Origin of the sequence: Nocardia neocaledoniensis (assembly GCF_003182135.1) — a bacterium.
In the GTDB taxonomy this organism is placed as follows: domain Bacteria; phylum Actinomycetota; class Actinomycetes; order Mycobacteriales; family Mycobacteriaceae; genus Nocardia; species Nocardia neocaledoniensis.
This window is the reverse complement of the sequence record NZ_QGTL01000004.1, coordinates 1-55496: the sequence shown is the minus strand read 5'-3', so window position 1 is coordinate 55496 and position 55496 is coordinate 1. Positions and strand designations below refer to the sequence as shown.

The window sequence follows — 55496 nt, the reverse complement described above, 5'->3', positions numbered from 1 at the left end:
CTGCCCCCGGCCCCGCGCGGCGTGCCGCAGATCGAGGTCACCTTCGACATCGACGCGAACGGCATCGTCCACGTCACCGCGAAGGACAAGGGCACCGGCAAGGAGAACAAGATCAAGATCCAGGACGGCTCCGGCCTGTCCAAGGAAGAGATCGACCGGATGGTCAAGGACGCCGAGGCGCACGCCGCCGAGGACAAGGCCCGCCGCGAGGAGGCCGAGACCCGCAACCAGGCCGAGTCGCTGGTGCACCAGACCGAGAAGTTCATCAAGGACAACGAGGACAAGGTGCCCGCGGACGTGAAGTCCAAGGTCGAGGCGGCCATCGCCGAGGCCAACACCGCGCTCGCCGGTACCGACATCGCCGCGGTGAAGACCGCCGTGGAGAAGCTGGCCACCGAGTCGCAGGCCCTTGGCCAGGCGCTCTACGAGGCGCAGGCCGCCGACGCCGCCGCCGATGGCAACGGTGCCGGGCCCGCGAACGACGACGACCAGGTCGTCGACGCCGAGGTCGTCGACGAGCCGGTGGACACGGAGAAGAAGTGACCGAGGCCAACTCCGAACAGGAGCTGATCGAGGACATCGTCGAAGACGCCGACTCCGCCGCGCAGGCGGCGGAGCCGGACACCGACGGCGAGGCCGAGGCGCCGGCCGGCGACGAGCTGGCCGAGCGCACCGCCGACCTGCAGCGGTTGACCGCGGAATACGCGAACTACCGCCGCCGGGTCGAGCGGGATCGTCAGGCGAACATCGACGCGGCCAAGGCCGCCGTCGTCACCGAACTGCTCGGTGTGCTCGACGATCTGGACCGGGCCAGGGCGCACGGCGACCTGGAGACCGGCCCGCTCAAGGCCGTCGCCGACAAGCTGGAGACCGCGCTGACCAAGCAGGGTCTCGTCGAGTTCGGTGCGGTCGGTGACCCGTTCGACCCGACGCTGCACGAGGCCGTGCAGCACGAGGGCTCGGGCGCCGATCCGGTCATCGGCGTGGTGATGCGCAAGGGCTATCGGTTCGGCGAACGGGTGCTTCGGCACGCGATGGTCGGGGTAACCGATGCCGAGGCCACCGAGGCATCGGATCCGGATGCCGACGGCGACACTCAATAAGAACGCGAGAGGAGGAGATGCCCGGTGAGCCAACGGGAGTGGATCGAGAAGGACTTCTACAAGGAGCTGGGCGTCTCCTCCGGCGCCTCGCAGGACGAGATCAAGAAGGCCTACCGCAAGCTGGCCCGCGATCTGCATCCGGATTCCAATCCGGGTGACACCAAGGCCGAGGAGCGGTTCAAGGCGGTCAGCGAGGCCAACGCCGTGCTGTCCGACCCGGCCAAGCGCAAGGAGTACGACGAGACGCGTCGCCTGTTCGCGGGCGGCGGCGGTCGCGGCTACGGCGGTGGCGGGTTCAACCCCGGTGCCGCGGGCGGCTTCTCGCAGGACTTCAACATCGGCGACATCTTCGGTCAGGCCGGTGGTGCGGGCGCTCCCGGTGACGGCGGGCTCGGCGATCTGCTGGGCGGGCTGTTCAATCGGGGTGGCGCGCGCGGCGCGAGCCGTCCGCGCCGTGGCGCCGACGTGGAGACCGAGACGACGCTGGGCTTCCGCGAGGCGGCCCAGGGCGTCACGGTTCCACTGCGGATGACCAGCCCCTCGCCGTGCACGACCTGTCACGGCAGCGGCGCCAAGCCGGGCACCAGCCCGCGGGTGTGCCCGCACTGCAACGGTTCCGGCGTGGTCAGCCGTAATCAGGGCGCGTTCGGTTTCAGCGAGCCCTGCGACGACTGCCGCGGTACCGGCTCGATCATCGACGACCCGTGCGTCGACTGCTCGGGCACCGGTATCCAGAACCGCACCCGCACCATCACCGTGCGTATCCCGCCCGGTGTCAGTGACGGGCAGAAGATCCGGCTGGCCGGGCAGGGCGAGGCGGGCCTGCGTGGGGCGCCTTCGGGCGATCTCTACGTGACCGTGCACGTCAGCCAGGACAAGGTCTTCGGCCGCCAGGGCGACGACCTCACCCTGGTGCTCCCGGTGAGCTACAGCGAATTGGTACTGGGGACAACTGTTTCCGTGCCGACGCTGGACGGCCGGGTCGGCGTGAAGGTGCCGCCGGGCACCGCCGACGGGCGTATCCTGCGGGTACGTGGTCGCGGTGTGCCCAAGCGCGGCGCGGCGGGCGGCGCCGGTGACCTGCTGGTCACGGTGAAGGTCGCGGTTCCCCAGCACCTGGATTCCGATGCCACCGACGCGCTCAAGCGCTATCAGGAGGCGGAGAAGGCGGGTGGCTTCGATCCGCGTGCGGGATGGGCGGGTGCTTGACGATGTCCGATGATCCGAAGTCCGCGTCGGGTGGCTCGCGCGCCGAGTTCTTCATGATCTCGGTGGCGGCCCAGCTGGCGGGTATGCACGCGCAGACCCTGCGCACCTATGACCGGCTGGGTCTGGTCACCCCCCAACGCACTTCGGGTGGCGGACGCCGGTACTCGGCCCGCGATGTCGAGCTGCTGCGCGAAGTGCAGCGGCTGTCGCAGGACGAGGGTGTCAACCTCGCGGGGATCAAGCGCATCATCGAGCTGACCAACCAGGTCGAGGCGCTGCAGCAGCGCGTCGAGGAGATGAGTGCGGAGCTGGAGCGGTTGCGGGCGGGCTATCGGCCCGACCTGTCGCCGCCCCAGCGCAGTACCGCGCTCGTGGTGTGGCAGCCGAGGCATCGGCGCTAGTTTCACGATGTGGTGGGCCCCCGGCCCGCGATCCGCTCCGGCGGTCGTGGCCCGGGGGCTCTGTCGTATTCGGTCAACCCCCGGCGACCGGCTGGTGATTCTCCAGCAACCTATTTATTCGCGATCTCGCCCCCGTATCCCGCCGCCGCAACGCTGTGAGGTGCGGATATATCACGGGATCATCACGAAAGTTTGCTGGCTGGACGCTGAATTCGGACCGATCGGAGCCGAATTCCGCGCCCCATACCAGCCTCGCCAGCCCGGCTTCCTCGCGTGTCGCGGCACGGCGCGTCGGCGGATGGGATGCCCTGTGCGTTGCGGAAAGGTCGCTCTACCAGGCAGGTTGGGTCTCGATTGCCGGTTTTGCCGGGTCACCCATAGGGGCTTGAGGTCACATTCCATGGCTCATAGCAGGATGAGTGTATGTTTTCAGCGGGAACTGACTGCAAACCGCCTGGTTTTTTCTGAATTACACGTGTGATGTTTAAGAGTACGATTCCTAAGCTGGCAAACCTCGCCTAGACTTCTCGCATCGGCTGCTGACGAGTGTCCTCCCAGCCCGTCACTCGCCGGCGCGGCTAGCGTTCGATGGCGAAACGAGGTTGTGACACATATGGATTCGCGGACTGTCGCTTTGATCCGTACTACGTTCAAGGCGGTTGCTGCGGAAGACGGTGGGTCCGAGCGGTTGGCCAGATCGTTCTACTCGATCCTGTTCACGGACTATCCCGGTGTCCGTGACTACTTCCCGGCGGCTATGGACGCCCAGCGCGACCGGCTCGTCAAGGCCATCTCCTACGCGCTCGACCGGCTCGAGGAGCCGGACAAGCTGCTGCCGTTCCTGGCCCAGCTCGGGCGCGATCACCGCAAGTACGGTGTGCAGCCCGCCCACTACGTCGCCGTGGCCAACTCGCTCAAGTCGGCCATGCGCCAGTTCGCGGGCACCGAGATGTGGACCGACGAGGTAGCCACCGCCTGGGACGAGGGCCTGGCCACCATCAGCGGCGCGATGATCAGCGCCGCCGACAAGGAGACCACCCCGGCGGCCTGGACCGCGACTGTGGTCGAACGGCGTGAGGTGCTGCGCAATCTCGCCGTCATCCGCGTCCAGCTCGATCAGCCGATGGAATACGCGGCGGGCCAGTACCTCAGCGTCCAGGTGCCGGCACGGCCGCGGATGTGGCGGTATCTGTCCCCGGCCAACCCGGCGAACGCCAACGGCGAGATCGAGTTCCACGTGCGCAGCGTGCTCGGCGGCTGGGTGAGCCCGGCGATGGTCTCGCACACCAACGTCGGTGACCAGTGGCTGCTCGGCTCTCCCCTCGGCGGGCTCGGCGTGCCGCGCAACACCAAGCGCAAGATGCTCATGGTCGGCTGCGGCACCGGCATCGCGCCGCTGCGCGCGCAGGTCATGGCGATGGCGCAGCGCCGGGTCAACCCGAAGGTGCACCTGTTCGTCGGTGGTCACCACCCGTGCGATCTCTACGACCTGCAGGTTCTCAGCCAGCTCGCCGTCGCCAACAAATGGCTCACGGTCACCCCGGTCACCGAGAGCGACGAGAACCCGTGGTGGTACTACGATTCCGGCGAACCGCACGCCGAACTACCCGGCCTCGAACCGCGGATGACCGGCCAGATCGGCAAGGTTGTCGCCGCCTACGGCCCGTGGGCCGACCGCGACGTCCAGATCGTCGGGTCCCCGTCGATGGTGCAGACCACCAAGTTCCGCCTGATGGCGGCCGGTACCCAGGCCAAGTCCATCCGCCACGATCCACTGTTCTGAGCGCACCTCCTGGTTAGAGTGGTCACGCGAACGTGATCACTGAGGGAGGGCGGATCGATGGATGGCGTTGTGCTGGTGATCAATTCCGGGGGGCGTCGCGATGCCGAATGGCTCGACGAGATCATTGGCGAACTCCGGGCCGACCTGGCCGAGATCGGCGGGCTCCATGTCGCCCCGGTGACGACCGCCGCGGCGGGCGGCGAGAAGTCCGGCGCGGTCGAACAGATCGGCCAGCTGTTGCTCTCGGGTGGGGCACTGGGCACCGTGGTGTGGGCCATCCGGGACGTGAGCCTGAAGTTCCTGGAACGCTCGAAGGCGGAGTCGATCACGATCAAGCGGGGTGACCGCGAAGTCACCATCGTCCGGCCCGGCTTGGCCCAGGTGGACAATGTCGTCGAGAAGTTCGGCGACCTGCTGCGTGATGAGTAGCCCGACCGGACGGCGAATCGCGCTCTTCGTAGCGAACGACACCTACCACTTCGACGGACTGTCGCGGCTCTACGCGCCCATCTCCGACGCCGAACAGCTCCGGGAACTGCTGCGCGACCCCGAGATCGGCGGCTTCCGGCCGACCGAGCTGCTCATCAACGAGTCCAAGGCCGAGATCGAGCGCAGCATCGAGCGCGTCTTCCGCGGTGCCGAGCCCGACGACGTCATCCTGTTCTACTTCTCCGGCCACGGGCTGCGCACCAGGCAGAATCTGTATCTCGCCGTGGGCAATACCGATCCGCAGTTGCTCAGCAGCACGGCGGTGTCCTCCTCGTTCATCCGCGAGCTGATCCGCGAGTCCCCGGCGGCGGCGAAGATCATCGTGCTCGACTGCTGCTACAGCGGCGCGTTTCTCGGCTCCGAGGTGATCAAGTCCGCGCCCACCATCGACGATGTCGCCCAGCAGCTCGCCGCGGGCGACGGCATCTGCGTGCTGACGGCGTCGAGCGCGGTGGAGACCGCGTCCGAGGGCCGCGCCGACGGCGACTCCGCGCCCCTGTCGGTGTTCACCTCGGCGCTGGTCAAGGGCATCGGCACCGGTCAGGCCGACAACGGCAGCGGCCTGATCGGCACCCACGACCTGTGGACGTTCGTGCACGCCGAGGTGCGCGCTCGCACCACCAGGCAGACCCCGAACCACTACGGCGTCTTCAAGGACGAGGTCTACATCGCCAGGGTCCGGCGACGCCAGTCCAACCTCATCGAGGTGGGCGATCGCGTGCAGCTCGGCTCGCTCATGGGCAGGCTCGAGCAGACGCCCGAGGGCGGGTTGCGGGCCGCGAACTGGTGGGGCACCGGCCGATTGAAGGTGCCCATCGGCCAGGAGCGGCGCACCGACGGCGTGCCGGGGGAGACGGTCTGGCTCGACCTGTCGGGCGCGGATCGCAACCTGCTGATCGTCGGCCGCGCCGGCGCGGGCAAGAGCACGCTGCTGCGCACCCTCACCGGGTCCTTGGCGCTCACCCATTCCCCCGACGAGGTGAAACTCTATGTGCTCGAATCGAGTAACCGCCTCGGCTCGATGAGCGCCCTGCCCCACATCGCCAGCGCCGTGGGCGACGACGAACTGGAGAAGGTGGACGCGGTCCTCGACCGGGTGACCGCCGAGATCCGCGGTCGCAAGCGGCTGTACCGGGAATCCGGCATCGATTCACCGAGCAGCCTGCGCGCCGCGCGACCGACACTCGCCTCACCGGTGCCCGATATATTCCTGCTCATCGACCGGCTCGGTGATTTCCGCGAGCACGTCGCCGGGTTCGACGCCAGGATCAAGCAGATCGCCAGCGCGGGACCGGAGTACGGCGTGCACCTGGTGGTGACGGCGCGCGACTGGAACGAGGCCCCCGGCGACCTCGTCGACCTGCTCGCGGCGCACATCGAACTGCGCCTGCACCGTCCCGCGGATTCGCGGCTGCACCCGGAACGCGCCGCCCGCCTGCCCGACGGCCCCGGCTGGGCGTTGTTCGGGGAGCGGCCGTTCCGCGTCGCCATGCCCGACCTGCGCGAGCTCGAGCCCGAGCTGTTGAGCGCGGTCGAGATCTCCGACGGCGCCGCCGAACTGGTCGATCTGGTGCGCGGCAACCAGTACGTCCGGCCGGTCGACGGCACCGGCCGCTCGCCGCTAGACGGCGAGATCGACCTGCCCGACCTGCTCGGCCTCGGTTCGCGCGACTTCGATGTCGAGGCGCTGTGGCGGGCTCGTGACGGTCGCGACCGCTTGCGCGTGCCGATCGGGGTGAGCGCCACCGGCGATGTGGTCGAGTTGGATCTGAAGGAGTCGGCCGAGCACGGTATGGGACCGCACGGACTGTGCATCGGCGCGACCGGGTCGGGGAAGTCGGAATTCCTGCGCACCCTCATCCTCGCCCTCGCCACCACCCACTCCCCGGACGCGCTGAACCTGGTGCTGATCGATTTCAAGGGCGGCGCGACCTTCTTCGGCTTGGACTCGCTGCCGCACGTGTCGGCGGTCATCACCAACCTGGAGGAAGATCTCTCGCTGGTCGACCGGATGAAGGCCGCGCTGGCCGGCGAGATCGCCCGCAGACAGGACCTGCTCAGGGCCGGTGGCAATTTCGCCAATGTCGCCGACTACGAGCGCGCCAGGGCGGCGGGCGCACCGCTCGACCCGCTGCCCGCGCTGCTCATCGTGGTCGACGAGTTCTCCGAGTTGCTCTCCCAGAAACCGGATTTCATCGACGTCTTCGTGATGATCGGCAGGCTCGGCCGCTCGATCCGGGTACACCAGTTGCTGGCCTCGCAGCGGTTCGACGAGAACATGCTGCGCGGCCTGGAAACGCACCTGTCCTATCGGATCGGTCTGCGCACGTTCTCCGCCAACGAATCCCGCGCCGTGATCGGTACGCCCGACGCCTATCACCTGTCGAGCGATCCCGGCTCCGGCTACCTGCGCGTCGACGCCGCCGATCCGGTGCGGTTCAAGTCGGCCTACGTCGGTCGCAGCGATACCGGCGCGTCCGCCGACGGCGCCGCGCAGCGCACTGTGCTGGAGGCGGTGGTGTCGAGGATCATCGGGCACGGCAGGCAGGCCTACCCGGTGTGGCTGCCGCCGCTCTCGGTCTCGCCGACCGTGGATCTGCTGTTGCCCGGCAACGATCATGGGTCCGAGAAGATCGTGGTCGGCGAGCTGCAGATACTCGTCGGCATGGTCGACGAACCGGCCGAGCACCGCCGCGGGATGTTCCTGCTCGATCTCGCGGGCGCCGGCGGACATGTCGCCGTCGTCGGCGGTCCACGGGCGGGCAAGTCGACCACCCTGCAGACGATCGTGCTGTCCGCGGCGGTGACGCACAGTCCCGACCAATTACAGTTCTACTGCCTGGATTTCGGCGGCGGCGGCCTGCTCGGTGTAGCGGACTTGCCCCATGTCGGTTCGGTGGCGGGCCGCCTCGACACCGACCGGGTCCGCCGCACCCTCGCCGAGCTCAGCAGCCTGCTGCGCAGACGCGAACAGCGGTTCGCCGAACTGGGTGTCGAGTCGATGGCGGAGTACCGGCGCCGGGGTGCGGCCGAGGGCGATCCGGCGAACGCCTCGCCGTCGGACCGGTACGCGCACGTGGTGCTCGTGATCGACGGCTGGCGCGTGATCGCCGACGAGTTCGAAGCGCTCGAACCACAGATCAACGCCATCGCCACCCGTGGCCTCGCCTACGGCATCCACCTGCTGATCACCGCGACGCGCTGGGCCGAGATCCGGTCGATGACGCGGAGTCAGCTCGGCACCAAGATCGAATTGCGGCTCGGCGACCCGATGGAGTCGGAGATCGATCGCCGGGTCGCCAACCAGGTCCCACTGGACAGCCCCGGTCGCGGCCTCACCGCCGACCACCTGCACATGCTGATCGCGCTGCCCCGCTTGGACTCCGACGCCGATCCCGCGACGCTCAGCCGGGGCCTGAGCGCGGCGGTGGCCGAGGTGGCCGCGCAGTACGGCGCACAGCGCGCTCCCGATGTGCGCGTGCTCCCGCTGGACTTCTCCCGCCCGGCACTGCTCGAGATCGCGAGCGAGCACGGCGTCCGGATGAGCCCGACGTCGGTGGTCGTCGGCCTCTGCGAATCCGAATTGCAGCCGCTGGTCCTGGATTTCGCCACCGAACCGCATTTCATGGCCTTCGCCGACATGGAGTGCGGGAAGACCACGCTGCTGCGCAACATCATCACCGGAATCGTCGAGAACGCCACCCCGGCGCAAGCCGCCATCGTGCTGATCGACTACCGGCGCGGCCTGCTCGGCGAGGTCGAGGGCGGCCACCTGGCCGGCTATGCCAGCTCCGCCACGGCCGCCGCGCCGATCATCGCCGAGGTGGCGAACGTGCTGGCCGGGCGCCTTCCCGGCCCCGAAACCACCCCGCAGCAACTGCGCGACCGGGATTGGTGGTCGGGCCCGGAGATCTATGTCGTCGTCGACGACTACGACATCGTCGCCCCGAACTCGTTGTCGAATCCCTTCATGGCGCTGGTGGAGTACTTCCCTCTGGCCCGCGACATCGGCCTGCACTTCCTCGTCGCCCGCCGCACCGGCGGAGTCGCGCGCGCACTGTACGACCCGGTCCTCGGCGCGTTGAAGAACTTGTCCGTGGAAACGCTGGTGATGAGCGGCTCCCGCGACGAGGGCAGGATCATCGGCGACGTCCGCCCGACCACCCTGCCGCCCGGCCGCGGCATCATGGCCTCACGCACCCGCTCACACGAGATGGTGCAGATCGCGAATCTGCCCGGGCGCCTGTGATTCAGGCGCCTTCGGCGGTGATGTTCGCCGGGGGCGTCCCCGCTTCGATGAGCCGGTCCACCGTCGTGCGCACCATCGCGGGGGACCCGCACACCAGCACCTGGTGCTGGTCGAACGGGCCGTGCGCGGCGGCCACGTCGGCGAGGGTGCCGTGCAGCATCTCCGCGGGGGCGAAGCCGATGTCGACGCGCGAGTGCTCGTGCCACTCGTCGCGGATCGACGGATCGTCGGGGCTCTCGACCACCGGAATCACTGTCAGCCAGGGCAATTCGCCCGACAACAGGTACAGCATGTCGGAGGCGTACAGATCGCGCGGGGAGCGGCCGCCGAAGAACAGGTAGGTGCGCGGCGGGTTCTCGCGGCGCGCCAGGTCGAGGATTTGGGCGCGCAGCGGCGCCAGTCCGGTGCCGCCCGCGATCATCACCACCTCGGTGGTCTCCGGCGCGATGTGGAAGACGCTGTGCGGCGCGTTGATCCGCCACTGGTCCCCGGCCTTGGTGTCGGCCACGATCGAGCTCGAGCACCAGCCGCCGGGCACGGTGCGCACGTGGAATTCCAGCTTGCCGTCCAGCGAGGGCGGCAGCGCGGGAGAGAACCGCCGCCGCACGCCCGGATGCTGCGGCACCTCCACCTCCACCGACCCGCCCGCCGCGAACGGAACGAAGTCACCGATCAGCCGGATCACGGCGATGTCGTTGCGCAGGCGGTGATGGCCGACGACGGTCGCCGTCCAGGCCGGGTCGGGGTACTCGCTGCTGCTCATCGGCCTCTTTCCTGGAGGGCGGGAAGGGTTCTCAGCTGACGGGGTCGGACGCGATGATCTCGGGCGGCGTGCCCGCCCTGATGAGGGTGCGGCGGGTCTCGGCGATCATCCGCGGTGAGCCCGCGATCTGGATCTGGCGGTCGGCCCACGCGCCGAAGCTGGTCACCACCGCGCCCAGATTACCGACGAGACGCCGGTGCATGCCCATGGGCGGTTCGGCGGGCTTCTGCGGGTACCACCACGGATCGGTGCGTTCCTCGCAGACCGGCACCACCGTCAGCCACGGGTTCGACTGCGAGAGCTGCCACATGTTGTCCACGTCGTAGAGGTCGCCGGGGTAGTGGCCGCCGATGAAGAAGTGCACCCGGGGGTTGATGCCGCGCTGGCTCATCTCGATCAGCTGCGCCCGCAGCGGCGCGATGCCGGTGCCGGAGCCGATGAGCAGCACGTCGCGCCCGGATTCGCGGTCGACGTGCAGGCCGCCGAGCGGTCCGGCGATCTTCCACCGGTCGCCGACCTTGGTGTCGTTGACGATCGCGGGGCTCACCCAGCCGCCGCTGATGCGCCGCACATGGAATTCGATCTCGCCGTAGGGGTTGGCGGGGATCGCGGGGGAGAAGTAGCGCCACATGTTCGGCCGCTGCGGCACCTGCACCGGCACGTACTGCCCGGCCTTGAACGGGATCGGTCCGTCGGCCTGCAGCCGCACGATGGCCAGGTCGTCGAGGACCTTGCGGTGCCCGACGACGGTCGCGCCCCAGAACGGCTGCGACTTGTCCTCGTTGGCGCCGATCGCCATCGACGCCGACACCAGGATGGTGACGTCGCTCCAGCCCTCGTGCAATTCCCTGGTCCAGCGATTGCCGTGGAAGGTGCGCAGGGCGGCCAGCAGGGCACGACCCGCCAGGTCGTAGTGATCGGCCTCGACCCCGTACTTGCGGTGGTCGCGGGCGAGTTGCTCGAGGAACTTCTGGGCGCGCTCGAAGTCCTCCAGGTTGTCCAGGACGTACTGCAGCGCCGTCACCAGACGCTTCGGCATCATGTCCATCGCGGGCGGGAAGAGCTCCCGTAACGCCGGGTTCTGCGCGAACAGGTGACCATAGAAAGCGCTGATCAGCCGCTCTGGACCACCGGGTGTCTCCGACACCCCGCGGAAATCGGCGCGGACCAGCGCAAGCGAACGCGCATCCACGTCGTCAAGCTCCCTTTCACTGAAATTGCCGCAATGTGGCCCCGCTCGATGACGGGCACCTTCTCAAGTATCCACCGAAAACCGCCGCTCGGTGCAGGGATGCTCATCACGCCTGCCTCGCGCCGGAGGGAGTGTATGCCGCGCGCGTCCGCTCGTCGCGTGCTCGCGCCCATCGATACGCGTCGGTGATCTTCCGCGCTCAGGCGGACAGGACCGAGCGCACCGTCGCGATGACCACGCGGTCGGCGTCGGCGGCGGCGAGGCGGCCGGTGCGCAGGCCCTCGGCGGCGCCGTTGAGTACGTAGTAGACGGTGTCGACCAGCCAGTCGAGGGGCAGATCGGTGCGGAACGCGCCTTCTTCCTGGCCGCGGTGGATCAGCTCGGCCACCCGGGCTGCGGGCGCGGCGTGCAGTTCCCGCATGCGTCCCGCGGGGAGGACGCCGTCGGCGGCGGCGCGCAGTTTGGCCGCCTCCGCGACCAGCGGCCAGGTCGCCGCGAGCAGCCGCGTCAGCGCCTGGCCCGCGTCGCCGGTGAGGTCGACCGCCGAGAGCGTGGTCTCGCCCTCCCGCAGCGCGTCGACCATGGCCGCCTCGACCAGCTCCGCGCGCGTGCGGAAATGTCCGTAGAGGGTCATCCGCCCGACGCCGGCGACCTTGGCGATCTCCTCGGTGGTGGCGTCGGGATTCGCGCCGAGCGTCTTGCGCGCGGCGGCGACGATCGCGGCGATGCTGCGCTCGGCGTCGACGCGACGGCGCGGCCGCGGTGCGGTGGGCATGCGAAGAATCCTATCTCGTACAGGCGTGTACATGTTAGGCTGGCGACATCCATCGCACCGAAACACTGGGATCGAGGCGAATTCCCATGGGTGAACTGCACGTCAACATGCACGCGACGCTCGACGGCGTGATCCAGGCCAATGGCGGACCCACCGAGTACGACGGCGACTTCGAGTACGCGGGCTGGGAGTGGCCGTTCAACGACGAGGAGTCCGGCAGGCAGGTGATCGAGGACGTCCGGGCCTCCGACGCGCTGCTCCTCGGCCACACGACCTACAAGATCTTCGCCTCGTACTGGCCGGACCAGTCCGACGAGATCGGCGAAGCGTTCAACCGGGTGCCCAAATACGTCGCGTCCCGGGGCACTCCCGATCTGTCCTGGGACGCGACCACCCAGATCACCGACGTGGCCACCGAGGTGCGCGCCCTGCGGGAGCGTCATCGGCAGATCCACACCTGGGGCAGCGCCGACCTGTTGCGGACCCTGCTCGGCGAGGGCCTGGTCGACCAGCTGAACCTGTGGGTCTTTCCGATCGTGCTCGGCACGGGCAAGCGGATCTTCCCCGAGGGCAGCGCGCCCACTCGCTTCGCGCAGGCCGAACCGGCGAAGACCTTCCCCGCTGGCGTTCTGCTGACGCGCTACCGCCGCCTCGACGGCGTGCCGGAGACCGGCGGCCCGCCCCCGGCCTGACTTCACGCGTAAGGATCGGTGACGGCCCTCAAGGCCGTGAGCGCCTTGCGTAGCTCGCGCGCCCCGCGTGCGCCGAGATGGTCGACCCACTCCGATTCCACCTGGGCCGCAGCGCGATTCGCCACCTCGACCGCGCGCTGCCCCTTCTCGGCCAGTCGTAGCAGTCGCGCTCGCCCGTCGCTGGGGTCGGGCTCGCGCCGCAGATAACCGGCGCGCACCAGTTGGTCGACCAGCACGCCCGCGGTCTGCTTGGTGACCTGCGCCTGGGCGGCCAGCTCGGTGAGCCGCGACCCCTCCGGCCCGAGCCGGGCGACCAACCGCGCCTGGGCCTGCGTCAGATCGGCGAACCCGGCCTCGCCGAGCGCGACCAGCACCCGCCGCTCCATCTCCCGGTACGGGACGAACAGCAGTACTCCGAGGTTGAGTTCGTCGGCCATCCCACTCCTTGATTCAGTCAGCTTCACTGACTATATTAATCAGAACGGCTGACGAATTGGAGCCCGGTCATGGACATCGACCAGCACTGGCGGACCATCGCCGAACAGCGCCGCGCCATCGCCGACCTGCTCGCCACTCTCACCCCGGCCGAACTCGACAGCCCCTCGCTCTGTGACGGTTGGCGCATCCGCGATGTCGCCGCGCACGTGGCACTGGCCGCGCAACCGCCGGGCCCGCTCGGCATGCTGCGTGCGGCCGCGCGTGCTCGCGGCAGCTTCCACCGCCTCAATCACGACATCGCCGTCCGCCACGCCGACGCCGTCCCCGATCTGGTGGCGGACCTGCGGGCCGTCGCCGACTCGCGCCGCCTGCCCGCGGTCACCAACCACCGCAACATCCACTACGACGTCATCGTGCACGGCCAGGACATCGCCCGCCCGCTCGGCCGCGTCATCACCGTCACCCCCGAGTCGGCGGCCGTTGCGGCGCAACGGGTCTGGACCATGGGCTGGCCCTTCTGGGCCAAGCGCCGCTTCGCCGACGTCACCTTGGTCGCCGAGGATTCGGCCTGGACCGCGGGCTCCGGCCCCGAACTGCGCGGCAGCACCCTCGACCTGCTCATGCTCCTCACCGGCCGCCACCCGGTGCTCACCGGGCCCGGCGTCGACCGCCTCTGACGGCCGCCGATCAGTTCACCAGCCGGGCTTCTACTCCCGGAAGCTCGTCGAACCTGGCACGTTTGTCCGTCGTCAAGACAGTTCGCCCGGTGGCGCGGGCGGTGGCCGCGATGATCAGGTCGTGCGCACCGCAGGGGGTACCGGTGGATCGGACATAGGTGAGTAGGTCCGCGTGGTGTTCGGCAACAGAATCGTCGTACGGAACGCTGGGGACGATCGCGCGGAACTCGCTCAGGAATTTGCGCGCACTGGCCTGTTTCGCCGAATTGGTCTGCGCGGCTACGCCGGTCAGGTATTCGGCGATCACGACCGCCGGAACGGCCACATTGTCGTCATCTGAGATCTCGTTCGAAAGATCGATCGTGCCCCGGTCGATGGCGATCAGGACGCCGGTATCGAAGATCAGCTTTGCCACGGGTCGGTGTCTTCCTCGGCGCGGGCGTAGTCGTCGATCGAATCGACCGCGGCTTCGAACTCGGCGTCCAGCCCGATATTGCCCGCCCATCGCCGGGCGAGCCGGTTGACTCCGGCGCCGTTGGATCGCGGAGCAGGGACCAGTCTCGCCACGCAAACGCCCTTGCGGGTGATGACGAACTCCTCACCCGCTTCTGCCTCGTCCAGCACTCGCGCGAACGCGCGAGCGGCCTCGGTGGCGCTGATCTCCTTCATGAAATCAGATTATCGGATTCCATGGCGAGCACAGCCGCCTGCCGCGCCTGCTCGCCGACCTCCCCGATCGCGAAGTTCTTGCCGATGATGTGCTGGACCAGTGCGGGTTCCGGCGCCACGCCGTACTTGCGCAGGTAGTGCGGAACCGCGCCGGGCCACACGAACACCCCGTCGGTGTGGAAGTTCATCGGCACATTCCGAACCGACGCGTCGAAGTCGTCGGCCGCGTAGCTGCGAGCGCTCAAAACCACCGGCGCGTGCGCGAGATAGTCGAGCACTCGCTCGGTGACAGCCGGCTCGAGCGAGGCCCGATTCACCACCGGTTTGCCCTCGGCGTCGCGCCCGTCGAACGGCGCCGAAAGTCGAAGTCCACTCATGGTCGACCAACCTACGCGGCCCCGTCCGCGACCGCTCTTCCGTGCTAATGTCCCAGGTCAGATCGGTGGCCGGGCTGGAGGGGGCGGGATGAAACGCACAGGTACAGCGTTGCTGGTGGCTGGGCTTGCGGTCGCCGGATTGGCGGGATGCGAGTCGGAACAGACCTCATCGCAGGGGTCGACCACAACGGCCGCGCCGGCGCTGTGGAATCCGTGTACGGAGATTCCCGACGACGTGCTGCGGAGTGCGGGGGTGGATCCGGGGACGGAGGAGAAGGGGGTCGGTGGCCACGATCAGTCAGGCTGGGAAATCTGCGCATGGGATGCCCCCGAATACGCGCTGACGGTCTACACGACGAACAAGACCGTCGAGCAGTTCGAGCAGAAGCCGGGCAATACAGAATTCAGGAACGTCACCATCGCCGGCCGTGCCGGTCGCGAATTCAAGGTCGAAGGCGCATCGAAGGATCTCGGTTGCGACGTCGTCTTCCCCGCACAGCAGGGTGTTGTCCAACTCGAAATCCTCAACTCGCCGTTGGAGACCGGACTCGAGGATCCCTGCGTGTTTCTGCAGCGCGTCGGGGAAGTGCTCGTTCCGATCCTGCCGAACTGATGGGGGAGAGCTCGTGAGTGAGAACACGGCGTACAGCGCGCTACTCGCCCAAACGAAGGCGGGAGAGGTGTACCTGAACGATGAAGCCGCCGCCTATCACATGTTCAAAGCGTGCGATACGCGGTTGGCTGACCTGCGCGAGCTGCTCGGCATCACCCGCCGGGTGCAGAACGTCAGCGGTTTCGGTGACTTCCAGATGGGCAAGGACCTCGAGAAGAAGTTTCTCACCCAGGCCACCGGAACAGACAACTCCATCGATGCCGTGGTGCTGAAGGACATCGAAGCCGTCCAGAACCTCCGCGAGATCTTCTCGTTGTCCTTCAAACGCATCACCGGCCAAGACATCGAAACCGCCAACGCCCTCGACTACACCTCCGAGCAGGTGAGCTGAGATGTCCGTCCCGAACATCGCCGGCCTCGATCTCTTCGGCGGGCTGCGCGATCTCATCACCCCGTCCAAGGACCACAGCGAGCTCGATGGTACCGATATCGCCGACATCCAGGACCAGTACAACACTCAGCGCGACGGCACTCGGCGCAAGGCGAACGAACTGGACTTCGATGGCGACTACCGCCCGAAGATGGTGATGTCGACCGATCCGTTCACCGGGAGCGTCGCCGATCTGCGCGCCAAGGTCGACAAGATCGATCTCACCGCGGTGAATGATCTGATCAGCGCGTGGAACGAGATCGCCACTCGCAACAGCACTTCGCTCGACGAATTCCGCAAGCAGATCACCCGCGGGATGTCGCCCGATGTCTGGTCCGGCGCCGCGGCCGCGGCCGCCGCCCAGACGGTCGCCGCGTACGACACCACGGGTAAGCGAGTCACCACGGCGGCGGCGCTCACCAAGATGAAACTCGACGAACTCCGCACCGGCCTGGAGCCGACCAAGCGACTCGTCCCGTTCGCGCCGGAACACCGCAGCGGTCTGGACAACTTCGGTGGCCTCTTCCAGGGCCGCGCATGGCGCAATGACGATGTGGCGCAGGAGAACGCGAGGGTCGAGGCGGTGCGCGTGCTGCAAACCGTCTACGCCCCGGTAGTCCACGAATCCGACGACCGGGTTCCGGTCATCCCGATCCCGAAGAGTGTCGACTCCGGCGACCCCGGCAGCACGGACGGCACGACGAGACCTGTTTCCGCCCAGCCGAATTCGACCACGCCGGACACCGGTCAGCCCACGGCGAATCCGGCCGCCACGGCACCGGCGTCGACCACACCCACCGACGACGCCGGCACGGACGACACGTCCGACGATGACGCGTCGACCGATGACGACACAGGCACCGCGGACCCGACCACACCGCAGTCGGCCGATCCCGGCGCGACGACGCCCACCGCCGCCGCGCCGGGTTCCGCGGCTCCGGGTGCCGGCTCGCCCGCCGGATCACCCGGTGGCGCGGGCGTTCCCGGCTCGGGTGGTCCGAGCACTCCGGCTCCCGGCGGCGCGGTGCCCGGCGGCGGCGCGAAGGCGGGCACGTCCGCCGCGGGTGCGCGGGCTTCCGGCGTGGCGGGCGGGGCCGCGGGCCGTGCGGGCATGGCGGGCATGGGCGCCCCCGGCGCGCGGGGCGGCGGCAAGGACGACGAGTCCACCAAGGGCGTCCCCGAGTACCTGATCACCCAGGAGCACGGTGACGAGCTCACCGGCCTGGACGACGTGCCCAAGGTTGTCCCGCCCGTCATCGGCGCCGACTGAAACGCCGAACCCGATGGAACAGAGTAGATTTCCCGTGCGAACCTGGCATCTCACCGCTCTCGACTTCCGCACGCTGTGGGAGGCAGCGGGCCGCGACGTCCTTCCGTATCCGCTGCATCATCAGCACGTGAACGTGGAATCCCAGGCGGAGATCCTGCGGCAGCGCCGCAAAGCCGCCGAGAACCTGATGGCCGAGTTCGACAGCGACCTCGATACCGCGATGGCGGCCCTGCTGGCGCCGCACGCCCGTGTCGAGGTGGCGGGCGGCTCCGGCGTCACCCGGACGATCCGTGCGCACGGTGGCACCCGAGAGTCGTACGCCGCCTTGGCCGTTCAAGCCCGTGACGACGGCGCCGAGCCCGGCGACATCACGCTCCGATTGCTGCCGCCCGCAGCCCTGGCCGCCGCCGTCCTCGCCACGCTCCCCACCGTCGCCCCCGGCAAGGGTCGCGAAATCAAAGTCACCGCAGCCGAACTCGCGGCCCCCCGCCCGCACGTCCGCGACCCCTGGAACCCCACCCCGCGCGAACAACTCGAAACCTTCCTGGCCAAACCCACCGACACCCTCACCCACATCGGCGTCTACGCCCACGCCAGCGTCGACAACCGCCACACCGAAGGCCGCGACGACTTCCAACTCCACGACCTCACCAACGACGGCCGCTACGTCTTCTACGGCGAAACCACCTTCATCGCCAAACCCACCACCCCCACCCGCCTCCGCACCACCCTCACCGACATGCTCACCACCACCGCCACCAAAGCCAAGAACGGCACCTACCGAGCCCGCTGACAGTGCGCTCGGCGGCGTCGATATCGAGGGTTCCTGCGGATCAGCCCATCTGGATGTCGATGCTCTTGGTTCTGGCCAGTTCGTCGAAGGAGAACTCGGCCGTGAAACCGGTTGTGGTGACGGTGGATCGGCTGTGGTCGGGCGACCACGTGATGCCGAGCCCGCGGTGGTTGGCATACGCGTGCAGCGCGCGGCGGTGATCGGTCAGGGGGAATTCGGTGAGGCCCTGCTGCAGGACCCGGGCCAGGCGGGGCGCCGCGGGGGCGGGCAGCTGGAAGGTCGGGTGTTCGATGAGGAAGGCGGCGCGGGTGCCGCCGCCGACGGGGCCGCTGTAGGCGGTCCAACGCCCTGACACCGCCTTGCAGGCGTCCATGAAGGTGTTCACCGCGCCCTCGGCGACGGTGGGCGCGCCCGGCAGCGCGGCGAACGGAACCTCGACATCGGCGAGTTCGCGGATGCGGTAATGGATTCCGAAGTCGCGGGCCGAGCTCGCGAGACCGGTCACGAGGTCGGGGTAACCGGCCGGGTTGCCCCAGGACCACAGCCACGATTGCGGTCCCGGGGCCGCCGAGCCGAGCAGGTGGACGGCGGTGCATTCGATCGGCTGGTCCCCGGTGAAGGTGAACCGGCCGGCACGCAGGTCGACACTCCACGGGCGATCCCCCACCACGTCCGCCAGATGCAGCTGATGCTCGAACGAGAACAGGGCCGCGTCATCGAGCAGATTCGCCAGTGTCACTTCAGACATGCCGACGAGACTAGTCTATTTTCGTTTTTTTCGAATAGAGCTACACTTCGAACATGTCCACAATGCTTCGGGAGCGCACGGTCTTTCCTCCTGACAACCCTGCTGACCTCGAACAACTGATCTCGAGCTTGCGGGTCGACCAGTCCTGCGCCAAGGCCAGGCTCGTCGGTCCCGACGGAACTTATCTGGATATCCCCGACGAGCTCTATGCGGTGCTGCGTGATGCGGTGTTGGCGCTGTCCAATGGTTTGGCCGTGTCGATTGCCCCGCACAACACCATGCTGACGACTCAGGAAGCCGCGGATCTACTCAACATCTCGCGACCGACTCTGGTCCGTCTGCTCACTGATGGCGAGATAGCGCACACGATGCGAGGTCGGCACCGCCGCGTCCTGCTCCGAGACGTCCTCGCCTACCAAGAGCGTGTGCGCAGGGAGCGTCGAGCGACGTTGGACGCGATGGCCGTCGAAGGTGAAGACGTCGGTATGTACTCCGCGACCGTCACCCCACCCGATCCTCGATAGGGCGCACGGATGCCGTTCAGCGTGTTCTTCGATACATGTGTTCTGCACCCGGCCTACCTCTCCGACACTTTGCTGCGCATGGCGGACGCGCAGATGTTCCGCCCGCTGTGGTCAGCCGAGGTGCTCGATGAACTTCGCGGCAGCTTGATCGACCGTGACCTCCCAGTCGACAGTGTGGATCGGCGGATCGCGCAGATGTGTTCCGCGTTCCCCGATGCGATGGTGACCGGGTACGAGTCGCTCATCAGCGGTATGGACAACGATCCGAAGGACCGCCACGTCCTGGCTGCGGCGGTTCGGTCGGCTGCGGAGGTCCTTGTCACGTTCAATATTCGCGATTTTCCAGAGCATGCGCTGAAGGCGTATGACCTGATCGCGATTACCCCCGACGAGTTCCTGCTCGACCAACTCGACCTCTACCCAGGGCTGACGATCTCCACGTTACGCGTACAGGCGGCGGCTTATCGCCGCGACCCGAGGTCGGTCACCGGACTGCTGTCCATCCTGGAACGGACCGGCGTTCGGGTTTTCGCCGCAGAGGTCAGGCGCCATCTGGACAGTGCCGGTGGGTGAGCGACCCTACCGGCCCGAATCAGATTGCCAGGACGGTCTTTCCGCGGGCACTGCCCGCGCCGAGGACGGCGGGGGCGGCTTCGAGGGGGACGGTGGCTTCGATGGGGACGACGACGTCGCCCGCGGCGACGCGGGAGAGGAGTCGGGTCAGTTCCGGGCCGCGGCCCTTGGACTCGAAGTTGCCGCCGGTGATGTCGTGTTCGCGCAGGGCGGTCTCGTCGGCGGCCCAGGTGGTGGTGAACGCGCGGCCGCCGCGACGGACGAGGGTGGCGTGCCTGGCGAAATCGACGGGGCCGCTGATCAGGTCGAACAGGACGTCGATGCCGTCGGGGTGGGTGAAGTGGACCGCGTCGGTGACGCTGGAGTCGCGGTAGGCGGCGGGATCCGGGTCGACGACATCGGGGTCGGCGGGGCGCGGGCGGGTGTAGTCGACGATCTCGTCGGCGCCGAGGCGGGCCACCTGATCGGCGGCGTCGCCGCGCGCGGTGGCGATCACGTGCGCGCCCGCGATGGCGGCCAGCTGCACCAGGAACGAGCCGACCCCGCCGGTCGCGCCGACGATCAGCACCGTCTGCCCCGGCTGGAGTTCCGCGGCCGCGACGAGATCCTGCGCGGTGACGCCCGCGACCGGCAGCGCGGCCGCCGTCACCGTGGTGACGCCCTCGGGGATCGGCACCAGGGTCGCGTCCTCGGGCAGGGTCGCGTACTGCGCCCAGCTGCCGTGCCCGGCGGGCGCGGTGAGGAACTTGCCGACGACCCGGTCGCCCACGGCGAACGAGCGCACGCCGGGACCGACCGCCGACACGGTGCCCGCGCCGTCGACGCCGAGGATCATCGGGAAATCGGTGGGCATCTTGCCCTCGAGAATGCCGTCGGCCATCTTCAGGTCGAAGGGGTTCACGCCCGCGGCATCGAGCGCCACCTGCACCTCACCGTGGCCGGGTTCGGGTACCGGCATGTCCGCCAGCTCGGGCGGGGCACCGAACTTCTGGACCACGATCGCGCGCATCGACTGGCTCCTCTACTCGACTGGCTCGGGCACCGCAATCCTAGGCGGGCAGCCTTGCGACGTGCGGTGATTGATCGTGTTCGGTGGTGTCGCGGCGTAGCGTGAACACCGATTCGGAGGGCGCGGGGAAAATTCTATAGTTGAGCGGAACAGACTCAACTTTGTCAGCGTTGAACCAGTCGATACCGCCGAAACACCCGAAGGAGATCTGTGGACCCGATCAATCCCACCACCAAGACCCAGGCGGCGCTGACCGCCGCACTGCAGGCCGCCTCCGCGGCGGGCAATCCGGAGATCCGTCCGGCACACTTGCTGGTGGCGTTGCTGGATCAGACCGATGGCATCGCCGCCCCGCTGCTCAAGGCCATCGGCATCGATCCGGCGACCGTGGAGCGCGAAGCGGGCGACATGGTCGACCGGCTGCCGCGCGCGACCGGCGCGACCACCACTCCGCAGCTGGGCCGCGAGGGCCTGGCCGCGCTCACCGCAGCCCAGCGACTGGCCACCGAGCTCGGCGACGAATACGTCTCGACCGAGCACCTGCTGGTCGGCCTGGCCGACGGCGACTCCGAGGTGGCCAAGCTGCTGCGCAGGCACGGCGCCAGCCCGGAGGCCCTGCGCGAGGCGTTCACCAAGGTCCGCGGCAGCGCGCGCGTCACGACCCCAGACCCGGAGGCGACCTACCAGGCGCTGGAGAAGTACTCCACCGACCTCACCGCCGCCGCGCGCGCGGGCAAGCTCGACCCGGTGATCGGTCGTGACACCGAGATCCGCCGCGTCGTGCAGGTGCTCTCGCGGCGCACCAAGAACAACCCGGTGCTCATCGGTGAGCCCGGCGTCGGCAAGACCGCCATCGTGGAGGGTCTGGCGCGCCGGATCGTCGAGGGCGACGTGCCGGAATCGTTGCGGGACAAGAAGGTCATCTCGCTCGACCTCGGCTCGATGGTCGCCGGCGCGAAGTACCGCGGCGAGTTCGAGGAGCGGCTCAAGGCCGTGCTCGACGACATCAAGAACAGCGCGGGCGAGATCATCACCTTCATCGACGAGCTGCACACCATCGTCGGCGCGGGCGCCACCGGCGACTCCGCCATGGACGCGGGCAACATGATCAAGCCGCTGCTCGCCCGCGGTGAGCTGCGCCTGGTCGGCGCGACCACGCTCGACGAGTACCGCAAGTACATCGAGAAGGACGCGGCACTGGAGCGCCGGTTCCAGCAGGTGCTGGTCGGCGAGCCGTCGGTGGCCGACACCATCGGCATCCTGCGCGGCATCAAGGAGCGCTACGAGGTGCACCACGGCGTGCGGATCACCGATTCCGCGCTGGTGGCGGCCGCGACCCTGTCGGATCGCTACATCACCTCGCGGTTCCTGCCGGACAAGGCGATCGACCTGATCGACGAGTCGGCCTCGCGGCTGCGCATGGAGATCGACTCCCGCCCGGTCGAGATCGACGAGGTCGAGCGGGCCGTGCGGCGCCTCGAGATCGAGGAGGTCGCGCTGGCCAAGGAGACCGACGAGGGCTCCAAGCAGCGCCTGGAGAAGCTGCGCTCCGAACTCGCCGACGACCGCGAGAAGCTCAGCCAGCTCACCACCCGCTGGCAGAACGAGAAGAAGGCCATCGACTCGGTGCGCGGGCTCAAGGAACAGCTCGAGGCCCTGCGCGGCGAGTCCGAGCGCGCCGAACGCGACGGTGACCTGGGCAAGGCCGCCGAGCTGCGGTACGGCCGGATTCCCGCGCTGGAGAAGGAACTCGAGGCGGCCGAGCAGGCCAGCGGCACGGCGTCCGACGGTGACGTGATGCTCAACGAGGAGGTCACCCCCGACGACATCGCCGATGTGGTGTCGTCGTGGACCGGCGTGCCGGTCGGCCGGATGCTCGAGGGCGAGACGGCGAAGCTGCTGCGCATGGAGACCGAGGTCGCCGGGCGCGTGGTCGGGCAGGAAGAGGCCGTGCGGGCCGTGTCGGACGCGGTGCGTCGCGCGCGGGCCGGCGTCGCCGATCCGAACCGGCCGACGGGCTCGTTCATGTTCGTCGGCCCGACCGGCGTCGGCAAGACGGAACTGGCGAAAGCGCTGGCCGACTTCCTGTTCGCCGACGAGCGCGCCATCGTGCGCATCGACATGAGCGAGTACAGCGAGAAGCACTCGGTGGCTCGGCTGGTCGGCGCGCCGCCCGGATACGTCGGCTACGACCAGGGCGGACAGCTGACCGAGGCGGTGCGCAGGCGCCCGTACTCGGTGGTGCTGTTCGACGAGATCGAGAAGGCGCACCCGGACGTGTTCGACATCCTGCTGCAGGTGCTCGACGAGGGCAGGCTCACCGACAGTCAGGGCCGCACGGTCGACTTCCGCAACACCATCCTCATCCTCACCTCGAACCTCGGCGCCGGTGGCGACAAGGACCAGGTGATGGAGGCGGTGCGGCGGGCGTTCAAGCCGGAGTTCATCAACCGGCTCGACGACGTGGTGATGTTCCACGCCCTCGACGCGAAGCAGCTGGAATCCATCGTCGACATCAACCTGGGGCAGCTGCAGAAGCGGCTCGCGCAGCGGCGGCTCACGCTCGATGTCAGCGAGGAGGCCAAGCAGTGGCTGGCGGTGCGCGGCTACGACCCGGCCTACGGCGCGCGGCCGTTGCGCAGGCTGATCCAGCAGGCCATCGGTGACAGCCTGGCCAAGGAGCTGCTCGCGGGCGCGGTCGTCGACGGCGACACGGTGCGCGTGAGCGTAGACGACGCCACCGACAAACTGGTCGTCGGACGCGAGGCTGTCCACAGCTCGTGAATTCTCCACAGCGCGGTGCGTAGGGACCTCCCAACGCACCGCGCTGACCTACGCTGGGACTCATGACGAACCCGAACGATCCGTGGGGGCAACGCCCGGAGGATTCGCCGACCGAACGGCTGGGTTCGCCGGGCACGGACTCGACCAAGCCGTACGGCGGCGGTGGGTTCGACGAGTGGGGGCAACCGTCGAATCCGACCATGGCGTTGCCGCCGCACGACGAGCAGTGGGGCGCCTACGAAAGTGGCTATCCCGCGGCGCAGCAGCCCCCACCGCAGCAACCACCGCCGGGGTACGGTGCGCCCCCGCCCGGCTATCCACCGCAGGACGGTGACCAGGGCGAACCGCCCAAGCGGAACACCGGATTGTGGATCGCGCTCGGCCTCGGCGTCCTCGCGCTGGTCGCGGTCGGCGGCGTGCTCGCCGGGCTGGTCTTCAGCGGCGGCAAGTCCGACGAGGACAACTCCGCGGCGGCCCCAACCTCCGAGTTGCTCGCACCGCCGACCACCTCGCGGACCGCGCCGATCGTGCCGCCGAGCGCGAGCGGTCTGCCCGGTCTGCCCGGCCTCGGCGGCGGCGACGAGGACCTCGGCGCGACCATGGGCAGCATCACCGCCAACACCGGCACCGAGATCACCATGAGCACCCTCGGCGGGTCGACCGTGCGGGTGCTGATCGACGATGCCACCCAGGTGATCTCGCTGACCAGCACGAAGGCGAGCGAGCTGCCCGTCGGCGACATGGTTATGGTGCAGGGCGACAAGAACCCAGACGGGTCGATCCACGCCAAGATCATCATCAGTACGGCGTTGCCAGGCGGCCCCCGATGAGCGACCCGCGCGTCGAAAGCCCGGCACTGCCGGGCGATCACGGCGACGGCTGGATAGGCTAGGCGACGATGACGGCTATGTGGTTCGGGTTGGCGGCGATCGCACTCGTGGGTGCGGTCGTACTGCTCTATTTCGATCGGGTCCAGCGACAGCGGACCGGGCACGCGCGCCAGGTCTGGGCGAAATCCCAGGGCTATACCTACGTCTCGGTCGAGCCGGCGCTCGCCTCGACGTGGCGTCGTGGCGCGCTGGCCAAGCTCGGTTATCTCTCCGCGGTCGACGTGGTCTCCGGCATCCGCAAGGGCGAGAAGTTCGTCCTGTTCGACCTGGAGGACGCGGCGACGCTGGTCGCGGTGCGCCGCCAGATCGGGTCCGAGATCGACGTCGACATGCGGCTCAAGACCGCCTCGCCGCCGAAGGACCACGATCTGGAACTGCTCGGCGCGATCGGTGACCGGGTCGTGTTCGCGACCGATCCCGAGATCGCCAGGCACGCGGTCGATCAGCGGATGGTCGGCTTCATCGAGTCGCTGTCGGACACCGTGCAGATGCTGTGGAGCGAGGGCAACTGGACCCTCGGCATGCTGCCCGTCGGCAGCGGATCCAAGGACTGGGAGACCGCGATCGACGCGGTGCTGCGGCTGTCCGGGTTGCTGCACGTGCTGCCGCCGGTGGCCGAGCCGAGTGAGTTCACCCGTCCGCGCAGCAACGCCGACGAAACGCTGGCGGCCTCCGACTCGTTCGGCAGCGGCCGCGCCGAGCTCGACGACGATTTCGACGACTACGAGGAGCCGGGCCGCGCTCGCTTCCCCGGTCCCGACGATCTCGACGACCACTACGGCACCCCCGCGGGCGACGACGCGTTCCGCGCCCCGATCGCCGAGCAGCCCGCCCCCGAGCCCGACGACTACGGCCGCCGCGCACCGGGCCGTCCGCAGGCCTACACCGGCGACGACTACGACCCCGACCTGGACGATCCCGATTTCGAGGACCAGCCCGCTCCCGGTCGTCGCCCGCTCGGCGAGCCGGCCAAGCGCCCGTCGCTGGCGGTCGTCCCCGAACCGCGCCCGCGCGTGGAACCGCCGCAGGCGGAGGGCGAGGACGCCGAGCAGCCCGGCGGGCCGTTCCACCCGGGGTTCCGCCCGTACCAGGGGCCGGTGCCCAAGTGACCAGGGCCGCGGCGATCGGCGCCGCGGCGGCTCCACCCGCTCGACCGGAATCGACCAGCGATGACCGATAGTCCCGCGCGCCTGCCCGGCACGCACCGCCCCGTGGCCATGATCACCGGACCGACCTCCGGGATCGGGCTCGGTTTCGCCCACCGCCTCGCCGCCCTCGGCTACGACCTCGTGCTCGTCGCGCGGAACGAGGAGCGGTTGCGGGCACTGGCCGACGAACTCGGCAGGCGCTACGCGACCTCCTCGGAGGTGCTCGTCGCCGACCTCGCCGATGACGACGACCGCGCCCGGGTCGCCGAGCGCGCCGCCGCCGGGCTCGAATTCCTGGTCAACAACGCGGGATTCGCGCACTCGGGGGAGTTCTGGACGCTCGAACCCGCCGAACTGCAGGCCCAGCTGGATGTGAACGTCACCTCGGTACTGCAGCTCACCAGGGCCGCGGTGCCCGCGATGATCGCGGCCGCCACCGGCTCGATCGTCAATGTGGCGAGCGTGGCCGGCTTGATCCCCGGACGGGGGTCGACCTACTCGGCCTCCAAGGCCTACGTCGTATCCTTTTCCGAGGGGTTGGCGAATGGGCTGGCGGGCACCGGGGTCCGGGTCCAGGCGCTGTGCCCCGGGTTCGTGCGGACCGAGTTCCACGAGCGCGCGGGCATCGCGATGAGTTCGCTGCCGGAGCGGCTGTGGCTCGACGTCGACCAGGTCGTCGACGGCTGCTTGCGAGATCTGGAATCAGGCCGGGTGATCAGTGTGCCCGGTGTGCAGTACAAGGTGCTCACCACGGTGGCGGGTTTCGTCCCGCGCGGCCTGGTGACGCGCCTGAATCGCGGACTCTTCAACGCGCGCGGAAGGACCTAGGGCACGAGCATCGGGCCCGGACGCGACGCGTAGCGTTATCGCCCAGGGCTGCCCATGACCGAAAGGACACGCAAACGATGATCGACCAGGCACGTCAGGCGCTCACGGAGGCAGATCGCGACCGGTTGGCCGCGCTCGTGCGCGAGCTCGCGGTCGTGCACGGCAAGGTGACGCTGTCCTCGGGCAAGGAAGCCGACTACTACGTCGATCTGCGCCGCGCGACTCTGCACCACCAGGCCGCCCCGCTGATCGGTTCGCTGCTGCGTGAGCTGGTCGCGGACTGGGATTTCGCCGCGGTCGGCGGACTCACCATGGGCGCCGATCCGGTCGCGATGGCCGTGATGCACGCGCCGGGCCGCCCGATCGACGCGTTCGTCGTCCGCAAGGCCGCCAAGGCGCACGGCATGCAGCGCCAGATCGAGGGCCCTGACATCGTCGGCAAGCGCGTGCTGGTCGTCGAGGACACCACCACCACCGGGAATTCGCCGCTCACCGCGGTGCGCGCGCTGCGCGACGCGGGCGCGATCGTGGTGGGCGTGGCCACCGTCGTCGACCGGGAAACTGGCGCTGACCAGGTGATCGCCGCCGAGGGACTGGAGTATCGGTCCATCCTCGGACTCGGCGATCTTGCCCTGGGTTAGCCTGGACAACGCCGAACCCGGATGACGATGTGGTCGTCCGGAAAGTCTGAAGGACGTGTGAGTCACCTGTGGTGAGCATTGCTGTAAACAAGAGTCGTGACAACGTTGCGATGCTCGGGATCGGTGCGTACCGACCGCAGCGCATCGTCAGCAATGCCGAGGTGTGCGAATTGCTCGATTCGACACCGGAGTGGATCCACGAGCGCACCGGGATCAACAACCGGCGCTGGATCAGCGGCGACGAGACGATCCGCTCGATCGCCGCGGCCGCGGGCGAGCGCGCGCTGAACAACACGCCGATCGAACGCGACCAGATCGGCGCGGTCATCCTGTGCACTTCGAGCTGGCTCAAGCTCACCCCGCACGGCGCGCCGTCGGTGGCCTCCGACCTGGGGCTCAACGGCGTCGCCGCCTTCGACCTGACCTCGGGCTGCGGCGGCTTCGGCTACGGCTTGGGTGTCGCGGCGGACCTGATCCGCGCGGGCTCGGCCGACTACGTGCTGGTGATCGGCGCAGAGACGATGACCGTCGGCCTCGACCCCACCGACCGCGGAACCGCGATGATCTTCGGTGACGGCGCGGGCGCCGTCGTCGTCGGCCCGGCCGAGGAGAACGGCATCTCGCCGACGGTGTGGGGCAGCGATGGTGAGAACGCCGAGGCCATCGCCCAGGACGTCGACTTCCTCGCCTACATGAACAAGGCGCAGGCCATGCAGGGCACCGACCCGGCGGTCGAGGCCATCGGCCGGATGTCGCTGCGGATGGAGGGCCCGAAGGTCTTCCGCTGGGCCGCGGTGACCCTGCCGCGCGCGCTGTCCGCGGCGCTGGATGCCTCCGGTGTCGCCAAGGAGGACATCGAGGTCTTCATTCCGCACCAGGCCAACGCGCGGATCAACGAGCTGATGAAGAAGAACCTCGGCCTGGCCGAGGGCATCCCGATGGCCAACGACATCGAGAACACCGGCAACACCTCGGCCGCCTCGATCCCGCTGGCGATGGAGGAGATGCTGGTCACCGGCAAGGCGAAGGGCGGTCAGGTGGCGTTGCTGCTCGGCTTCGGCGCCGGACTCAGCTACGCGGGCCAGGTCGTCGTCCTGCCGCCCGCCCCGAAGGAAGCGAGCTTCTGACGTGCGACCGCTGCGCGCCGGGTATCTCGCGGCGGCGGCGGTCACCGTCTTCGGTGCCGTCACCGGCCGCGAACGGCTGCAATGGCTGACCAAGCCGCTGTTGATGCCGCTGCTCGCGGCCGACACCGTCGCTCGCGACGAACTCGATCCGGTGGAGCGCCGGATCCTGCTCGGCTCGCTTGCCGCCGCCACCGTCGGTGACGTGCTGCTGATCGATCCCGACGACGACCGGCGCCTGATCGCGGGCGCGTCCTCGTTCGCCGTGATGCAGACCGGCTACTCGGTGCTGTGGTGGCGGCGCGGCGCCCGGCCGCGCGCCGCGATCGCCGCGCCGCGCCTGCTGGCCTGGGCGGGCGCGGCCGGTCTGCTGCGCGCGAAGGCCCCGGTCCTCGCGGTTCCGCTGACCGCCTACGGTGCCACCCTCGGCACCGCGGCCGCGTTGGCCTCCGACCCCGGCCTGGCCCCGGAGGCGAAAAATGTCGCGGGACTGACCATCCCGAACAGCGACCCGCGCAGTCGCTACGGCGTGGGCGCGCTGCTGTTCACGGTCTCGGACGGGCTGATCGTGCTGCGCAGGCTCTTCGCGCGCGACGAGCGGACCCGCCGCGTCAGCGAGGGCGTCATCCTGGCGACCTACGCCGCGGCACAGTACCTCCTGACGGAACCGCCGACGAAGGCGCTCTGACCGGAACGCGGCGGGCCGCGAACGCTCCACGCCATGTGGTCGGCAGGTACGACTTCTGCCCCGGTCACGCAGGTCTTACTTGCGCGACCTTCGCACGCAACACCGGCCGCGCACGCTTCGAAGATGACCGGGCAGGTGCAGTTCATCGAGGTGCACGGGTATCGCCGTGCGTTCCGGATGGCCGGGTCGGGGCCGCCGCTGCTGCTCATCCACGGCATCTCCGACAGCTCGGCGACCTGGGCGCCGGTGTTCGACGCGCTCGCCGAGCACTACACCGTCATCGCCCCCGACCTGCTCGGCCACGGCGAATCGGCCAAGCCGCGCGCCGACTACGCCATCGCCGCCTACGCGAACGGGATGCGGGATCTGCTCAGCGTGCTCGGGGTCGAGCGGGCGACCCTGGTCGGGCATTCGCTCGGCGGCGGCATCGCGATGCAGTTCGTCTACCAGTTCCCCGAGCGGGTGCAGCGGGTCGCGCTGGTCTGCCCGGCGGGCATGGGCGCGGGCGTGCACCCGGCGTTCCGGCTGGCCACGCTGCCGGGTGCCGGTCCGGGACTGATGGCGGTCACCAGCTGGCCGGTGCGCACGGCGGTGCGCGCCGCGATTCCGGTGGTGCGCGAACTCGGTGGCCTCGGCCTCGGCCCCGATTCCGACTATGTGCTGCGGCTCTACGGCGGACTCTCCGAGACGGGTGCGCGCAATGCCTTCCTGCGCACCATCCGCGCCGCCGCCGACCGGCGTGGGCAATCGATCACCATGCTCGACCGCGGCTACCTCGCCGCGCAACTCCCGACGCTGATCATCGGCGGAACGCGCGACACGGTCATCCCTTCCGTCCACGCCGAACGCGCGCACCGCGCCTTCCCCGGCTCGATGCTCGAGATCTTCGAGGGCGCGGGGCACTTTCCGCACCACCACGACCCGGACCGCTTCGCGAAACTGCTCCACGGCTTCATCGAGCAGACCGATCCCGCGGTCTTCGACGCCCAGCGCTGGCAGCGAACCCTGCGCCGCGGCCGATCGATAGTCGCCCTGCCCGACCTCGACGCCGCCCCCGGGTGATCCGGAGCTCGTACCCGCCCTAGGGCCGGCCCGAATCCCGCGGCGGCGGCAGCACCATGATCCGGTCCCGATCGGCCGGGTCGACGCGGATGGGCAGGGTCTCGCCGATCACCATGCGCGGCTTGTCCACCGGCATCACTTCGACCACGATCGTGCCGTGATAGCTGTCGGCGCCCGGCACCGTCAGTTCGACGTCGAGTTCGGTGAGTTCGCTGGCATGGTCGGTACGCGCGAGCGGACGCACGCCGTCGATGCGCGCCCAGCCCTCCAGGCCGTGGCGGCGCAGCCGTCGCTCGGCCCTGGTCGGCATCGACGCGATCGCCATCGCGATGCCGGACGCAGCGCCGAACAGCCCGACCATGATCAGCACCTGATACGGCGCCGTCCCCGGTGGCGCGTGCGGCGCGAGCCAGCCGAGCCACACCGCCAGCGCGACGAGATACAGCGCGACGACGCAGGCCAGAGCTTGGACAATACGGGTGTGTTCCATGCCGACCACCGAGGATTGCTACGCCTCCAGAATAGGTCGATTACGCTTTCTCCATGAGCACTCCGCCGCCGGGATATCCGGGATACGTCCCGCCGCGAGACCACCCGCAGGCGAACCTCGTGCTGATCCTCGGCATCCTCGGCCTCGCCTTCTGTGGCCTGTGCGCGCCGTTCGCGTGGCTGAAGGGCCGCACGGTGCTCGCCGAGATCGATGCCTCGCAGGGCCGGATCGGTGGGCGCTCGGCCGTCTACGCCGGATACATCTGCGGACTCATCGGCACGATCCTGCTGGCGGTGATGGTGCTCTTCGGTCTCGGCGGGCTCATCCTGTTCCTGATCGTGGGGGCGGCCGAGTCTTCGGCGTGACCCGCCGCGGCCTAGCATTCTCCGGGTGAACGAGTCAGTGTCAGCGCCCGAAGCCGAGGTCGTGGGTCCGACCGAATGGGGCGAGCACCCGCACGGACTCGGCCCGTGGGAGCAGGAGTACGGCACCCCGGCGCCCACCGACCCGCGCTACGACCCGGTGCTGCTCGCCGAGGGCGACCGCCGCAATGTGGTCGACGCCTACCGCTACTGGACGCGCGAGGCCATCGTCGCCGACATCGACGCCCGCCGCTTCCCGTTCCACGTGGCCATCGAGAACTTCGGGCACGACGCCAACATCGGCACGGTGGTCCGCACGGCCAATGCGTTCGCCGCGGCGGCGGTGCACATCGTCGGGCGGCGGCGCTGGAACCGGCGCGGCGCCATGGTCACCGACCGCTACCAGCACCTGATGCACCACAGCGACCTCGCCGAGCTGCGCGCCTACGCCGCCGAGGCGGGGCTGACCGTCGTCGCCGTCGACAATGTGCCCGGCGCGGTCCCGCTGGAGACGGCCGAGCTGCCGCGCGAGTGCCTGCTGCTGTTCGGCCAGGAGGGTCCCGGCGTCAGCGCGGACGCGAAAGAAGCTGCCGCCCTGACGGTTTCGATCGCCCAATTCGGTTCGACGCGCAGTATCAACGCCGGAGTCGCGGCCGGAATCGCGATGCATGCCTGGATCCGTCAGCACGCTGACCTGTCGAAAGCCTGGTAGCGGTTCGCTACAACAAGCCAACAGCACAACTCGGTAACAGAATGGGCGCGAAAACAGGGAGAAAACTGGCACCATGGTGCTATGACCTCGCGCAGCGGCCGGCGCCCGCAGCCCTCCGATCGCGCCGGAACCGTGCCGACACCGGCGCTGTGGTCCGAGCGTGCCGACATGGCCGAGTCCGCGATCGTCTCGCGGCACCTGCGCACGCTGTGGGGTTGCCCCGGAACGGAATTGGGCGTCGTCGGCTGGCCCGCGACGCGTCGTGAACGTACCTTCGTCGGGTGGCACTACTGGTGGCAGGCGCACCTGCTCGACATCGCGGTCGACGCCGCCAACCGGGTGCCCACCCCCGCCCGGCGGCGCCGGATCGCGGCGATCGCGCGCGGCATCCGCGTCCGCAACATCACCGGCTGGACCAACCGCTACTACGACGACATGGCCTGGCTGGCGATCGCGCTGGAACGCGCAGAACGCACCCAGGACCTCACCTCGGCCCGCGGCGGTCTGGCCGCGCTCGAACAGCAGCTCTACGGGGCCTGGGACCCGGAGACCGGCGGCGGCATCCCGTGGCGCGTCCGCTCCGATTTCTTCAACGCGCCCGCCAACGGCCCGGCGGGCATCGCGCTGCTGCGCCTCGGCCGGGTCGAGCGCGCCCAGCAGATGGCCGACTGGCTCGACGCCACCCTGCGCGACCCCGAGTCCGGCCTGATCCTCGACGGCATCCACCTGCCCTCCGGCGAGATCGAACGCCCGGTGTTCAGCTACTGCCAGGGCGTGGTCCTCGGCCTGGAGACCGAACTGGCCGTGCAGACCGACGACGACCGTCATGCCGAGCGGGTCTGCGCGCTGTTGAACGCCGTCGAGGAACACATGACCACGCGGCTGGTCATCTCCGGCGGCGGCGGTGGGGACGGTGGCCTGTTCAACGGCATCCTGGCCCGCTACCTCGCGGTGGTCGCGCTCATGCTGCCCGGCGAGGGCAAGCACGAGGAGGCCGCGCGGCGGATCGCGGCCGCCATCGTCAAGGCCTCGGCCACGGCCGCCTGGGCCAACCGCCTCGATGTCGAGGGGGAGCCGCTGTTCGGGCACGACTGGAGCCAGTCGGCCCGCCTACCCGGTGGCACGGCGGGTGCAGGCCGGTTCACGGCGGGCGGCTCGGTGACGGCGTCGACGGTGCCCGAACGCGACCTGTCGGTGCAGCTCTCGGGCTGGATGCTGATGGAAGCGGCGTATCAGGTCACCGCGGCCGGGCTTTGAGCGTCAGCTGTCCAGGTCGGCGTGCTCGCGGTCGAGATCGAACTCCTCGACCGGCTTGGCCATCTCCTGGCGGTAGTGCCGCAGGCCGAGCAGCGTCCCGATGACCAGGCCGACGATCATGATGCCGATCACCGCGGGCATCAGCCACGGCACCTGCTCGAGGAATTCGCCCGCGTAGTAGCCGATCAGCAGCAGCACCGGCGCCCAGATGATCGCGCCGATGGTGCTGGCGATGGTGTAGCGGCGATGGTCCATGCCCGCCGCGCCCGCCACCATCGGGCACAGCGTGCGCACCCACGGAATCCAGCGCGCCACCAGCACGGCGAAGAAGCCGTGTTTCTCCAGCAGCGCGGTGACCTTCTCCAGATTCCTGGTGTTGATGTAGCGGCCGTTCTTGCGCGCGACCAGGCGATGCCCGGTGCGCTGGCCGACGACATAGCCGACCTGGTTGCCCGCGATGGCCGCGAGCATCGTGCCCAGCGACAGCGCCCACACGTGGGCCTCGCCGTTGGCGTGCGAGGCCATCACGATGCCCGCGGTGATGAGCATGGAGTCACCGGGCAGGAACAGCCCGATGATGAACGCGCACTCCAGGAAGACGAAGACCAGGACCACCGTCCAGACCACGGCGGGCCCGGCCGAGATCAGCGGATCGAAGCTGCCCAGAGCGTGAATCGACGGTACCGCGGTCACAGGGATCAGTGCGTCTCGTTCGTCGAAGCGGCCAGCTCGGCGGCGGGCGCGGCCTCGGTGGGCGCCTTGCGCCCGGCCAGCATCTTCTTCCCGACGGTGATGATCGCGGGCAGGATCGAGACGAACACGATGAGCAGGAAGATCGCTTCCACGTGGTCGCGGATGAACGGCACGTTGCCGAGGAAGTAGCCGATGATCGTGACGCCACCACCCCAGAGCACGGCGCCGACGATGTCGAACGCGACGTACTTGCGGTAGCTCATCTTCGACACACCGGCCAGCACCGGCATGAACGTACGCACGATCGGCACGAACCTGGCCAGGATGATCGTCTTGGGTCCGTGCTTCTCGAAGAACTCGTGCGTCTCCACGATGTACTGCTTCTTGAAGAAGCGGCTGTCCTCCTTGCGGAAGATCGCGGGCCCGATCTTGCGGCCGATCCAGTACGCGCACTGGTCGCCGGCGAAGGCGGTGATGATGACCAGCGGCACGAGCACCCAGATGTTCGGGCTGCCCTGCGCGGCCAGCATGCCACCGGTGAACAGCAGCGAGTCACCGGGCAGCAACGGGAACAGCAGGCCGGTCTCGATGAAGACGATCGCCAGGATGGCCGGGAGAACCGCGTTCTTCAGCCAGGTTTCCTGGAGTAGATACAACGGGTCCAGCAACTGGGTCAACGCGAGGTTGTGCGTCATCACATCGGAAACCGCCAGCAAAGTCACGGCCCCCACAGTACCGGGCGAATCTGTGACACGAGTGTTGTGTAGTGATCGGCGCTGGGACAAGCCGGTGAACCAGGCCATCCCTTCCTAACTTAGGGTGTGGCCTGACAGAATTGCTTTTTTCGCTCCCCACACACGGAGGTCACTGCTGTGCCTATCGCGACTCCGGAGGTCTACGCCGAGATGCTCGGCCGGGCCAAGGCGCACTCGTTCGCATTCCCGGCTATCAACTGCACCTCGTCGGAGACGATCAACGCCGCGATCAAGGGCTTCGCGGAGGCGGGCAGCGACGGCATCATCCAGTTCTCGACCGGTGGCGCCGAGTTCGGCTCCGGCCTCGGCGTGAAGGACATGGTCACCGGCGCGGTGGCGCTGGCGGAGTTCGCGCACGTGGTGGCGGCCAAGTACGACGTCACCATCGCTCTGCACACCGACCACTGCCCCAAGGACAAGCTGGACACCTACGTGCGCCCGCTGCTCGCGATCTCCCAGGAGCGCGTGAACAACGGCCAGAACCCGCTGTTCCAGTCGCACATGTGGGACGGCTCGGCCATCCCGATCGACGAGAACCTCGAGATCGGCAAGGAGCTGCTCAAGCTCGCCAAGGCCGCCAACATCATCCTCGAGGTCGAGATCGGTGTCGTCGGCGGCGAGGAAGACGGCGTCGAGGCCGAGATCAACGACAAGCTCTACACCTCGCCCGAGGACTTCGAGAAGACCATCGACGCGCTCGGCGCCGGCGAGAACGGCAAGTACCTGCTCGCCGCCACCTTCGGCAACGTGCACGGTGTGTACAAGCCGGGCAACGTGGTGCTCAAGCCCGAGGTGCTGGCCGAGGGCCAGCGGGTCGCGGCCGCCAAGCTGGGCCTGGCCGCCGACGCGCAGCCGTTCGACTTCGTCTTCCACGGCGGTTCGGGCTCGCTGAAGTCCGAGATCGAGGACTCGCTGCGGTTCGGTGTGGTGAAGATGAACGTCGACACCGACACCCAGTACGCCTTCACCCGCCCGGTCGCCGGCCACATGTTCAGCAACTACGACGGTGTGCTGAAGATCGACGGCGAGGTCGGCAACAAGAAGGTCTACGACCCGCGCAGCTACCTGAAGAAGGCCGAGGCCTCGATGGCCGCGCGCGTCGTCGAGGCGTGCAACGACCTGAAGTCGGCCGGTCGATCCGTCAGCGGTTCCTGATCGGGCAGTTTCGCGAACAATCAAACGGGGCCCGAGCTCATGAGTCTTGACGTCCGTGTGCTCGGGCCCGTTCGACTGCTGGTCGGCGGTGAGCCGGTGGCGGTCGGCGGGCCCAAGCCGCGCGCCCTCCTCGCCGCGCTCACCGTCAACCGACGGCGCGCGGTGTCTTCCGCCGTGCTCGCCGAAATGGTGTGGAACGAGGATCCGCCGGATTCCTATGCCGCCAGCCTGCAGGTGTTCGTCTCCAACATCCGCAAGGCGCTGCGCAACGCCGGCATCGATCCGGCGCAGGTGCTGCGGACCGAGGGCGCGGGCTATCGGCTCGAGATCCCCGACACCGCCTGTGATCTCGGCCGGTTCGAGAACGCGCGTGAGGCGGGAACCCGCTGCCTCGAGGCCGGTGACCATCCCGGCGCGGCCAACCTCTTCGGCGCCGCGCTGCGCGAATGGACCGGCCGCGCGCTGTCCGACCTCGCCGGGCTGCAGTTCGCCGACGGCTTCGCCACCGCGATGGACGAAGAGCGGCTGCTGGCCGTCTCGGCCCGCGTCGACGCCGAGATCGCCTGTGGCCGCGCCTCTTCGGTGATCGGTGAGCTGGTCTCGATGACCAACGAGCACCCGCTGCGCGAGCCGCTGTGGGGTCAGCTGATCACCGCGCTGTACCTGTCCGGCAGGCAGGCCGACGCGCTGGAGGCCTGTCGCCGGGTGCGCACCGTGCTCGCCGAGGAGCTGGGCATCGATCCCGGCGCGGCGCTGATCGACCTGGAACAGCGCGTGCTGCGCCAGGAACCGCTGAATGTGGTGGAGGCCAAGCGATCCGAGCAGCTCGCCGCGGCCATGACCGAGACCGTCACCGAGGTGCCGCGCTCGATTCGCAACGGCAACCTGCGCTTCGCCGACGGCCGCACCATCCCGATTCCGCACGGCGGCATCAGGATCGGCCGGATGACCGACAACGAGCTGGTGCTCGACGACCCGAAGGCCAGCCGCTACCACGCCCACATCATGCCGAGCCGCGCCGGACTGCTGATCAAGGACCTGCATTCCGCCAACGGCGTGTACGTGAACGAACTCCCCATCGACACCGGAGCACTGCTCGCCGACGGCGACATGATCCGCATCGGGGCGACCGTGCTCACCTTCATCGCGGTCAGCTAGGCCCGGCGAATCCGCCTCAGGTGAGGCGGATTTCGGCGACGGCGCGGCCGAAGAGCTTGCGGCCCTCCGAAACTCCGCTCAACAGCACGGTGGCCGCGCGCCGCTCCGGGTCGATCGACTTGATCTTGCCCGAGAACTCGATCACGCCCGGCTCGGTCGGCGGCACCGGGACGAAGCCGGAGAACCGCACGGCCAGCTTCTCGATCGCGGTGGGGTCGCCGAGCCAGTCGGTGAGGTACTGCGCGGCCAGGCCCATGGTGAGCAGGCCGTGGGCCACCACCGTCGGCAGGCCGGCCAGTTCGGCGGCGCGGTCGCTGAAGTGGATCGGGTTCGGATCGCCGGAGACGCCCGCGTAGTTGGCGAGGTCGCCGCGGGTCACCCTGGCGACTCCCGACGGGAGTTCGCCGCCCTTGACGAGCGAGTCGAATTCCGGGGTGGTGTTGACGGGCGCGAACTCGCGGGGCGCGGCCTCGGGGGCCGGGCCGGTGCGGCGGATCAGCAGGTCGTCGGTGTCGAGACCCGCGGTCTCGGCCGGACGCGGCTGCATGCTGATGTTCTCGACGGCCTCGACGATGTTCGGGTCCACCTCGACGCCGCGGCGGGCCACGATGGTGGTGGTGCCCTGCACGGCGGTCTGGCCGTCCTGGTTGATCAGCTTGAAGCCGACGTTGACGAAGTCGTTGTCGCCGAACTGGCGGATCGACTCGATCTCGATCTCGGTGCTGATCCGGTCGCCCGCCAGCATCGGGCGGTAGATCTCGAAGACCTGGTCGGTCTGCAGGACCTGCGACAGGTCGTACTCGGTGAGCACGCTGTCGAGCAGCGCCCTGGTGGCGCTCATGCCGATCACCGAGGCGAAGGTCGGCGGCGCGATGATGCCGTCGTAGCCGAGCTTGCGGGCGTCGACTTCCTGGTGATGGGCGGGGTGCAGATTCTGCACGGCCCTGGCGAATTCTCTGATCTTCTCGCGGCCGACTTCGTAGTGGTCGCGGAATCCGAAGCGCTGGCCTGCCAGCGTCGCACCCGGGACCACAGCTTCGGTGCCCGGCGACACTGTCTGTTCCCTGCTCATGATCCGAAAAATGATAATGGAGTACCCAAGTGAATGACCAGTTATGTGTGACCCGTCATAGCAGGCAGGAATGCCCGCTACGACGGGTCGACGGCCGGTTCACGGGGTCGCCGTGGGGTCGCACACCTTCCAGTCGCCATCGGTGAGCTGCAGGTCGAAGGTGCGCGCGGTCTTCTTCGCGGGGTCGGCGGCGGTGTACACCGTGGCCTCGGCGAGCGCGGTGTCGCCGGTGATGCGGACCGCGTTCACGCTGTCGACCACCGGGATGGAACCGCGCTCCGTCGAGAGCTGATGCACGCCGGTGAACTGCTCGGCGGTGATGCCCTGATAGAACTCGTGCAGCTCGCCGCAGGTGCTCGCGCGCAGGCCCTCCAGGTCGCCGCTGCGCAGCGCGTCGGCGTAGGTGCCGATCGCGGTCCGCACCTGTCCCTCCGGCGAACTGTCGCCCGACATCAGCGCCACCACGGTCGCGATCAGCGCCACCACCAGCACCGCAGCGCCCGCGGCGGCCAGCAGCCACTTCTTCGAGCGGCCCGGAGCCGGGGCTTCGGCGGGCTGCGGCGCCTCGATCCGCTGCGGTTGCGCGACCTGGCGAGGACCGTCGGCCGCGCCCGGCTGGTTGCCGCGGGGTCCCTGCTGGCCCGGTCCACCCTGCGGGCGGGCCTGGCGGTTGCCTTCGGCGAGCTGCTGGGCGGGCCGCGTGGGCTGGATGTCGGCGGGCGAGGGTGCCGACGCCGGTTTGTTCGGCGCACCCGGCCCACGCGGCGGCGAAGGCTGCGTCTCCTCGACACCCGGCCCGTGCGGTCCGTGCTGCTGCCCCGCCTGCCGCGGACCGGCGGGGCCGCGCGGCGTGTTCGGCGGTGGCGTCACCGCGCGTCCACCGGGCGGCGGCACCACCCGATCGGTGACCCGCTGGATCGGCATGGCGGTGGTCGGCGCGTCCGCCGGATTCACCACCCGCATGGCGATCGTCTTGTCGTCGGCGCCCGCCGCCTCGCCCTTCGTCAGCGAAGCCGCACCGCTCCCGGTCGCGCCGGTACCACCGGCTCCGGCACCGCCCGCCCCGGCTGCATCCGCACCGTCGGTTCCAGACTTGTCGGCACCGTCGGCCCCGGCTGTCTCCGTATCGGCGATTTCGGCCGTGCCCGCGGCATCGGCATCGGCTGTGCCTGCCTCGGTGCTGGAATCCCCGGCTCGACCAGCGGTCGCCGCGGCGCCAGTCGCGGTCGCGCGTGCTTCCGCCGCGGGACGCTGCTGTGGGCCGGCGGGGCCGCCTTCTCGCGAGGGGCTCTCGGTCGGCGAATCCTCGCTGGAGCCTTCGCGATCTGCTTCGGCGCGGTTCGTCGCTGTTGAGGTGTCACTGGTCCCGCTCGCAGTCCGAAACTTCTCGGTCGCCTCGACATCTCCTGAAGGTGAATCAGTTCGGCCGACAACAGCTCCGGACACCGTCGGCGCATCGTCGGCTGCGGTGTGGTCCTCCGTGACGTCGGAGTCAGGGGCGTCGGTGTCTTCAGGCCGGGTCGGGGCGTCGGTGCCCGGCTCGCCGGCCACGTTGTCCGCCGCTGCTGCGCCGACCGCCGCGACGCCGCCTACCGCAGCGGCTCCGGCGGCCGACTTCGCGCCGGACTTCGGGTCCGGCGACGGGCGGTCGACCTCACTCATGCCTGCCGTGGGGATGTCGGCCTGCGCGGCCTTGGACTGCGCCGCCGAGATCTTGACGGTGCGGTCGTCGGCCGAACCGCTTTGCGCGGTAGACGATTTCCCGCCGGGGACGCGCATCGCCGTGGTCGGCGCGTCCGGACCGGCGAGGTCGCCCCGCTGCTCCGTGGCGGAGTCGGCCTGACGGGCAGCATCGGCCGTCTCGTCGCGCCCGGGGGTCTCGTCGCCCGGCAGACCTTTCGACAGCCCGGCCAGGGGAGATCCGGACTTCGGATCCTGTTCCCGCGCGGCCTTGCCCGCGTCGGCGGCAGGGGGCGCGCCTGCCCGATCCGAACCCTGGGGCTCGCGAGGCGGGTTGCCTGGGGTGGTGCCCTGCCCGCCGCGCGGGGGGTTTCCCTGGCTGGAGGTCGGGGAGCCGCCCGGTGTGTTACCGACGCCGGACGCGTTCGCGGGACCGCCAGGGACACTTCCGGGGCCGCCGTGCTGCGGGCGTCCGAACACGCTGACCTGGGGGCCGCCGGGCGCGTTGCCGGGGACGACATTTCCGGCTCCACCGGACTGCTGACGCCCTGGTGCGTTTCCTGGTCCACCAGGCTGGGGACGCCCGGGCGCGTTGCCGGGGACGACATTTCCGGGTCCACCGGACTGCGGGCGTCCGGGTGCGTTCGCGGGGCCACCGGCACCGCTGGGGCCAGGGCGATGTGGGCCGGGCGGGTTGTCGGGGCCCGCACCTCGCGGCGGGACGCCGGGTCCGCCGGGGCGCATCCCACCGGGGGCGTTTCCGGGCGTACCCGGTCCCGAAGGCTGTTGTCCGGCAGGGCTGTTCCTGCGATTCACCGGCTGAGCCCGGCGAGGCTGCTGGCCCACGGGACCGCCGGGCGCCTGCTGGCCGGCGCCGCCGGGCGCCTGCGGGCGAGGGCCGCCGGGTGCCTGCTGACCGGGACCGCCACCGGGTGCCTGCTGACCGGGACCGCCACCGGGAGACTGCTGTTGTCGCGCGCCGCCTGGCGCGCGCCCGGGCCCACCCTGGCCCTGGGGAGAACCCGGGTGCCCGGAGTCACCGGGTCCACGCCCACCCTGGGCGGCAGGCCCACCCTGGGCGGCAGGCCCACCGGCCGGGTTGGCGAACTGCTGTCCCCCGGGCGGGTTCCCGGGACGTCCGGCCGCGGACCCGGGCCGGATGACCACCGTCTCGGCGTTCCCCTGCGACACGGTCTCCCTGTCCGGTTCGGTGACCGCCCCCGGGGTCGACTTGGGTGCGCCGCCACCGGGCGCGGTCTTGTCGGTGCTCGACGAATCGGCGCCGCCTCGCTGGGGCGCGCCGGGGTCGGCAGACTGGGCTGCCGGATTGTTCTCGTCGGTCGGGTCGGACACCTAGTACCCCTCGCTCAGGCTTGAACGTTCCACTCGCACGTCAGCCTAATGCGCGCCGCGCGGCGGAGTTCGCCGATCGCCCCGTGGCGGGCCGGGCGACGGCTGCGGACGGCGCGGTGCACAATGAATCCATGACCTCCTTCGGTGACCTGCTCGGACCGCAGCCGGTCCTCCTTCCGGAACTGATCGACGCCGAGGACGCCATCGCGGCCGGCACCGACCCGGTCGAGGTCGCCGCCGCGCACCCGGCCGCGTCGATCGCCTGGGCCCAGCTCGCCGAGAACGCCCTGCAGCGCGCGGACGGCGAGGTGAACCACGATGTGATCGCCGCGTACGCGTTCGCGCGCACCGGCTATCACCGCGGTCTGGACCTGCTGCGCCGCAACGGCTGGAAGGGTTTCGGCCCTGTCCCGTGGAACCACGAGCCCAACCAGGGCTTCCTGCGCAGCGTCGGCGCGCTGGCCAGGGCCGCGAAGGTGATCGGCGAGACCGAGGAATACGCCCGCTGCCTCGACCTGCTCGAGGACTGCGACCCGAGGGCCGCGACCGAACTCGGCCTGGACTGACCCGGCCGGATCCGAGTCGTAGGTGAGCGATTCCCATTCCGTCGTCGCCGCGGCCACCCCGGTAGTCACGGCCGCCAGGGACAGCACCGTCGACCGTTTCAAGCGGTCCTCGGTGCGCTTGCGGCTGTCTGCGATCCCGATCATCCAGTGTTCGCTCGGCGCGGCACTGGCCTGGTTCATCGCCCACAACGTGATCGGCCATCCCGATCCGTTCTTCGCGCCCACCGCCGCGATCGTCTCGATCGGCATCTCCTTCGGCGCCCGGTTGCGCCGCTCGGTGGAGCTGGTGGTCGGCGTCGCGGTCGGCATCGGCATCGGTGACCTGTTCATCGCGCAGGTCGGCACCGGGGTCTGGCAGGTGGGGCTGGTCGTCGCGGTCGCGATGGCGCTGGCGGTGTTCCTCGACGGCGGGTCGATCATCTCGATCCAGGCGGCGGGTTCGGCGGTGCTGGTGTCGACCCTGAGCCAGGCGTCGGCGGCGGGCCCGAGCCGCATGATCGACGCGCTGGTCGGCGGCCTGGTCGGGGTGCTGATGGTGGGCCTGATCCCGCTGCATCCGGTGCGCAGGGCCCGCGAGCACGCGGCCGACGTGCTGTCGGTGATGAGCAAATCCATGATCACCTGCGCCGACGGCCTGCTCGAACAGAACTCGGACAAGGTGCACGACGCGCTGTCCGCTGTCCGCGCCACCCAGTCGCAGATCGATTCGCTGCGCTCGGCGTTGGAGGGCGGCCGCGAGGTCAGCCGGATCTCGCCGCTGTACTGGAACTCTCGCCAGCGCCTCGAACGCATCCGCTCGGCGGCCGATCCGCTCGACAACGCCGTCCGCAACACCCGTGTGCTGCTGCGTCGTTCGCTCACCCTCGTCCGCGACGACGAGGTCCTCGATCCGCGCCTGATCGACCTGGTCGACCAGTTGGGCAACGCCACCGACGTGGTCCGCCGGATGATGCTCGCCGACCCCGGCGAACAGCCGGATCAGGCCGAGGCCGCCCGCGCTCTGCGCAGCGTGGCGAAGAAGGCCAGCCCCGATCTGGTCGCGGGCGCCGGCCTCTCGGCGCACGTGGTGTTCGCGCAGATCCGGTCGATCGTGGTGGATCTGATGGTGGTGTGCGGGATGCAGCGCATCTCGGCGATCGCCCTGCTCCCGCCCACCGTGCCCAATCCTTACGTGACGCCCGAGGACTGAGCGTCAGTCGCCGACGGGGGAGACCCGCGGCCTGCCGGGACGCAGCGAGAACCGCTTGCGGTCGAAGTCCCACGCCCGGTAGATCGGCCACTGCGAGGTGTGCATCAGCCACGCGCCGGTGATCACCGCGCGGTGGAACGGCACTACGTTGTAGCCCTGGTTGGCGATGGTCTGCAGCCCGCGCAGCTGGTATTTCCACCAGATCGTCGGCGGGGTCTGGCGGCGGCGCGCGGAGATCTCGGCGCGCAGCTCGGGCAACTGGTCGATGCGCAGCTTGGCCTTGGTCAGGCACAGCGCCAGGTCGAGGTCTTCGTGCAGATCGCGGCGGGTGGTGGTGGCCGGGAGCACCTGTTCCCACGCGGAGCGGCGGATCGCCATATTGGCGCCGTGCACATTGCCGACAGGCTGGTTCTTGATCAACCCCAGCCGCTGCTGCCCGCCGATGGCCGCGGCGAGGAAGAACCCGATCGGGGAGTCGTGGTAGGTGCTGATGCCGGTCACCGCGACGGTGTCGGGGTGCGCGTCCAGGTGGGCGCGCACGGTGGCGCCCCAGTCGGGCGCGACGAGGGTGTCGGCGTCGATGCGGCCGAGGTAGTCGCCGCGCGCCTTGGCGAAGCCGGCGTTGCGTGCGTGCGCGACGCCCGGCTCCGGCTCGTCGATCAGTTCGATCTTCGGATGTCGGCTCGCCAGTTCGGCGACGATCTCTCGGGTGCCGTCGGTGCTGCCGTTGTCGACGACGATGATCTCGTCGATCGCGTCCTGACCGACCAGGCGCTCGAGGCAGGCGGTGATGCCCGCCGCTTCGTCGAGCGCCGGGATGATGACGGACAGGACAGGGGGCGAATTTTCAGTGGTGCCCATGCGCGCTTCCGTTCCGGGGTCGTGAAATGCCCGGCTCAGGCTAGTGCACGTCGGGGTGGCTCGCGATGCGAGCCGTGCGGGTCAGCGCCAGAACCGGGTCAATTGGCTGCCGTACGCAGCCCAGACATCAGGTACCCCGGAAAGCCCGAACAATGCGTACACGCCGTCGAAGAAAACCCTGCTCAACGGTGTGAAGAAGATGACGGCGAACAGGATCAGCATGCCGTAGGGCTTGATCTGGTCGAGTCCGCGCCGGGTCTCGTAGCTGAGCGAGGGTTCGATGATCCCGTAGCCGTCCAGGCCGGGCACCGGCAGGATGTTCAGCAGGAACGCCGTGATCTGCAGGAACGCCAGGAAGCTGAGCCCGAGCCAGAACGCGCCGTGCTCCTGCACCGACCCGAACATCCGGATCACCACCAGCAGCACCACCGCGCACAGCCCGTTCGAGGCCGGTCCGACCGCGCTGACCAGGCGCTGCACCCCGGCGCTGAAGCGGGAGGTGTCCAGGTACACCGCGCCGCCGGGCAGGCCGATGCCGCCGAGCGCGATGAACACCAGCGGCAGCCCGATCGAGAGCACCGGATGGCTGTACTTCAGCGGGTTGAGTGTGAGATATCCCCGCATCTCCACTTCGTGGTCGCCCGCGCGCCACGCGACATAGGCGTGCGCGAACTCGTGCAGGCACAGGCTGACGACCCAACCGGCCACCACCAGCACGAACACGCCGATCTTGGCCCGCACCGAATCGAGGTCGGCGTCCCAGGCCAGGGCGCCACCGGCCACGGTGATCAGCACGATGAGCAGGAAGACCGGGCTCGGACGCACGGCGCTGTGGCCGGTCCGGCGGCCCGGGGTGAACGAGTAGGTCATCGCACCAGCAGCCAGGGTTGTTCGAATCGATAGAAGGTCGAGCGCGGCACCTTGCGCTCGTTGGTGATGCCGTCGCGGGTGACGATGGCGCCGGGGGTGCCGAGCTGCGCGGCGCGCCCGGACACCCAGGTGCGCTTGCGCAAGCCCTTGCGCACCCGCGCGCGGACGCCGGGCATCGTCATCGTCGGCGAGATCAGCATGGTGTTGACGATGCCGCTGAACAGCAGCGTGTCGTCGACGTAGGCCTCGCCCTCGAGCTTGGCGCCCTCGGGCCCGGTGATGCTCGCGCGGCCGACCAGCGCGGTGCCGGTGTCGTCACGGATCAGCGGCGTCTCGATGGCGCGGCCTTCGAGCGCGATCTTGGCGGCGGCGTTGCCGGTGGCGGTCTGATAGACCCGCGAGGCGTAGGTCGTCTCGACCGGCACGAAACCCACTTCGACGTGCAGCCGTTCGGTGCGCATCAGATGGGTGAGCACGGCGGCGAGGCTGGCGTCGGAGCCGAGCACGATCAGCCGCGGCAGGCTGTCGGCCGCCAGCACCGGCAGCAGTTCGTCGATCACGCCGGTGTCGGGTAGCTGTTCGGTCTGGGTGGTCGGCACCGAACTGAGCGCGATCGGGACCGGCATGTCACCACATCGGAGAACGTGGGTACTCAAACTGCGGTACACCCTCCTCGGTTCGGCCGACGGTGTGTCGCCCACAAGCACACGGCAATACCCCCTGCCGACAGGTAACCGTAACCGATAGTGGCGCTCGGGGCGGGCGGGGGTGGCGCACCGGGCGGGGCAGGTCGGGTGGCTCTGAGCAGGCGTCGGCTAGAATGTGTCTCCGGCAACCGCCTCAGTGACTGGACGCGCTGCGTCCTACGGCAGGTAGCTGCAGTACGTAGCGTGCTGCCGTCGATCTGTAGGAGACTCCGAAATGCCGGCAATCGTCCTCATCGGTGCCCAATGGGGCGACGAGGGTAAGGGCAAAGCTACCGACCTGCTCGGCGAGCGGCTGCAGTGGGTGGTCCGCTATCAGGGCGGCAACAACGCCGGCCACACGGTCGTCCTCCCCAACGGCGACAAGTTCGCGCTGCACCTGATCCCCTCCGGCATCCTCACCCCCGGCGTGAAGAACGTCATCGGCAACGGTGTCGTCGTCGATCCCGGTGTGCTGCTCGACGAGCTCGCCGGCCTGGAGGAGCGCGGTGTCGACACCACCGGCCTGCTGCTCTCCGCCGACGCGCACCTGATCATGCCGTACCACGTGGCCATCGACAAGGTCGCCGAGCGCTTCCTCGGCAGCCGTAAGATCGGCACCACCGGCCGCGGCATCGGCCCCTGCTACCAGGACAAGGTCGCCCGCGTCGGCGTCCGCGTGGCCGATGTGCTGGACGAGAAGATCCTCACCCAGAAGGTCGAGGCCGCCCTGGAGTTCAAGAACCAGGTGCTGGTGAAGATCTACAACCGCCGCGCGCTCGACCCGCAGCAGGTGGTGGACGAGGTGCTCGAGCAGGCCGAGTCGTTCAAGCACCGCATCGCCGACACCCGCCTGGAACTGAACCTGGCGCTCGAGCGCGGCGACACGATCCTGCTGGAAGGCTCGCAGGGCACCCTGCTCGACGTCGACCACGGCACCTACCCGTTCGTCACCTCGTCGAACCCCACCTCGGGCGGCGCGGCGGTCGGCTCCGGCATCGGCCCGAACAAGATCGACACGGTGCTCGGCATCCTCAAGTGCTACACCACCCGCGTCGGCTCGGGTCCCTTCCCGACCGAGCTGTTCGACAACTTCGGCGAGTTCCTGGCCAAGCAGGGCGGCGAGGTGGGCGTCACCACCGGACGCGCCCGGCGCTGCGGCTGGTTCGACGCTGTCATCAGCCGCTACGCCACCCGCGTCAACGGCATCACCGACTACTTCCTCACCAAGCTCGACGTGCTGTCGGGCCTGGACACCGTGCCGATCTGCGTCGCCTACGAGATCGACGGCGAGCGGGTCGAGCAGATGCCGACCACCCAGACCGAGTTCCACCACGCCAAGCCCGTCTACGAGGAGATGCCGGGTTGGTGGGAGGACATCTCGCACGCCCGCACCTTCGAGGAGCTGCCGGCCAACGCGCAGGCGTACGTGCTCCGGCTGGAAGAGCTTTCGGGCGCGCGCATCTCGTGCATCGGCGTCGGCCCCGGCCGCGACCAGACCATCGTCCGGCACGACGTGCTCGGCTGAGTTTCCCTCGCGAACAGCCCTTCCCGGTCTCGGGGAGGGGCTGTTTTCGCAGTTCACTCCCCGACACGCGCGAGTGATGTCGACTCGCTATCGATTTGACAGCATCCACTCGGCTACCGCTATCTTCGCTGCGCGGCGCGCGGGGACGTGCCGCGTTTTCGGCGAGTGTGAGTGGGTGTGCGGCGTGAACCGTCGGTCCGATGATGTGAACATTTCGACGGTGCGGCGCGTGGCACGTCCGCTGGTGGGCGTGCTGCCGATGGCGGTGGCTGTCGCGTGCGCCGGAGTCGCGGTGGCGGTACCGCAGCCGGGTGTCACCCAGCCTGTGCAGCCGGGTATCAACACCCCGGCACCGGCCGACGAGGGCCGCTCCGACCTCGGCGATTTCGACGCTCCCGAGACCCTGCAGAAGCTCGCGCCGGAGCGTCCGGAATCCCGCCCGGTGCCCGAGTACACCACGCCGCCCCCGCCGGTCGTCATCGAGGAACTGCACCTCCCCGAACCGGTCGAACCCGTGGCCCCGATCGCCCCGCCGCCGCGCACGCTGCGCGTCGGTGACTTCACCAGCCCGGTCCCGGACGAGGTGCCCGACGACATCCTCGCGGGCGTGAACACCACCGCCGCCGATGCCGAAGCGGCCATCGCGACCCAGGGCCGCTCCATCGGCATCAACCCCAGCCGCTCCGACAAGATCGCCGCCGCGACGGTCGGCGGCGCTCTGGCCGGGGCCGCGATCGCGGGTGTCCCGGCGGCCGCCGTCGGCGCTGTGGGCGGCGGACTCATCGGCGCCGGAATCGGCGCTGGCGTCGGCTTCGCCGTCGGCGCCGCAGGCACCGCGGGCGCAACCGCGATCCTCGCAGGCGCGGCCGCGATTCCCACCGCGGGCACCGGCGCCGTCGCCACCATCGTCGGCGGCTTCGTCGCCGCCTGGCCCATCGCCGCGGCAACCACCGGCGCGGGCGCCGCCATCGGCGCCGGAGTCGGCGCCGCCGCGGGAGCCGCCGCCCTCGGCATTCCGGCCGCCGCGGCGGGCGCCGTCGCGGGCGGTGTGCTCGGCAGCGGCTACGGCGCAACCCTGTAGTCCGTCGGCCGGGCTGCAATCGGCGGCCAAGGTCACGCGCAGGCTCGATGTAGCGATCGCTGACGCTGGGAGCCGGCGTCGCCACGGAAGTCGCTGCCGTGCGAGCGTGCGGCTGAGGCGCCATTCTGGGGCTGGCCGGGCCGGTGCGGCAGGCAGCCCACGGCTGTGCGCCCGAGGCGGCGATCCAGAGGTGGCTTCGCCGGCGCAGCTGGTCGGTCTCGGAAGCTGTGGGTGCGCTTGTGGTGTGCTCGGCAGGATTGCGGGACCGGCTTTGTTGTGAGCGAGGTCGCGGGTGCCGGACAACCGCCGTCGCCTGGCGGAGGCTGCCTTGTCAGTGGCGAGAACGAGTGCGGCGGACGGTCGACGGTGTGGTTGGCCAGGGCGGGGTGCGCCGGGTGGTCGGGTGGCGTTGGGTCGGCGGTAGTAGCGTCGAGGCGGGTCGGGATGGAGGTGGCTGATGTCGGTGCGTGTGGGGTTCGCTCTCGCGGCGTTGGTCGCTGTCGCGGTCTTGCCGGGGTGTGGGTCGTCGCAGGAGCCCGCGCCGCCGCCGAGTGCGTCGCCCGTGCGGACGGTGGCGCCGCCCGCGCAGACCCTGGTGCCCTCGCAGCAGCGCAACGAGCGGATCCGCGGGATGCTCTACACGGCGGGCTGCACCAGCAACGCCTGCGTACAGACCTACTTCGCCTGCATGGACGGCTACCTCACCGGCGATCCGTGCCAGTTCTACCGAGACCACCCGCCGCCTCCGTGACCCGAGGGCGGCGTGCGGCAGCCCGAAGGCCGGCCTGTGACAACCAGAGCGCGGCATACGGCATCCCGAGCGCGGCTTGTGGCATCCCGACTGCGGCCTGTGACAACCCGAGCGCGGCCTGCGACAGCCCGCGAGCGCCGCCCCGCAACAGCCTGAGCCGCGCGCGGCAGCACGGGGCTGGCCCGCGGCATCCCGAGCGCGGCCTGCGACAACCCGCGAGCGCCGCCCCGCAACAGCCTGAGCCGCCCCCCAGCACGGGGCTGGCCTGCCGCAGCCCTCGGGCGCGGCCTGCGACAGCCTGAGCGCCGCCCGCGACAGCACGGGGCCGGCTTGCGACAGCGAGGAGGCCGGCGGGCGCCACCGGGGCGGCTCGGCGCAGGTGTCGGTGGCGCGACAGTCGGCGCCCGGATTCATGGCCACCGAAGTGGCGTCTTCGTGCCGAGTCAGTCGCGCGAAGAGGTCACCACCCGCTGATCACTTTGCGCGCGTGAGGAATCTACCTGCCGCGGGCGCGAGGACAGAGATCTTCGGGTTGTGGCTCATGCCCGGCAGTTCGACGAACTCGGCGTTGGGCAGAGCCTCGGCGGCGGCCTTGGCGGCCGTGGCCAGCAGCAGGGCCGTGCGATCGCCCGCGAGGACGAGAACGGGCACGGTGACCCCGCTCCAGTCGGCGGGGTCCAGTTTGCGGCCGCGCATGTAGGGCTTCATCACCGCCCAGTCGTGCGCGGTCGAATTCGACGTCGCGGCAAGGGATTTCCAGAACGGCGTGACCCGCATGGTGGTGACCATCAGCCACGGCATGCCCATGGCCTTGCTCATGTAGTACCGCACCGTCTTGTTCCGCTTGCCCGCGGCGATCATCGGATGCAGCTTGGTTTCCAGATCCTGCGGCGGCACATGATGTTTCGGGTCGACGACGAACGGCGGCTCGAAGGCGACCACCTCGGTGACGCCCGGCACGTTCGCCGCGGCGAGCAGCGCCAGCACGGCGCCCGAGGACCAGCCGAACAACGCCGCCTCGCCACCGGCCACCTCGACCAGCGCCGCGATGTCGGCGATCTCGTTGGCCACGTTGTAGACGCCGGGCGAATCCGCGCTGTCGCCGCGGCCGCGCCGGTCGTAGTTGAGGACCGTCAGGTCGAAGTCGGAAGCCAGGGTCTGCGCGAGCTCGACCATGGTCGGGAACTCGCGATGGCTGAAGGCGCCACCGATCAGGATGACCGTCCCCGCGGTGCCATCGCCGACCCGATCGTAGGCGATGGTGGTGCCGTCGGCCGACGTCACTGTCTGCATGGTGGTTCCTCTCGATGCCGGGTCAGCCCTCGACGGTACGCGACGAGTCCCCGCAGATCAGAACAGCATCGGCTCGCCGAACCCCGGCGTGCGCTCGATCTCCAGCAGGCGTGCCTTGGTCCCGATCCCGCCCGGCGCCGAGAACCCGTGCAGCGCGTGATCGGCGGCCAGGACCCGATGGCAGGGCACGATCAGCGGGATGGGATTACGCCCCAGCGCCTGCCCGACGGCCTGGGCCGAGCCGGGCGCGCCGAGGCGGGTGGCGATGTCGCCGTAGCTGAGCGTGCGGCCGGGGTCGATGTCGCGGGTCACCGCGTAGACGGCGCGGTGGAATTCGGGCGTATCGCGCAGGTCGATCGCGATCCAGCGCAGCGGGTCGAGCGCCCCGGCCAGGTGCGCCCGGATGCCGGCGATCGCGGTGGTGATCGTCGGACCGGGTTCGCCTTCGTCCACCGGCATGCCGCCGAGTGGTCTGGTGATGCGCGCGAGGGTCTGTTCCTCACTGGCCTCGGGCAACTGGAACCGCACGACGGTGTCGCCGTGCCAGGCGATCGCGCACAGGCCGATCGCCGTGTCGAACAGCGCCGCGGCAACCGGTTCGGTCCTGGTTCCGGAACTCATGCTGCACAGTGTGCGCCGACCCGGTGACAGATTCACGCAGCGAGGGGTCCACGCTGACCGGCCTTGAAAGGGCCAGTTTCCGGCAACTGGACTGGAGCGTCCGTGGTGGTTGCGCGCGGTGCGGCCTCGGCCGCGTCCTCGTGCACCCGCACGGCATCCAGATCTCGATAAAGGCGCTGGTCATCATAGGTTCCGAAGGCGCGGTCGTGGGGCAGGTACTGGAACGGCCAGAACGGCAGTTCCCCGCGCTTCGGGGAGAAGTGGTAGACCGCGAACCCGAAAGCAACGGCGACGGCGAGAGCGAGGAAAGTGGTCATAGCGCAAGAATCCTCCGACTGGCCTTGCCGATAAATATCCACTTACGGAATACTGGACTTCATGGCGACAAGAGTGATCGGCGCGTCGGGCCTGGCCCGCGACCTCGGCCGGTGGCGTGACCCCGAACCCGACGGCGATTCCCCCGAGCGCCGTCCCCATCGGCCCGCCTATCTGGCGCTGGCCGAGGCCATCCGGCTGCTGATCCACGACGGCCGCGCCCCGCTCGGCGTCGCCCTGCCCAGCGAACGCGACCTGGCCGCCACGCTGGGCGTCAGCCGCACCACCATCACCTCCACGTATTCGCTGCTGCGCGAGCACGGCTACCTGATCAGCAGGCAGGGCTCCCGCAGCACGGTCGCACTGCCGCCGGCCGTGGCGCACGACGGCGCCAAGCCGACGCGCGGGATCATGGCGCTGATGGCGCAGCCGGAACTGCCGACCATCGATATGACCTACGCGGCGATGTCGGCTCCGCCGGAACTGCACGACGCGTATTCCATGGCGCTGCAAGGCATTCCGGCCTACCTCGGCACCCACGGCATGGACCCGGTCGGCGTCCTCGCCCTGCGCGAGGCCCTGGCCCGCCGCTACACCGCGCGCGGCCTGCCCACCGAACCCGACCAGATCCTGGTCACGCTCGGCGCGCAGCACGGCCTCAGGCTGCTGCTCAATGTCCTCACCTCGCCCGCGGCGCGGGTGCTGATCGAGCACCCCAGCTACCCGAACGCCATCGAGGCCATCCGCGATGTCGGCGCCCGCCCGATCCCGGTGCCGCTGCGGCCCGAATTCCCGCACGCCGGTTGGGATCTCGACGGACTGCGCAGCACGGCCAGGCAGACCGCGGCGACGCTGGCCTACCTCGTCCCCGACTTCAACAACCCCACCGGCCTGCTGCTCGACGAGGAGGGCCGCGCCGAACTGGCCGCCATCGCCCGCGACACCAGGATGACCATCGTCGTCGACGAGTCGATGAGCGATCTGAACCTGTCCGACGCGCCGATGCCGTCGCCGGTCGCCGCGTTCGCCAAGGGCTCGGAGATCATCACGATCGGTTCGGCCTCGAAATCGTTCTGGGGTGGCCTGCGGGTCGGCTGGATCCGCACCAATCAGGCGCTGATCACCAAGCTGCTCGGCATCCGCTCCACCGTCGACCTCGGCACGCCCGTGATGGACCAGCTGGCCACGATCCACCTGCTGGAGAACGCCGAGCCGATCCTGGATCGGCGCCGCGAGCAACTGCGGGCCCAGCGCGCCACCCTGCTCGCCGCCGTCGCCGAGGACCTCCCCGGCTGGCACATAGCGCCCGGCGCGGGCGGCATGTCGGTCTGGGCGCAGCTCCCGAGCCCGGTCTCCACCGCGCTGGCCGCCACCGCGCCCAATCACGGCGTATTGCTCGCGGCCGGACCACGTTTCGGCGTCCAGGGCGCCTTCGAGCGGTTCCTGCGACTGCCGTTCACCCACCCCGAGCCGGACCTGCGCCTGGCCGTGAAATCCATCGCGGCGGCCTACGAGGCGCTGACGCCCCGCGCCGCCGATCCGCTGCAACCGCTCACCTGCTACTGACCCGCGCGCACCCGGCCGCGTCCGTGGCCGGCCGCACGCTCTCGTACCCGGCGCCGAGCATGAACAGCGTCGAGACCAGGACGGCCACCGTGATCAGCGGCACCGTGACGGCACCGCGCGGCGACGGATGCCTGCGCAGCAGCACCAGCAGGGTCAGCAGCGCGAGGGTGCAGGCCAGCAGCAACCCGGCCGCGAGCCCGCTGAGCGCGCCGACCGCCGCGGGCACCGGGCCGCTTGCGTGGCAGGGGGATGCGAGCATCGCCTCGGCGACGGCGAACAGGAGCAGCGCGGCGCCGAAGGTGGTGGCCGCGATGATCGCGGCGAGCACCTTCGGCGGCCGATGGCCGGTGCGGATCCGTGCCCTGTCGTCGATAGCTGGTGAGACTACCGACGACAGGCCGGGAAATCAGTCAGCCCAGACCGATTCGATCGGTGTCGTCTCCGACGGCGGCGGCGTCGGGGTGCCCGCCGGGGTGCGCGAGAAGCGCGGTGCCGGCGCGTGCTGGACGACGCCCTCGATATCGATCAGGCCGGTGCGGGCCACGATGTGCGGGTTCTGCTCGGCCTCGGTGAACGTGAGCACCGGGGTGGTGCAGGCGTCGGTGCCCTCGAAGATCGCGGCCCACTCGTCGCGGGTCTTGGTCTTGAACTTGTCCGCGAACAGCTTGCGCAGCTGCTCCTGCCCGTTCGGGTCGATCTGCATCGGCAGACCCTCCGGGTCGATCTCCAGGCCGGCCAGCAGCTGGGCGTAGAACTGCGGCTCGATGGCGCCGACGGCCATGTACTTGCCGTCGGAGGTCTCGTAGGTGTCGTAGAAGGCCATGCCGGTGTCGAGCAGGTTGGTGCCGCGCTCGTCGGACCACAGGCCCACCCCGCGCATACCCCAGATCATGTGCGAGAGGGCGAGCGCACCGTCGACCATCGCGGCGTCGATGACCTGGCCCTTGCCGGAGGTCTGCCGCTCGACCAGCGCGGCGAGCACGCCGAACACCAGGAACATCGAGCCACCGCCGAAGTCGCCCACCATGTTCAGCGGCGGCACCGGGCGCTCACCCTTGCGGCCGATGGCGTTGAGCACACCGGTCAGCGAGATGTAGTTGATGTCGTGGCCGGCGCGATCGGCGAGCGGACCGTGCTGGCCCCAGCCGGTCATCCGGCCGTAGACCAGGCGCGGATTGCGGGCCAGCGCCTCGTCGGGGCCGAGGCCCATGCGCTCGGTGACGCCGGGGCGGAAACCCTCGAGCAGCACGTCGGCCTTCTCGACCAGATCGAGGATCTTGGCGACGTCGGCGGGGTCCTTCAGGTTGGCCTCGACGATGGTCCGGCCACGCCACTGCGGGCGCTCCATGAACCCGGGCATCATGCCCGCTCGCTGCACACGGACCACGTCGGCGCCGAGATCGGCGAGCAGCAGCGCGGCGTGCGGGCCCGGCCCGATGCCTGCCAGCTCGATGACCTTCACGCCCGCGAGGGGCCCCGTCTTGGCGGTGTCACTCACACCTGACCTCTGTTCCTCGTCGAACGGTATTGACACCCCGACAATAGCGTCGGGATGGCGGCCCCGGTAGGGCATGGGTGAGAATTCCGGTGGCGCGACCCGGCGCCGTAATGGGAGGACCAAGTAGTGAGCGTGTGGGGTGAGGTCATCGTCGGCCTCGTCATTCTGGTCGGTCTCGTCGGCGTGATCGTGCCGATCCTGCCCGGCATCATCCTGATCTTCGCCGCGATCGCGGTGTGGGCCTTCATGACCGGCGGCGCGGCCGCGTGGACGGTGTTCGCGATCGCCACCATCGCATTGGTCATCTCCGGCATCGTGAAATACACCTGGCCAGGGCGGCGGATGCGCGAGGCGGGGGTGTCGAACCGGGCCCTGCTCGTCGGCGCGATCCTCGGCGTCGTCGGCTTCTTCGTGATCCCGGTCGTCGGCCTGTTCATCGGCTTCGTGCTCGGCGTGTACCTGGCCGAGCTGTACCGCTTGAAGACCAACGAGCTGGCCTGGCCCGCGACGGTGCACGCGCTCAAAGGTGTCGGGCTGTCGATGCTGGTCGAGCTGTTCGGCGCGCTGCTCGCGTCCGGCGTCTGGCTCACCGGCGCCATTTTGGCCTGATCACTCGATGATCGGCAGCGGGCGGGTCGGGTCGCCCGCGCCGGGCAGGTCGCCGCGCGGAATCGGCACGGTTGGGTTGTCGGTGCGGGGGATCGGCATCGTCGGCAGCGGATCGGCGGCCGAGCGCGCCACCGCGGGCAGGCGGTAGGCCGCACGGGCGTTGTCCTCGAGCACCGCGTGCAGGTCGGCGCCGACGACCTGGCAGATCAGGTCGACATCGGCGTCCTCGAACGGCCTGCCCGCGCGGGTGCCGGGCAGGTCGGTACCGAACATGAGCGCGCCGGGATTGACGGCGTGGACGCGGCGCAACGTCTCGGCCACGTCCATGTCGACCCGGCCGAACCCGGTCGCCTTCACCCTGGCGCCGCGATCGACCAGGTCGAGCAGATACGGCAGGCCCTCCTCGGACATGCCGAGGTGATCGATCGAGAGCGCGGGCAGTTTCGAGATCACCGGCTGCAGCGAGGCCAGCATCTGGCCGTCGATGTAGAGCTCCACGTGCCAGCCGGCCAGCTCGTGCGCGCGCAGCGCCTGCACGGTCATCTGGGTGATGTCGGCGGCCGCGCGCTTGAGGTTGAACCGCAGCGCGCGCACGCCGGCCCGGTCCAGTTCGAGGATCTCCTCGTCACTGGCGTCCAGGTCGAGCCGGGTGACCCCGACCCAGCCCTCGCCGAGCGCGGCCAGCGCCGCCTTCAGATAACTCTGATCTGTCCCCTGGAACGATGCGCTGACCACCGCACCGCCGCGAACATCGAAGTGCGCCATGCGCTTTCGATAGTCTGCGATGGTGTAGGGGTCAGGCAGGTAGCCTTCGTTCTCGATCAGCGGGTACCGCGGATCGATGATGTGGACGTGCGCATCGAACACGTGTATCAGGATGCCTCACCCGACCCCGAACCGGCGAGTCAGGGAGTGCGTCAGACCTTGTTCGGCTCGGAGGCGCGCAGCATGTCCTCGCGCTCCACGACCTTCACGCGCTCGCGGCCCTCGGGCTCGCCCAGGGCACGCTCGTGCGCGTCGAGGCGGTACCAGCCGGCCCACGTGGTGAACGGGATGCCCTTGCCCTCGAGGAACTCGGTGACGGCCTCCGGCTCCGGCTTGGCGGCCGGGGTGAAGTCCTTGGCGTCGTCGAGCAGGCAGGCGATGGTCTCGTTGGCGTCGCCCTTGGTGTGGCCGATGAGGCCGACCGGGCCGCGCTTGATCCAGCCGGTCACGTAGGTGGCGGGCATGAAGCGGGCCGAGCCTTCGGCGGTCTCGTCGGCGAGCACGCGACCGGCCTCGTTCGGCACGGTGCCCGCCTGGTCGTCGAACGGCAGCTGGGTGATGTTCTGCGACAGGTAGCCGACGGCGCGGTAGATGGCCTGCACGTCCCACTGCTTGAACTCGCCGGTGCCCTTGACGTTGCCGGTGCCGTCGAGCTGGGTGCGCTCGGTCTT

General features: G+C 69.6%; 60 protein-coding genes and 1 pseudogene (1 of these 61 running past the window's edge). 36 read left to right on the top strand and 25 right to left on the bottom strand.

Going from position 1 to position 55496, the window contains the following annotated elements; all coding sequences use genetic code 11:
• From dnaK to eccCb, 7 genes are all read left to right on the top strand, one after another.
• Window positions 1-543 carry the end of a molecular chaperone DnaK gene (gene dnaK / locus DFR69_RS12210; protein WP_110037649.1) on the top strand. Its footprint begins 1305 nt before the window's first position, so only the last 543 of its 1848 coding nucleotides appear in the window; its start codon lies off the left edge, out of view; the stop codon is at window positions 541-543.
• Window positions 540-1103, top strand: a complete 564-nt coding sequence (gene grpE / locus DFR69_RS12205) for a nucleotide exchange factor GrpE (RefSeq protein ID WP_110037648.1) — start codon at window positions 540-542, stop codon at window positions 1101-1103. Before dnaK ends, grpE begins: the two co-directional genes overlap by 4 nt.
• A 24-nt stretch (window positions 1104-1127) precedes the next feature.
• Window positions 1128-2312 carry a molecular chaperone DnaJ gene (gene dnaJ, locus DFR69_RS12200; protein ID WP_110037647.1) on the top strand — a complete coding sequence of 395 codons (1185 nt, stop codon included), beginning with the start codon at window positions 1128-1130 and terminating at the stop codon, window positions 2310-2312.
• Window positions 2313-2314: 2 nt separating this feature from the next.
• Window positions 2315-2713 (top strand): heat shock protein transcriptional repressor HspR, encoded by a 399-nt coding sequence (locus DFR69_RS12195; protein ID WP_110037646.1) that lies wholly within the window; start codon window positions 2315-2317, stop codon window positions 2711-2713.
• 613 nt (window positions 2714-3326) lie between these two features.
• The gene (locus DFR69_RS12190) at window positions 3327-4496 is read left to right on the top strand and encodes a globin domain-containing protein (protein WP_110037645.1); all 1170 of its coding nucleotides are present in this window, start codon (window positions 3327-3329) and stop codon (window positions 4494-4496) included.
• A gap of 57 nt (window positions 4497-4553) precedes the next feature.
• Window positions 4554-4925 carry a hypothetical protein gene (locus DFR69_RS12185; RefSeq protein ID WP_146229260.1) on the top strand — a complete coding sequence of 124 codons (372 nt, stop codon included), beginning with the start codon at window positions 4554-4556 and terminating at the stop codon, window positions 4923-4925.
• Window positions 4918-9234 (top strand): type VII secretion protein EccCb, encoded by a 4317-nt coding sequence (eccCb, locus tag DFR69_RS12180; protein ID WP_167456249.1) that lies wholly within the window; start codon window positions 4918-4920, stop codon window positions 9232-9234. The genes DFR69_RS12185 and eccCb overlap by 8 nt, the downstream gene beginning before the upstream one ends.
• A 1-nt stretch (window position 9235) precedes the next feature.
• Here the strand turns inward: eccCb and DFR69_RS12175 are convergent, their stop codons facing one another.
• From DFR69_RS12175 to DFR69_RS12165, 3 genes are all read right to left on the bottom strand, one after another.
• The gene (locus tag DFR69_RS12175; protein WP_110037642.1) at window positions 9236-9997 is read right to left on the bottom strand and encodes an FAD-binding oxidoreductase; all 762 of its coding nucleotides are present in this window, start codon (window positions 9995-9997) and stop codon (window positions 9236-9238) included.
• Between the two features lie 31 nt (window positions 9998-10028).
• On the bottom strand, window positions 10029-11189 hold the full coding sequence (locus DFR69_RS12170) for an FAD-binding oxidoreductase (RefSeq protein ID WP_110037641.1): 1161 nt from the start codon (window positions 11187-11189) through the stop codon (window positions 10029-10031).
• Window positions 11190-11388: 199 nt separating this feature from the next.
• A complete protein-coding gene (locus DFR69_RS12165; protein WP_110037640.1) occupies window positions 11389-11964 on the bottom strand; it encodes a TetR/AcrR family transcriptional regulator in 576 nt (191 codons plus the stop codon).
• A gap of 86 nt (window positions 11965-12050) precedes the next feature.
• On the opposite strand from DFR69_RS12165, the gene DFR69_RS12160 reads away from it, so the two are divergent.
• Window positions 12051-12656, top strand: coding sequence for a dihydrofolate reductase family protein (locus DFR69_RS12160; protein ID WP_110037639.1), 606 nt, complete (start codon window positions 12051-12053; stop codon window positions 12654-12656).
• A 2-nt stretch (window positions 12657-12658) separates the two neighbouring features.
• Here the strand turns inward: DFR69_RS12160 and DFR69_RS12155 are convergent, their stop codons facing one another.
• On the bottom strand, window positions 12659-13093 hold the full coding sequence (locus DFR69_RS12155) for a MarR family winged helix-turn-helix transcriptional regulator (protein WP_110037638.1): 435 nt from the start codon (window positions 13091-13093) through the stop codon (window positions 12659-12661).
• Window positions 13094-13162: 69 nt separating this feature from the next.
• On the opposite strand from DFR69_RS12155, the gene DFR69_RS12150 reads away from it, so the two are divergent.
• A complete protein-coding gene (locus DFR69_RS12150; protein ID WP_110037637.1) occupies window positions 13163-13771 on the top strand; it encodes a maleylpyruvate isomerase family mycothiol-dependent enzyme in 609 nt (202 codons plus the stop codon).
• 10 nt (window positions 13772-13781) lie between these two features.
• Here the strand turns inward: DFR69_RS12150 and DFR69_RS12145 are convergent, their stop codons facing one another.
• The 3 genes from DFR69_RS12145 to DFR69_RS12135 are packed head-to-tail and all read right to left on the bottom strand — an operon-like array spanning window position 13782 to window position 14817.
• Entirely contained in the window at window positions 13782-14186 is a 405-nt protein-coding gene (locus tag DFR69_RS12145; protein WP_167456248.1) for a type II toxin-antitoxin system VapC family toxin, read from the bottom strand.
• Window positions 14174-14440 (bottom strand): type II toxin-antitoxin system Phd/YefM family antitoxin, encoded by a 267-nt coding sequence (locus tag DFR69_RS12140; RefSeq protein ID WP_167456247.1) that lies wholly within the window; start codon window positions 14438-14440, stop codon window positions 14174-14176. Before DFR69_RS12140 ends, DFR69_RS12145 begins: the two co-directional genes overlap by 13 nt.
• Window positions 14437-14817 carry a hypothetical protein gene (locus DFR69_RS12135; RefSeq protein WP_110037635.1) on the bottom strand — a complete coding sequence of 127 codons (381 nt, stop codon included), beginning with the start codon at window positions 14815-14817 and terminating at the stop codon, window positions 14437-14439. Before DFR69_RS12135 ends, DFR69_RS12140 begins: the two co-directional genes overlap by 4 nt.
• A gap of 88 nt (window positions 14818-14905) precedes the next feature.
• On the opposite strand from DFR69_RS12135, the gene DFR69_RS12130 reads away from it, so the two are divergent.
• The 4 genes from DFR69_RS12130 to DFR69_RS12115 are packed head-to-tail and all read left to right on the top strand — an operon-like array spanning window position 14906 to window position 17923.
• Window positions 14906-15430, top strand: a complete 525-nt coding sequence (locus DFR69_RS12130) for a DUF3558 domain-containing protein (RefSeq protein ID WP_167456246.1) — start codon at window positions 14906-14908, stop codon at window positions 15428-15430.
• A 13-nt stretch (window positions 15431-15443) separates the two neighbouring features.
• The gene (locus DFR69_RS12125) at window positions 15444-15821 is read left to right on the top strand and encodes a hypothetical protein (RefSeq protein WP_146229259.1); all 378 of its coding nucleotides are present in this window, start codon (window positions 15444-15446) and stop codon (window positions 15819-15821) included.
• Between the two features lies 1 nt (window position 15822).
• Window positions 15823-17130 (top strand): hypothetical protein, encoded by a 1308-nt coding sequence (locus DFR69_RS12120; protein WP_110037632.1) that lies wholly within the window; start codon window positions 15823-15825, stop codon window positions 17128-17130.
• A gap of 34 nt (window positions 17131-17164) precedes the next feature.
• On the top strand, window positions 17165-17923 hold the full coding sequence (locus DFR69_RS12115) for an ESX secretion-associated protein EspG (protein WP_167456245.1): 759 nt from the start codon (window positions 17165-17167) through the stop codon (window positions 17921-17923).
• 40 nt (window positions 17924-17963) lie between these two features.
• On the opposite strand, the gene DFR69_RS12110 is transcribed toward DFR69_RS12115, so the two are convergent.
• On the bottom strand, window positions 17964-18671 hold the full coding sequence (locus DFR69_RS12110; protein ID WP_110037630.1) for a DUF6882 domain-containing protein: 708 nt from the start codon (window positions 18669-18671) through the stop codon (window positions 17964-17966).
• A gap of 53 nt (window positions 18672-18724) precedes the next feature.
• Here DFR69_RS12110 and DFR69_RS12105 point away from each other — a divergent pair, with 53 nt between their 5' ends.
• Together DFR69_RS12105 and DFR69_RS12100 are read left to right on the top strand one after the other, a co-directional pair.
• Entirely contained in the window at window positions 18725-19195 is a 471-nt protein-coding gene (locus tag DFR69_RS12105) for a helix-turn-helix domain-containing protein (RefSeq protein WP_110037629.1), read from the top strand.
• A 9-nt stretch (window positions 19196-19204) separates the two neighbouring features.
• Window positions 19205-19768: a PIN domain-containing protein gene (locus DFR69_RS12100; protein WP_110037628.1), complete on the top strand. Its 564-nt coding sequence runs from the start codon at window positions 19205-19207 to the stop codon at window positions 19766-19768.
• 19 nt (window positions 19769-19787) lie between these two features.
• Here the strand turns inward: DFR69_RS12100 and DFR69_RS12095 are convergent, their stop codons facing one another.
• Window positions 19788-20777 carry an NADP-dependent oxidoreductase gene (locus DFR69_RS12095; protein WP_110037627.1) on the bottom strand — a complete coding sequence of 330 codons (990 nt, stop codon included), beginning with the start codon at window positions 20775-20777 and terminating at the stop codon, window positions 19788-19790.
• Window positions 20778-20987: 210 nt separating this feature from the next.
• Between DFR69_RS12095 and clpB the strand changes: the two genes are divergently transcribed.
• The 8 genes from clpB to DFR69_RS12055 all read left to right on the top strand — a co-directional run bounded on the left by clpB (window position 20988) and on the right by DFR69_RS12055 (window position 29942).
• Complete coding sequence (clpB, locus tag DFR69_RS12090; protein WP_110037626.1) at window positions 20988-23561, top strand: ATP-dependent chaperone ClpB; 2574 nt, start codon at window positions 20988-20990, stop codon at window positions 23559-23561.
• Between the two features lie 62 nt (window positions 23562-23623).
• Window positions 23624-24391 (top strand): DUF5666 domain-containing protein, encoded by a 768-nt coding sequence (locus DFR69_RS12085; protein WP_110037625.1) that lies wholly within the window; start codon window positions 23624-23626, stop codon window positions 24389-24391.
• Between the two features lie 68 nt (window positions 24392-24459).
• A complete protein-coding gene (locus tag DFR69_RS12080) occupies window positions 24460-25560 on the top strand; it encodes a type III secretion system chaperone family protein (RefSeq protein WP_244198219.1) in 1101 nt (366 codons plus the stop codon).
• 60 nt (window positions 25561-25620) lie between these two features.
• Window positions 25621-26427, top strand: a complete 807-nt coding sequence (locus DFR69_RS12075) for an SDR family NAD(P)-dependent oxidoreductase (protein WP_110037623.1) — start codon at window positions 25621-25623, stop codon at window positions 26425-26427.
• A 77-nt stretch (window positions 26428-26504) separates the two neighbouring features.
• Window positions 26505-27068: an orotate phosphoribosyltransferase gene (gene pyrE / locus DFR69_RS12070; RefSeq protein WP_110037622.1), complete on the top strand. Its 564-nt coding sequence runs from the start codon at window positions 26505-26507 to the stop codon at window positions 27066-27068.
• Window positions 27069-27136: 68 nt separating this feature from the next.
• On the top strand, window positions 27137-28195 hold the full coding sequence (locus tag DFR69_RS12065) for a beta-ketoacyl-ACP synthase 3 (protein ID WP_110037621.1): 1059 nt from the start codon (window positions 27137-27139) through the stop codon (window positions 28193-28195).
• Window position 28196: 1 nt separating this feature from the next.
• Entirely contained in the window at window positions 28197-28880 is a 684-nt protein-coding gene (locus tag DFR69_RS12060; RefSeq protein WP_110037620.1) for a lysoplasmalogenase family protein, read from the top strand.
• A 123-nt stretch (window positions 28881-29003) separates the two neighbouring features.
• Entirely contained in the window at window positions 29004-29942 is a 939-nt protein-coding gene (locus DFR69_RS12055; protein ID WP_110037619.1) for an alpha/beta fold hydrolase, read from the top strand.
• A 19-nt stretch (window positions 29943-29961) separates the two neighbouring features.
• Here DFR69_RS12055 and DFR69_RS12050 read toward each other — a convergent pair whose 3' ends face one another.
• Window positions 29962-30432 (bottom strand): hypothetical protein, encoded by a 471-nt coding sequence (locus DFR69_RS12050; protein ID WP_110038240.1) that lies wholly within the window; start codon window positions 30430-30432, stop codon window positions 29962-29964.
• Between the two features lie 53 nt (window positions 30433-30485).
• Here DFR69_RS12050 and DFR69_RS12045 point away from each other — a divergent pair, with 53 nt between their 5' ends.
• The 3 genes from DFR69_RS12045 (at window position 30486) to DFR69_RS12035 (ending at window position 32763) form a co-directional block, all read left to right on the top strand.
• Window positions 30486-30797 carry a hypothetical protein gene (locus tag DFR69_RS12045; RefSeq protein ID WP_110037618.1) on the top strand — a complete coding sequence of 104 codons (312 nt, stop codon included), beginning with the start codon at window positions 30486-30488 and terminating at the stop codon, window positions 30795-30797.
• Between the two features lie 25 nt (window positions 30798-30822).
• Window positions 30823-31506: a TrmH family RNA methyltransferase gene (locus tag DFR69_RS12040; RefSeq protein WP_110037617.1), complete on the top strand. Its 684-nt coding sequence runs from the start codon at window positions 30823-30825 to the stop codon at window positions 31504-31506.
• 168 nt (window positions 31507-31674) lie between these two features.
• Window positions 31675-32763, top strand: a complete 1089-nt coding sequence (locus DFR69_RS12035; RefSeq protein WP_110038239.1) for a glycoside hydrolase family 76 protein — start codon at window positions 31675-31677, stop codon at window positions 32761-32763.
• Window positions 32764-32766: 3 nt separating this feature from the next.
• On the opposite strand, the gene DFR69_RS12030 is transcribed toward DFR69_RS12035, so the two are convergent.
• Both DFR69_RS12030 and DFR69_RS12025 read right to left on the bottom strand, forming a co-directional pair.
• Window positions 32767-33456 carry a DedA family protein gene (locus DFR69_RS12030; protein ID WP_244198218.1) on the bottom strand — a complete coding sequence of 230 codons (690 nt, stop codon included), beginning with the start codon at window positions 33454-33456 and terminating at the stop codon, window positions 32767-32769.
• 5 nt (window positions 33457-33461) lie between these two features.
• Window positions 33462-34151: a DedA family protein gene (locus DFR69_RS12025; protein ID WP_110037616.1), complete on the bottom strand. Its 690-nt coding sequence runs from the start codon at window positions 34149-34151 to the stop codon at window positions 33462-33464.
• A gap of 177 nt (window positions 34152-34328) precedes the next feature.
• On the opposite strand from DFR69_RS12025, the gene fbaA reads away from it, so the two are divergent.
• Together fbaA and DFR69_RS12015 are read left to right on the top strand one after the other, a co-directional pair.
• Entirely contained in the window at window positions 34329-35366 is a 1038-nt protein-coding gene (gene fbaA / locus DFR69_RS12020) for a class II fructose-bisphosphate aldolase (RefSeq protein WP_110037615.1), read from the top strand.
• Window positions 35367-35405: 39 nt separating this feature from the next.
• Window positions 35406-36524: a BTAD domain-containing putative transcriptional regulator gene (locus DFR69_RS12015; RefSeq protein WP_110037614.1), complete on the top strand. Its 1119-nt coding sequence runs from the start codon at window positions 35406-35408 to the stop codon at window positions 36522-36524.
• A 16-nt stretch (window positions 36525-36540) separates the two neighbouring features.
• On the opposite strand, the gene DFR69_RS12010 is transcribed toward DFR69_RS12015, so the two are convergent.
• The 3 genes from DFR69_RS12010 to DFR69_RS12000 form a co-directional block, all read right to left on the bottom strand.
• Window positions 36541-37596 carry a fused (3R)-hydroxyacyl-ACP dehydratase subunits HadA/HadB gene (locus DFR69_RS12010; protein ID WP_167456244.1) on the bottom strand — a complete coding sequence of 352 codons (1056 nt, stop codon included), beginning with the start codon at window positions 37594-37596 and terminating at the stop codon, window positions 36541-36543.
• A 99-nt stretch (window positions 37597-37695) separates the two neighbouring features.
• Window positions 37696-39756, bottom strand: a complete 2061-nt coding sequence (locus tag DFR69_RS35165; RefSeq protein ID WP_244198217.1) for an Rv0361 family membrane protein — start codon at window positions 39754-39756, stop codon at window positions 37696-37698.
• A gap of 332 nt (window positions 39757-40088) precedes the next feature.
• The gene (locus tag DFR69_RS12000) at window positions 40089-40325 is read right to left on the bottom strand and encodes a hypothetical protein (protein ID WP_146229258.1); all 237 of its coding nucleotides are present in this window, start codon (window positions 40323-40325) and stop codon (window positions 40089-40091) included.
• Window positions 40326-40435: 110 nt separating this feature from the next.
• On the opposite strand from DFR69_RS12000, the gene DFR69_RS11995 reads away from it, so the two are divergent.
• From DFR69_RS11995 to DFR69_RS11985, 3 genes are all read left to right on the top strand, one after another.
• Window positions 40436-40633 carry a hypothetical protein gene (locus DFR69_RS11995; protein ID WP_110037612.1) on the top strand — a complete coding sequence of 66 codons (198 nt, stop codon included), beginning with the start codon at window positions 40436-40438 and terminating at the stop codon, window positions 40631-40633.
• A 127-nt stretch (window positions 40634-40760) separates the two neighbouring features.
• Window positions 40761-41195: a DUF3151 domain-containing protein gene (locus tag DFR69_RS11990; protein ID WP_110038235.1), complete on the top strand. Its 435-nt coding sequence runs from the start codon at window positions 40761-40763 to the stop codon at window positions 41193-41195.
• 22 nt (window positions 41196-41217) lie between these two features.
• Window positions 41218-42384: an FUSC family protein gene (locus DFR69_RS11985; RefSeq protein WP_110037611.1), complete on the top strand. Its 1167-nt coding sequence runs from the start codon at window positions 41218-41220 to the stop codon at window positions 42382-42384.
• A 3-nt stretch (window positions 42385-42387) separates the two neighbouring features.
• Here DFR69_RS11985 and DFR69_RS11980 read toward each other — a convergent pair whose 3' ends face one another.
• From DFR69_RS11980 to DFR69_RS11970, 3 genes are all read right to left on the bottom strand, one after another.
• Window positions 42388-43245 carry a glycosyltransferase family 2 protein gene (locus DFR69_RS11980; RefSeq protein WP_110037610.1) on the bottom strand — a complete coding sequence of 286 codons (858 nt, stop codon included), beginning with the start codon at window positions 43243-43245 and terminating at the stop codon, window positions 42388-42390.
• Window positions 43246-43326: 81 nt separating this feature from the next.
• On the bottom strand, window positions 43327-44115 hold the full coding sequence (locus DFR69_RS11975; RefSeq protein ID WP_110037609.1) for a site-2 protease family protein: 789 nt from the start codon (window positions 44113-44115) through the stop codon (window positions 43327-43329).
• Window positions 44112-44741, bottom strand: a complete 630-nt coding sequence (locus tag DFR69_RS11970; protein WP_110037608.1) for a hypothetical protein — start codon at window positions 44739-44741, stop codon at window positions 44112-44114. The genes DFR69_RS11975 and DFR69_RS11970 overlap by 4 nt, the downstream gene beginning before the upstream one ends.
• 295 nt (window positions 44742-45036) lie before the next feature.
• Here DFR69_RS11970 and DFR69_RS11965 point away from each other — a divergent pair, with 295 nt between their 5' ends.
• From DFR69_RS11965 to DFR69_RS11955, 3 genes are all read left to right on the top strand, one after another.
• Window positions 45037-46326 (top strand): adenylosuccinate synthase, encoded by a 1290-nt coding sequence (locus tag DFR69_RS11965; RefSeq protein ID WP_110037607.1) that lies wholly within the window; start codon window positions 45037-45039, stop codon window positions 46324-46326.
• A 229-nt stretch (window positions 46327-46555) separates the two neighbouring features.
• Window positions 46556-47407 carry a hypothetical protein gene (locus DFR69_RS11960; protein ID WP_244198216.1) on the top strand — a complete coding sequence of 284 codons (852 nt, stop codon included), beginning with the start codon at window positions 46556-46558 and terminating at the stop codon, window positions 47405-47407.
• Window positions 47408-47864: 457 nt separating this feature from the next.
• On the top strand, window positions 47865-48158 hold the full coding sequence (locus tag DFR69_RS11955) for a hypothetical protein (protein ID WP_110037606.1): 294 nt from the start codon (window positions 47865-47867) through the stop codon (window positions 48156-48158).
• 474 nt (window positions 48159-48632) lie between these two features.
• On the opposite strand, the gene DFR69_RS11950 is transcribed toward DFR69_RS11955, so the two are convergent.
• The 3 genes from DFR69_RS11950 to DFR69_RS11940 are packed head-to-tail and all read right to left on the bottom strand — an operon-like array spanning window position 48633 to window position 50389.
• Window positions 48633-49451, bottom strand: coding sequence for an alpha/beta fold hydrolase (locus DFR69_RS11950; protein ID WP_110037605.1), 819 nt, complete (start codon window positions 49449-49451; stop codon window positions 48633-48635).
• 57 nt (window positions 49452-49508) lie between these two features.
• Window positions 49509-50072, bottom strand: a complete 564-nt coding sequence (locus tag DFR69_RS11945; protein ID WP_110037604.1) for a methylated-DNA--[protein]-cysteine S-methyltransferase — start codon at window positions 50070-50072, stop codon at window positions 49509-49511.
• A 32-nt stretch (window positions 50073-50104) separates the two neighbouring features.
• The gene (locus tag DFR69_RS11940) at window positions 50105-50389 is read right to left on the bottom strand and encodes a hypothetical protein (RefSeq protein ID WP_110037603.1); all 285 of its coding nucleotides are present in this window, start codon (window positions 50387-50389) and stop codon (window positions 50105-50107) included.
• A 61-nt stretch (window positions 50390-50450) separates the two neighbouring features.
• On the opposite strand from DFR69_RS11940, the gene yczR reads away from it, so the two are divergent.
• Window positions 50451-51953, top strand: a complete 1503-nt coding sequence (gene yczR / locus DFR69_RS11935) for a MocR-like transcription factor YczR (RefSeq protein ID WP_110037602.1) — start codon at window positions 50451-50453, stop codon at window positions 51951-51953.
• Here the strand turns inward: yczR and DFR69_RS11930 are convergent.
• Both DFR69_RS11930 and DFR69_RS11925 read right to left on the bottom strand, forming a co-directional pair.
• Window positions 51940-52281 (bottom strand): hypothetical protein, encoded by a 342-nt coding sequence (locus DFR69_RS11930; RefSeq protein WP_110037601.1) that lies wholly within the window; start codon window positions 52279-52281, stop codon window positions 51940-51942. The genes yczR and DFR69_RS11930 overlap by 14 nt on opposite strands.
• Before the next feature lie 78 nt (window positions 52282-52359).
• Window positions 52360-53451 carry a CaiB/BaiF CoA transferase family protein gene (locus DFR69_RS11925; RefSeq protein WP_110037600.1) on the bottom strand — a complete coding sequence of 364 codons (1092 nt, stop codon included), beginning with the start codon at window positions 53449-53451 and terminating at the stop codon, window positions 52360-52362.
• A 126-nt stretch (window positions 53452-53577) separates the two neighbouring features.
• Here DFR69_RS11925 and DFR69_RS11920 point away from each other — a divergent pair, with 126 nt between their 5' ends.
• Complete coding sequence (locus DFR69_RS11920; RefSeq protein ID WP_110037599.1) at window positions 53578-54060, top strand: DUF456 domain-containing protein; 483 nt, start codon at window positions 53578-53580, stop codon at window positions 54058-54060.
• Here DFR69_RS11920 and DFR69_RS11915 read toward each other — a convergent pair whose 3' ends face one another.
• Window positions 54061-54927 (bottom strand): amidohydrolase family protein, encoded by an 867-nt coding sequence (locus tag DFR69_RS11915; protein WP_110037598.1) that lies wholly within the window; start codon window positions 54925-54927, stop codon window positions 54061-54063.
• 50 nt (window positions 54928-54977) lie between these two features.
• A pseudogene (locus DFR69_RS11910) lies at window positions 54978-55496 on the bottom strand (pyridine nucleotide-disulfide oxidoreductase); the annotation flags it as partial.

Coding starts and splice junctions, on each gene's coding strand:
- DFR69_RS11995 (WP_110037612.1), top strand. CDS start 40,436: ATGACCACCGTCTCGGCGTTCCCCTGCGACACGGTCTCCCTGTCCGGT.
- DFR69_RS12080 (WP_244198219.1), top strand. CDS start 24,460: ATGACGGCTATGTGGTTCGGGTTGGCGGCGATCGCACTCGTGGGTGCG.
- DFR69_RS12160 (WP_110037639.1), top strand. CDS start 12,051: ATGGGTGAACTGCACGTCAACATGCACGCGACGCTCGACGGCGTGATC.
- DFR69_RS11950 (WP_110037605.1), bottom strand. CDS start 49,451: ATGCAGACAGTGACGTCGGCCGACGGCACCACCATCGCCTACGATCGG.
- DFR69_RS12055 (WP_110037619.1), top strand. CDS start 29,004: ATGACCGGGCAGGTGCAGTTCATCGAGGTGCACGGGTATCGCCGTGCG.
- DFR69_RS12140 (WP_167456247.1), bottom strand. CDS start 14,440: ATGAAGGAGATCAGCGCCACCGAGGCCGCTCGCGCGTTCGCGCGAGTG.
- DFR69_RS12110 (WP_110037630.1), bottom strand. CDS start 18,671: ATGTCTGAAGTGACACTGGCGAATCTGCTCGATGACGCGGCCCTGTTC.
- DFR69_RS12135 (WP_110037635.1), bottom strand. CDS start 14,817: ATGAGTGGACTTCGACTTTCGGCGCCGTTCGACGGGCGCGACGCCGAG.
- DFR69_RS12025 (WP_110037616.1), bottom strand. CDS start 34,151: ATGACGCACAACCTCGCGTTGACCCAGTTGCTGGACCCGTTGTATCTA.
- eccCb (WP_167456249.1), top strand. CDS start 4,918: ATGAGTAGCCCGACCGGACGGCGAATCGCGCTCTTCGTAGCGAACGAC.
- DFR69_RS11975 (WP_110037609.1), bottom strand. CDS start 44,115: ATGACCTACTCGTTCACCCCGGGCCGCCGGACCGGCCACAGCGCCGTG.
- DFR69_RS12105 (WP_110037629.1), top strand. CDS start 18,725: ATGTCCACAATGCTTCGGGAGCGCACGGTCTTTCCTCCTGACAACCCT.
- DFR69_RS12175 (WP_110037642.1), bottom strand. CDS start 9,997: ATGAGCAGCAGCGAGTACCCCGACCCGGCCTGGACGGCGACCGTCGTC.
- yczR (WP_110037602.1), top strand. CDS start 50,451: ATGGCGACAAGAGTGATCGGCGCGTCGGGCCTGGCCCGCGACCTCGGC.
- DFR69_RS12130 (WP_167456246.1), top strand. CDS start 14,906: ATGAAACGCACAGGTACAGCGTTGCTGGTGGCTGGGCTTGCGGTCGCC.
- DFR69_RS11965 (WP_110037607.1), top strand. CDS start 45,037: ATGCCGGCAATCGTCCTCATCGGTGCCCAATGGGGCGACGAGGGTAAG.
- DFR69_RS12035 (WP_110038239.1), top strand. CDS start 31,675: ATGGCCGAGTCCGCGATCGTCTCGCGGCACCTGCGCACGCTGTGGGGT.
- DFR69_RS12150 (WP_110037637.1), top strand. CDS start 13,163: ATGGACATCGACCAGCACTGGCGGACCATCGCCGAACAGCGCCGCGCC.
- DFR69_RS12120 (WP_110037632.1), top strand. CDS start 15,823: ATGTCCGTCCCGAACATCGCCGGCCTCGATCTCTTCGGCGGGCTGCGC.
- DFR69_RS12165 (WP_110037640.1), bottom strand. CDS start 11,964: ATGCCCACCGCACCGCGGCCGCGCCGTCGCGTCGACGCCGAGCGCAGC.
- DFR69_RS11980 (WP_110037610.1), bottom strand. CDS start 43,245: ATGGGCACCACTGAAAATTCGCCCCCTGTCCTGTCCGTCATCATCCCG.
- DFR69_RS12015 (WP_110037614.1), top strand. CDS start 35,406: ATGAGTCTTGACGTCCGTGTGCTCGGGCCCGTTCGACTGCTGGTCGGC.
- DFR69_RS11990 (WP_110038235.1), top strand. CDS start 40,761: ATGACCTCCTTCGGTGACCTGCTCGGACCGCAGCCGGTCCTCCTTCCG.
- DFR69_RS11940 (WP_110037603.1), bottom strand. CDS start 50,389: ATGACCACTTTCCTCGCTCTCGCCGTCGCCGTTGCTTTCGGGTTCGCG.
- DFR69_RS12155 (WP_110037638.1), bottom strand. CDS start 13,093: ATGGCCGACGAACTCAACCTCGGAGTACTGCTGTTCGTCCCGTACCGG.
- DFR69_RS12185 (WP_146229260.1), top strand. CDS start 4,554: ATGGATGGCGTTGTGCTGGTGATCAATTCCGGGGGGCGTCGCGATGCC.
- DFR69_RS12195 (WP_110037646.1), top strand. CDS start 2,315: ATGTCCGATGATCCGAAGTCCGCGTCGGGTGGCTCGCGCGCCGAGTTC.
- DFR69_RS12095 (WP_110037627.1), bottom strand. CDS start 20,777: ATGCGCGCGATCGTGGTCCAGAAGTTCGGTGCCCCGCCCGAGCTGGCG.
- DFR69_RS12100 (WP_110037628.1), top strand. CDS start 19,205: ATGCCGTTCAGCGTGTTCTTCGATACATGTGTTCTGCACCCGGCCTAC.
- DFR69_RS12010 (WP_167456244.1), bottom strand. CDS start 37,596: ATGAGCAGGGAACAGACAGTGTCGCCGGGCACCGAAGCTGTGGTCCCG.
- DFR69_RS12190 (WP_110037645.1), top strand. CDS start 3,327: ATGGATTCGCGGACTGTCGCTTTGATCCGTACTACGTTCAAGGCGGTT.
- DFR69_RS12075 (WP_110037623.1), top strand. CDS start 25,621: ATGACCGATAGTCCCGCGCGCCTGCCCGGCACGCACCGCCCCGTGGCC.
- pyrE (WP_110037622.1), top strand. CDS start 26,505: ATGATCGACCAGGCACGTCAGGCGCTCACGGAGGCAGATCGCGACCGG.
- DFR69_RS12045 (WP_110037618.1), top strand. CDS start 30,486: ATGAGCACTCCGCCGCCGGGATATCCGGGATACGTCCCGCCGCGAGAC.
- DFR69_RS11955 (WP_110037606.1), top strand. CDS start 47,865: ATGTCGGTGCGTGTGGGGTTCGCTCTCGCGGCGTTGGTCGCTGTCGCG.
- DFR69_RS12085 (WP_110037625.1), top strand. CDS start 23,624: ATGACGAACCCGAACGATCCGTGGGGGCAACGCCCGGAGGATTCGCCG.
- DFR69_RS11945 (WP_110037604.1), bottom strand. CDS start 50,072: ATGAGTTCCGGAACCAGGACCGAACCGGTTGCCGCGGCGCTGTTCGAC.
- DFR69_RS11970 (WP_110037608.1), bottom strand. CDS start 44,741: ATGCCGGTCCCGATCGCGCTCAGTTCGGTGCCGACCACCCAGACCGAA.
- DFR69_RS12050 (WP_110038240.1), bottom strand. CDS start 30,432: ATGGAACACACCCGTATTGTCCAAGCTCTGGCCTGCGTCGTCGCGCTG.